This window comes from Sphingobacterium sp. 18053 (genome assembly GCF_902706145.1).
Taxonomy (GTDB): Bacteria; Bacteroidota; Bacteroidia; order Sphingobacteriales; family Sphingobacteriaceae; genus Sphingobacterium; species Sphingobacterium paramultivorum.
In genome coordinates this window covers 1-48,645 of record NZ_CACSJW010000016.1, presented here as the reverse complement: position 1 = coordinate 48,645, position 48,645 = coordinate 1, and the positions used below count along the sequence as shown (strand labels likewise).

Below are 48,645 nucleotides of genomic sequence, written 5' to 3'. Positions count from 1 at the left end.
CAGTTAATAATGCTGTCATAACATCCATAAGCAATGGTCAAGTTGAAGGCCAGGTAAACCGAATAAAAAACATCAAAAGGAAAATGTATGGGAAGGCAGGCTTTGAGTTATTAAGAAAAATGGTTCTCGCTAAATCAGCCTAATTCACCAAAATTGATGAAGAACCCATTACTCCGAAATACCCAACCTATATGGAAAAACCGTCAAAAAAGATTATAAAGTAGCCGTAGAGCTGTTGTTAGACTCCTCCGTTCAGAACAATGAACTGGCCTGTTTCGATTTAGCCGTTTGTTATGAGAACGGTTTTGGCATAAAAAAGAATACAAAAAAAGCTTTCTTATTTTATTCGAAAGCTATTTTACTTGGTGAGAAACAATCTATTTACGAGGTTGGTCGGTGCTATTATTATGGCATTGGGGTTAATAAAAATCTGGAGCTTGCTAGCGTATATTTTGATATAGCTAGGTTGTATGGAATAGAAACGTAACTAGGTTTAAATTAATAGCCGAAGGAAATTGTAGACTGGTATTGTCTAGTATTTTTTAATTGTAAAAACCACTACTTGATCTGACTTTGGCTACGCCTAAAAATTGTCAGATATCATTATCGTCCAAATAATTTTGATAAAAATCCTTTTTTAATTGGCTTCTCAATTCCCCAAATTAATTCCGTTTCGTGTCGTTTTGTTTTGTCAATGTTCGGCCCGAATTTGCCCCACGCAAATCCGCTCTGAATTTGTTTGTTTCTCAAGTCTGCAATTACAAAATTATCAGGAAGCGATTGTGCAAAGTTTTTCAAAGTTGTGTCGTTAGATTGTCTTGCATTTTCAAGTTCAATAAATCCATTTCCTTTGCTCCAAATATCCATAACCACTTTTTCGTGAATAATATCAAGGTTTGACTTATTCCCATTTTTTCCAAAATCGTCAATGTGTTCTATAAACTGAGTTAAGTTGTCCGAGTGTTTTACGATTACAGCTGGGGCGTGGCACACATAAAACACGCTTCCCCAACTTCCACTGTTGTCAACATCTAAAATCCAAAAATTTCCGAATCCGTCTCCCGCAAGTTGAACTGAATTAGGAAAAAACTCTTCAAATCCAAATTGACCTACTCCGTCAAATGTGACTTCTTCAAATCCGAAAAATTCAAAACCGTTTGCAAATTTTAGTAATTCTCTTATCTCTGGCGGAATTTGCCCTGTCGGCAGTCGTTTGGCTAATTCGTCAATCTGTTGGTTGGTCAAACCTTCTTTTAGTTCTACTTTATATTCGTCGCCATCTTCTGAAATATATTGTTCTGTCAAAATGGATGTTAGTCTTTCTGTCGGTGTCATAAATTCAATTTTGTTGTCTTGGTGTATTTTGTTATGCTTGCAGCTAACTTTTTGCTAATACCTTGTTGGTGGTAGTTTTTTATTTAATCCACTTTTCTATTATTTCAATGAATGGGTTTTGCTGGTCAACAAATGGATAATGCGAGCAATTGTCAATTGTCTTGAAATTCTGTTTTCCAACTATTTTCTTCATATCACTTAATTGCTTTTCTGAAAAGATTTTGTCTTGCAAACCATAAATTGCAAATAATTTTACATTCTCTTTTTCTAGTTTTTTTAAAATAGGTTTGGTGTCAATATTATTTTTGCTTTCATTTTTATAGAACAAAATAGGAGCGTCGTCATTTCGGATATTGCTTTTTCCATATTCACTATTTTCATAATTTTCCCGCAATTGGTTTGCTTCATTTGTCGGAAATGGCATTTTGAAATAGTTGTTCATACTTGCAATTTCATAACATTGCTTTCTGTATTCAGCCGAATTTTTAGCTAATCTTTCAATTTCAGAAATTTTGGAAAGCATTAAATTGTCATTCTTTTTTTTGTAGATTTTTCGTGTCGTTTCCAAAATATGGTTATACGTTTCTTGTTGGGAAAAAAGTGCACCTGCAAGAATTAATGAACTTACTTTTTCAGGATTTTGTTCTGTAAAAAGTGTTCCAACCAAACCACCAAAACTATGAGCAATGATATTTGCTCTTTTGATGTTATATTTTTCGTAAATGCTATTTAAATCACTAATTGCTTCTTGAAAAGTAAATGTTGCAGTTGTGTCGATTGAACGACCTTCACCACGTCTGTCATAAACGATAACATAAAAACCTTTTCCGGCTAAATTTTCTGCAATTGTTCCCTCGAAGAGTGTCGAGTTTCCTCTTGGTCCGCCGTGAATGAAAATTATTGTCGGATTTTCACTCTTTCCGTATGCTTTTGAGTAAATCTTTTCCGTTTGAGCTTTTCCAATTATTGATGTTAGCGTACAAAAAAGTAGTAAAAATATTTTTGTCATTTTAAGGTGCTATGTTCAGTTATGAATTCAGATAAAATTATCGGCAATGGCGCAACGACTTGGCGAAGTAGTGTAGCCGTATCGAAGATACGAAAGAGGAGCTGTTTTGCCAAGACGCTTATTGTAAGTTTATTGGTTTGCTGTCAGTAAAGGCATGCAGGTCAAAATAAATGATGTCGATAATTTAAAATTCCTGAAGCTCATCTTAGTGGAAAAAGGCGGCGTTTTATTTTCATTCTCAGTTGTTTCAGATCAGCGGCAAAATCTGGATAACGAAGTGATTAAAAATTTGATCAGCAATTGTTCATTGGAGTAATCGCTATGAATTGAAATATTACGGTGACTTTAGTGGCTTAGCTGGATATTTCGATGCCATTGACCCTCCAGATTCGAAAACTGATGACCAATCAATTCGCCTCGGAATCGCATGGTCTCAATGCCTGAAATCTCCAGCTAAACTACGGACTATAATAAATATCAATATTCTGCAACATTCCGCCACAGTACAATATTAAAGTCAGTCAACAGCTGACAAATTTTACCCCCGCTGTCCTTTCCGATGTAAGTCGCATAAAAACCATCTCCATATCCCGTGGAGAAAAAGATGGCATTGTGATTTTGAAAGCTGTAATTTAAATAATCCTCGAATTTTTCGGAGAATATAATGTCCCAATTTTTACCGAGCAGCGTATTCAGACTATTCTTAGCTGCCTGATCAACGAAAAGACCTAGTCCTGCATCTACTCCATATCCATATATTTCTTTGGATTTGAGGGGGATAGAAGTCTCTCCAGGTAATAACGCAAACTCCCATTTTTGAATGGGCTTATCTGAGAATTTTACGCGTGCAAATGCGACCCTTCGATCCTTATTGGCATTAATATTGGCCATTGCCAATTCGACCGGAAACTCACCAACAGGAAAATTTTCACTAAAAGCTGCCGCATCCCTTAAGGTAACGGGATCAGTTGCGATAATCTGGCCTGATGATACCTTTAGATTTCCTAAAGCTATCTTATCAAAAGTTATTTCCGTACCGAATTGCGCTACTTTTGTGGCCTTCGCGAAACTTCCCTCAAATATCTGTGGGAATGTGAGCGATGTATCCTTAATGGTTATTTTCGGTATGGTATCCGTCAGGTCAAATTTGGCTGTTTGTACAATGACATCGTTAGTATTACTTGGAACTTTGTTTCTTGAAATGTATAAAAATAGCACAACGGCCATCAGACATATTGTTATTGTTATTTTGTGCATGGGAAATAATTTTCTTTATTTAGTTCATATCTCTATAGGATGAGCCACCTCCTGAAAAAACTTTCTGAGCATTTCATATGTGCTGCAATCAGCGACAACCTGATTGGAGCTATCTATTGCCATTGCTTCACAACTTAAACAGATATTCAGTGCTGATACAATTTCGCCCGAACTATTATAGAATACGATAGCATCCCTGTAAATGGGGGCACACATCCAGTTGGACACGTCAGTTGTTTTCGTAAGTAAAATATTCTTTAGTAGACCGACTACCTCATTATCATACTGAAAAGTATTGATTCTTTGACTCGAAAAATGAAACTGCCCTGTATCATCAATTAAATATTGTGTTACACCTAATAGCTTGTCCAATACGCTCAGTCGAATTTCTTCGGTTTCGTTCAGATTGTTTCGTTTCTCCTTTCTCACTTTTAACCCATTACGTTCTGGTTTTAGCATTTGGATCACCGCATTGTGTTCCTCTCCGCGCTGGAGGGAATAGGTCTCAATCTGGTCAAATGCAAAACTCTGTATATAATGAGAAGATGTGATTGAATTCGTGATACTTTTCATCTTTGAAAGTGAACGGTTATTTCTCTAAATCCTAACGATAAAAGTATAAAAAATAGATTGTAGTAGCTAATAAGAATCTTAATACGCTTCTTCAAATAGAACTTTTAAAAAATCGCTAAGAAATTTTCTGTCTTACTTTTGGTGCTATCCAAGATCATAACTCTTAGCGTTTTTTTAACTTATTTTCTCATTTAAAAAGAGATCGAGCTTATCAGTCATTTGCAATCAAATTTGCAGCGTCACTTTTTAGATTGGTGGATAAATTTAGCTCGAACCATCTAAGAGCTCAAAAGTAATCCCTCCAGCATGATGCTTTCTTAATTGGTTGATTAATGGAATACAAGACGCATCATAAGCAATATGAGTTAGGTTTTTGTAAGTTAATAGCTCAATTAGAAGGTTTGGAATATCAATAATATGAGCATTTTTAAGAACCAGTGTTTTTAGGTTTTTTATCCTTAGGTTGGTCAAACCAATTAAATCAAAATGATCCAAATACAACAAACTTATATTTTCAAGGTCATTTATCCATAACGGGATATCATATGGACTGTTTTCTTTTACCCTTCTACTGCTATAATCACCTGTTAGAAATAGTTTTTCAAGCTGGTCAAGGTGTTTTACATGTTCATTTGGCAAGGTATTTCTGTCAAACCGAGTTGTTGTGTATAAAGCAAAGGGAACATTACAAATTCCTAATAAGATCGTTTCCCCCTGAAAAAATAGTACTGATCCATTTTTTTCATCACCCCAATTGACATGGAGCATACCACTTCCTTTAATGATACTTCTTCCTTCATTGTTGTCTTTTTCCATGATGACTAAATGTGGGACCCTACAACTATCAGGTCATAGTTTAACTTTTCCTGCAATTCAACTATAAATTCAGGTTTCAATTCAGGCCAGTTCCAAAATGTAAATCCAAGATTGCTGAATCCCCACTGTGGTTCGAAAACATATTGATGGATGTCACTTTCAGTGCCGCATATCGGACACAACAAGTTATCGGTAAAACCCTGGTACCAGGGATCCAGATCCCATTCATTGTCTACAATATTTTCAGTACAATTGGGGCATACTATACGATCGATACCATTTTGTCCGGTATTAAATATTGTACGCTCAGTTGTTATTTCCAGACCATTTATATCTAGTTGGTGTGGAAGGAAATGAGGCTCAAATACAATGTATTGAGCACCCTCAGAAAATGCATATCCAAGGTTGCCCAGTGTGCATTCCGATAATTCAGCTTTGACGATATCTTTCGAAACTAACCACTTTAAAATATCATCTACAGCAATTTCAGCAAAAGCGTACCTGGACACGCTAGGCACAAGCGAAATAGTATAATCACTCATAGTCTAAAAATAAAGAATAATGGGAATATTGTTCCAACGGTTTCATACAAAGTTTTACGAAATAACTGGATCTGTTCCAGTACTCGAAAAGCGTAATAGGGATTAAGCAATGGATTTTGATTAATTCAAATTGAATTGGCGTCAGGAAATACTTTTCAGCAGACTTGGTGCAAACCCAAACTGCTTCTTAAAGGCGAATGAAAAATGGGAAAGGTTTTCAAATCCTACCTCATAGCAAACTTCCAAAGGCTTTTTTTTCTTTTCTGTTAGTTGATAATAGGCAAGCTCCAAACGTTTATAAGTTAACCATCGTTGTGGGGTCATGGTAAATGCTTTTTTGAAATCCCGTTTAAATGTTGTGAGGCTTCTGCCAGTGAGGTAACCAAACTTTTCTAGCGGAAGATTGAACATAAAATTCTTCTCCATATAATCGACTAGGTTGATCTTTCCGGGTTCTTCAAAATTAGCAAGTAATTGATCGATCCTTTTATCCAAGGTTCTGAGAATGCTGATGGCTTCGGTAATTTTAATCGCAGCAATATCCTCAGGGATATCTTTCATGTCAAAATAAGGGATAAGCGAAGCTAGGCAGCTTTCCAGGAGAGGATGATTATTGAAACAAAAAATCTTCGGTGAATTTTGTGGTTGGGGATCTATGGTCTTACCAGCATAAAAATTTTTTAATGTTTCTAATGATAAATGCATGACTACCGTTTTGTGAGGTTCGCCATCTTTAGGGTAATTAATTAGAGTAGCCAATTGGTTTCTGGGAATTAAAAAGATATCCCCTTTTCCAAATAGATAGGTGGCATCAGCCTGTACAATCTTGGTTTCTCCGGAAAGAAACCAGACCAACATATGTTGGTCAAACATAATGTCCGATTTGAAAAATTGGTCTTCGTAGCTGGAAAGCTTTATATCTTCGGTGATGTATCGGGCTTGGTATTCCATGATTTTTGCTTTTTTATGAAAGAAATCAATAAGGTAAAGATAAGAAATAACATACTTTACTTTGTTTAAAAGTTCATTGTTGAAAATAGAGAGGCAGAAGGGCCATCTTGCCTCTCTTTTATGCTTGAAATTAATAAATGCATTTATGGATTGAAACGGATACCTGTCATCTCTTCGGTGAGTTTCCAAAGTCTTTTGGCATTGGTTTCATCCAGTGAATAGGGATGTACCCCTTTTTGGGCGGTAATATCCGATGAGACTACTGCGATGTCTCCATCTTCACAATAAACGCCGCCGATATGATCAAGCTTAGGGCTTGTTGCGCACCATACCGTTGTGGCAGCTCCTTGTGGGATCGTTTTTAGCAATGCGGCAACTTCGGGTAACATATTACCGTCTGCATCCACAAACCCCATTTTTTGGAATAGCTCCAATGGGGCTTCTCTGCCCAATTCTGTTCCGCCGATAGAACCGGGATGAACCGCATAACTTCTGATATGAGCAGATTGTCCTCGTGCGTCCAATTCCATTGAAAAAAGATTGACTGCGGTCTTGGATTGCCCATAGCCCTGTAATGTTTCATATTCTCTGTGCAGGAAATTGGGATCATCAAAATTAAAAGGTGCGAAATAGTGACCATGAGAGGAAACATTAACCACTCGCGCTCCGTTGGCTTTTTTAAGGGAAAGCCACAATCGGGAGGTGAGCTGAAACAAGGCTAAATAGTTGGTAGCGAGTTGTGATTCTATACCCCGTTCATCTCTACGCAAAGGGACCCACATAATACCTGCATTGTTAATGAGTAAATGTAAAGGTCTTCCTGAAGCGACAAAATTTTCTGCGAAAGCATCAATAGAGGCGGGAGACATTAGATCCATTGCTGCAATTTCAATATTGGATATTCCTTCCAGATTTTTCTTTGCTTTGTCGATATCACGTGCAGCGACAATTACGGTAGCTCCGGCTGCGGCGAGTATTCTTGTGGTTTCCAGTCCAATCCCTGTGTTGCCGCCTGTTACGATAGCTGTTTTCCCGGTAAGATCGATGTTTTGAATCACATCATTAGCTGTTGATTTTGCATTTAAGCCAGAACCTATAGGTTGTTGTTGAGCTCCCTGATAATTATTCTTTTCCATTTTGAATATGTTTAATTGTTATTACTGAGACAAAATTAGGGCGGATCAATATGTCCTGTTTTGTTCAAAAGGCCTAATTAACTTTGTTCAAAAGGGCAGGGGATCTTGATCAGGATATAAGCAGAAAAAAGGCAGGATCTTCAAAATCCTGCCTTCTATTTCGATGTTGTTGGGCAAGTGTTATATTACTCCCAAGCTATGAACCCCTCATAAACAAAATACATCAGTTTCAATGATTAGAAAGTTGAGGATCCATAATCGTGTATACATTCCTGATTGTAGCAAGCCACATTTCAACGACTTCAGGAGTGGCCCGGTCAGCTTTATCAAAAAAGAGATGCTCTTTGATCTGAAAACCGCAGTAGGTATAGATACCTTTATCAGATGTCAGTAATAATGCTTTATCCATACCGATAGCGGTATATTCTTCGTGGGATTTTCCGTGGGTATTGAGAATTATAGCCTGTTTTCCGGCTAATAATCCTTTTTGTATTCCCTGATCATAACGATAGGCAAACCCGTAGCTGAATACTCTGTCGATATACCCTTTCATAATGGCCGGCATGCCGGTCCACCAAATCGGATAGATAAAGGTGACCACATCTGCCCAGGAAATATACTCCTGTTCTTGTCTGATAAGTTCATTAACGTAACCTTTTCGTTGTCCGTCCATATCTTCCAATGATAATACAGGGTCAAATCCCAGTTGATACAGGTCTCTGGTAATTACTTTATGCTCCTGTTGTTGCAGAACGTTATCAATAGATTGTTTAAACTGAGCATTCAAACTTTCCTGATTGGGGTGGGCGTAAATAATAAGATGTTTCATACTGTTACTTTTAATTGATTGAACAATACAAAAGTAAAATAGGGAACACCTCAAAAATTGTAAGAAAACGAAACAGGTTATTCACCAGCCCGACAAATATCCTGCTGGAATTTTAGGTAATTCTTAGGCGAAAGATTAATGAAATGTTTAAAGTCGTGAATAAGCTGGCTTTGATCATAATAACCGCATTGATCGATGATTTCAAACCAGTTGACCTTTTCTTTAGAAAAATCTGTCTGCTGAATCAATTCAATGGCTTTAACAAAACGATGGTATCGATTCACTTCCTTTGCACTGAAGCCAAAGTGCCTTTTATGGATCAATTGGATGTTTCTGTCACTTTGTCTAGCTTCTTCAGCAATGGATTTGATGGAGTTCATCGTATCCGATCTGAAATTAGCCAATAGCGTAGAGGTGGCATTCTGCTGATTGAGATAGGGTTTGCCGAAATTAAGAATATGGTCTACCTTTTCTTCTGTGGCGGAAATATTATCTAATTGAAACCATAAACGGGTAAAACAATTTTCTTCCATAGCTTCATCTGGGTGAACAGGCAAATGATCAGATAGAAATGCTTTGCCAAAAAAACGATAAAATGCATCAGCCTTGAAATTAGCAACTAGGATAATGGAATCGGGGGGAAGGCTGTATTCAAGTGCTGATTTAATAGGGCCCAAAACGATACATTTGTCAACTTCAATTTTTGTTTTTTGCTTGGAAACCAAAAATGCCCGAGCTCCGAAATTAAAAACCATAATGGTTTGAAAAGAAGGGAGAAGGGTTTTGGTTATGGTATGTTCAGACTTGTTTTCAGCATAATAGAAATGAGAGAACACTGCTTCAAACTCTTTGGGCGCAGAAATTCTGTAACTACGATATGTTTCTTCCTTTGGTTTCATATATAACTACCAATGTAAGAAAAATCTATGTTTTTGATCCTCATAGTTTGGATTATTTAAAAGCTCTTTATTCCTTTATAACCCTCCCAACATTTTTCCTGCCACAGGGAGACAAAGCCCGAAGCTCCACTTTTGACTGTCTGAACAATGCAATTCTTATTTGCCCTTCACAGCGGTTTAATAATGATAAAAATCGACAAAAAATTGAGACAGAAAGGCTACTAAAATTTTTGCTTTTTATGTATTTTTCTATAATTGTAAACTTTAAACGATATCTCAAAATATTTGAGAAAACATCAGATAACCAATGAAGATTTTAAAGCAAGCTGTTCCATTTTGTTACTTTCGCACATCAAAGTTTTTATCTGCCACGTGGAGGCTCAATTAATCAAAAATAAGTTATGAAAAAGATGCTCTTTATTTTAGTCTTGTTAATATCCACAGCGGTTATTTTTCATGCGAAGGCACAAGTAAAAAACAACAACAATTACGATTTTTTTGATACTGTTGTAAACAACCACAATCAAATCTTTCCGGCTTCAGGTATCCCCTCAGCAATCGAAATGGTGCTAAAGTATTGCAAAGTGGTGGATTTTAATTTTTATGACTTGCAAATTAAATGGCAAAATAAAACGGATGGTTCTTTTCGCGACTTTGATAAAAAGGAATTATACGGAATTACTTTTTCCCAGAAATTTAACTTGCCACGGGATGAAAGTTTTCCGATGGACAGTCTTTTTCAAGCGATAGAAAATGAATTGAAATCTGGGAAAAAGGTAATTATCGCACTTCAGGTAGAAACAGGTTGGTCCATTTTTGTCGTCTATAAACAAACTCCGGATGGCGAATTTGTTTCTTACAGCAAGCACGGTAGCCATACAACGATATTTCGAAATACAAAAGAAATTGTGAAAAAGTCTAACGGTACAGAAATCATGACGTACAGCATTGTACCTCATTTGTAGTGAAGTATTATCTTATCTTACTATCAAAAGTAATTTAAATTATGAAAAAGGTTCTCTTAAGTTTAGTTGTGTTAATGTCCACATCTTTTGTTTATCATTCGAAGGCTCAAACACAAAAAGACGATAATCTTGAGTTTTTTGATACTGTCATAAATAACCACAATCAACTCTTTCAAATGTCCTGCATTCCATCTGCTGTCGAAATGATCCTAAAGTATTATAAAGTGGTGGATTTTGATTTTTACGGCTTACAAAAGGAATGGCAAAACAAAGCAGATGGTTCTTTCCGGGATTTTGACAATAAAGAATTATACGGTATTACTTTTACTCAAAAATTTGTTTTACCCCGAGATTCTAGCTTTCCGGTGGACAGCCTTTTTCAAACGATAGAAAATGAATTGAAGTCTGGGAAAAAGGTGATTATCTCACTTCCAGCAGATGGTGGCTGGCATATGTTTGTTATATGCAAACAAACTCCGGATGGAGACTTTGTATCATATAGCAAACTTGGAAGTCATACATTAATACTTAGAAATACAAAGGAGATTGTGAAAAAGTCCAATGGTACGGAAATCATGACCTATCGCACTCCTCCTGGTATGTAGCCTTTCCGAAACAGCCCTTAATTAATTCCCAATTAATGGCTGTTAGTTTTGGCATAGAATGCTTTCAATTTAATGGTTTACTGATGTAACCTTGAATGTTTGCTATTACTCGTAAACTTTAGCTCCCTTGAAAATATCAGCAAATGTTGACCACGCAGCTTTTTTCAGCATCTACATTCGCCTCTGTACTGTCATAACACCCTTGGATATCTTCTGTATATAAATGTAAATACCTGCCAAACCTTTCAGACTTTGGTTTTGTTCACCTGATGGATCAAATCAGAACAGCATTGGATATGAAAAAAGAAAAGAATTTAAAAACTGCTGAGATAGATCAGCATTTAGTGGACAATTCCCAGCAGATTATGACCACCAATGATGGTGTGCCTATTTCCGACAACAACAATACATTAAAGGCGGGTGAGCGGGGACCATCATTACAACAGGATCATATTTATTTTGATAAGCTGATGCATTTTGACCGTGAACGTATACCAGAACGTGTCGTTCATGCGCGTGGATCAGGGGCCCATGGTATTTTCGAAGCCACAGCTGACCTATCTCAATATACAAGCGCAGCATTTTTAAAAAAAGGAACAGTAACGCCTCTTTTTACTAGATTTTCAACTGTGGCGGGCTTCAAAGGTTCTACCGACCTTGCTAGAGATGTACGAGGTTTCTCTGTTAAATTCTATACCGAAGAAGGCAATTACGATCTTGTAGGGAATAATATTCCAGTTTTTTTTATTCAGGATGCGATGAATTTTCCAGATCTCATCCATGCCGTAAAACCAGAGCCGAACAACGAAATGCCTCAGGCGGCATCTGCACATGACACCTTTTGGGATTTTGTATCACTGATGCCCGAATCTGCACACATGATCATGTGGACGATGTCAGATCGTGCCATACCCCGAAGCTTAAGGATGATGGAAGGTTTTGGTGTCCATACATTTAAATTTGTGAATGCCCAAGGAAAAGGCACATTCGTTAAATTTCATTGGAAACCCAGATTAGGAGTACATTCAGTCGCATGGAACGAAGCCCAAAAGATCTCAGGATTTGATGCTGATTTTCATCGAAGAGATCTCTATGAAGCTATTGAAAGGGGCGATTTTCCGCAGTGGGATCTCGGCGTTCAATTGATTCCTGAGGCTGATGAATTTAAATACTCGTTTGACATTCTTGATGCGACAAAGATTATTCCAGAGGAACTGGTGCCTGTTCAGATTATTGGAACGATGACACTAAATCGCAATCCAGAGAATTTTTTTGCAGAGACCGAACAAGCCGCTTTCGACCCCGGAAGGTTAGTGCCAGGTATAGATGTTTCGGATGATCCGCTTTTGCAAGGGCGAATATTTTCGTACATGGATACCCAAAATTATCGATTAGGTGGTCCGAATTTCCATGAGCTTCCTATCAATCGTCCTGTGACCGGCAAACATAATAACCAAAAAGATGGTTTTGCGCGGTCTGAGATTCCTAAAGGTGCTGTGAGTTATTTCCCTAATAGCAAAGCTGTGGGTTGTCCTTATCATGCAATGCTCAATGATGGGGTAGGGTTTGAATCCCATAAGCAACCTATCGATGGCTCGAAAATTAGGGCCCGCTCAGATTCCTTCGCAGACCACTTTACACAAGCAAGACTATTTTTTAATTCACAGAGCCCTGAAGAACAGGATCACATGGTCAATGCCCTGAGTTTTGAGCTTTCGAAAGTAAATGATGTCAATATACGAAAGCGAGAACTGGCTATTTTGAATCAGATAGACCAGGGATTAGCAAAAAATGTTGGTACAAACCTCGGGCTTACCCCGCCAAAAGAACTTGATCCATTAACCCTCAAATTCGCACGGCAGAACCATCCTCAATATCCTCTCAAGTCAGTCAAACCCGAAGTTGATAAGTCTGCTGCTTTGAGCATGAAAGTAAAAGACGGCGCGGGTACAATCAAGAGCAGAAAGGTCGCTTTCCTTGTTGATAATGGGGCTAGCAAATCTTCGATAGATAAAATGAAAAAAGTACTTGAAAGCGAAGGAGCGCAAGCCGTGCTAATCGCATCTCATGTCGGAAAGATCCGGTTCATGGAAGGGACGGAAGAAGATATTCAACATTCCTATCTTACCGAGGCCTCAGTTTGTTACGATGCATTCTTCACACCAGCAGGCGAATCGGTAAAGACTCTTGCGCAAAATGCCGATTATCTCCATTTTATCAATGAAGGTTACCGACACTGTAAGGTCCTGGCATTTGCTAAAGATGCTGAAGGGTTAGCTGATCAGTCATTTATTAAAAAAGATAAAGGCGTTATTTTCGAAAGCACGGACAATTTAACAGCAGATTTTATAGCGGTAATGAAAGGCCACCGTGTTTGGGAGAGAGAAAAATCAAGAAAGGTACCTTCTTGATATACAGTGAATAGTCCTTCGGTAGAAGGACTATTTGTTTAACAGTCGAATAGAGAAGTAGCACTGGAAATCAGAAATTGTTTATAATTATTTACAAGAAGTAGCATGAAAAAAGGAGCGAGTAAAAAGATTCGACCGCTGCAAACGCAAAAGCGACCGGGATTGGAAATGAATATGGCACCAGTTCCTGACACTTCTCCATTAAAGTATCCTGCAGAAGGAAAATTAAAAGATAAGGTAGCGTTAATTACCGGCGGAGATAGCGGCATAGGCAAAGCTGTAGCGTTGTTATTTGCGAAGGAGGGAGCCGATATTGTTGTAGCCTATCTTAGTGAAACAAAAGATGCAAAACAAACCAAGAAAGAGGTTGAATCCTTCTCTCGAAAATGTACGCTGATTAAAGGTGATTTGGGAAAAGAAAATCACTGTAAAAAAGTCATTGAAATTGCAATAAAAGCGCATAAGAAAATTGATATTATTGTTAATAATGCGGGTCTTCACTGGGAAACAGAATCAATTGAAAAAATTTCCACTGAGCAGTTAATCAAGACTTTTCAGAATAATTTCTTTTCCTATTTTTGGGTTACGAAGTATGCCATACCTTATCTTAAGAAGGGAGCAAGCATAATTAATACATCCTCGGTGACAGCCTATCGAGGAAGTCCAAAGTTGATCGATTATTCTGCAACAAAAGGTGCAATAATTTCGTTTACACGGAGCTTGTCAGCAAATCTCATAGCTAAAGGAATTCGGGTCAATGCTGTCGCTCCAGGTCCGGTATGGACACCATTGATAGCATCATCTTTTGATCCTAAAAAGAACTCCGAATTTGGAAGCGACTCTCCAATGAAGAGGGCAGGAATGCCTAATGAAATTGCGCCAAGCTTTCTATTTCTAGCTAGCGAAGATTCACATTTTATGAGCGGTCAAGTTTTACATCCCAATGGAGGAGAGATCATAAATGGATAACTCAAAGCCCGAAATTTCCAACTTGCTGCCCTACTAATCTTATATAAATCTGACTAGCCCTGAAAAATAGATACGGGTTTTCAGGGCTAGTCAGATAACAAATTGGTTCTCTTCGAATAATTTTCCATTCTACTGACCGATATAATACTATAGTTCGGGTTGTCAAATTTCTTCTATAAGTTCGTTTTTTAATAAGCGTTTAATAACCTACACCCGAAGTTTTTTCCATGATTAATTTCTGTACCAGCTCAGTCTTGCTCAAACTTGGGTAAGTCATCAATACAATCAAAAATGAAAATTCATCCAATGTATTAATAGGACCCTCTTTTAATGCCTTTTTGAAATATACTACCGCATATCGATACATAAAGACAAGTAAGGTCGAAATATCCGTATTCACATCATCGTCTCTTTGATCCATTCTTCTTCTCCCGCTATATTTCTGATGGCTGCTGGTTGTACCGCATACCTTACATTCAGGTAACCTACAAAGTCCGCCATCGAATTAGGAACGGGGTTCCGTCGCGCCGAGCAGCCGCAGGTCGTCGGATGCAGGCAGTTCAAATACCTGCAGGTGAAAGTGCTTAATGGCGGCCAGTAGATGGTCAAAAATATCGGCCATCGTATCTTCGAAATAGGCCCATTGTGTCCCCTTGGTAAACATGTAGAGTTCCAGCGGAATACCGTATTCACTAGGGGCTAACTGACGGACCAATAAAGTAAGTTCCTGATGGATATTGGGGTTATGTTTGGCATAGGCGAGTACATAGGCCCTGAACAGGCCGATATTGGTCATCCTGCGACCATTGACGGGCGAGGAGCTGTCTGTATGCCAGGTTTTATTGTACTCGGCAATCTCGCGCTCTCTTTTTTCGATATAAGGAGCCAACAGCCGGATCGTTTTTAATGCCGTGATTTCCTCCGCACTGAGGTAGCGCACCGAAGACATTTTAATGTTCAATGCCCGTTTTATCCGACGGCCACCAGTCTCCTGCATCCCACGATAGTTTTTAAATGAGTCGCTCAGTAGGGTATAGGTCGGAATGGTGACAATGGTCTTGTCCCAGTTCTGTATCTTCACATTGTTGAGGTTGATCTGCAGCACGTCGCCGTCCACACCGTATTTGGGCATTTCTATCCAGTCTCCTACGCGGACCGAGTCATTCGCCGACACCTGAATACTGGCCACAAAGCCTAGGATAGTGTCCTTAAATACGAGCATGAGGATGGCGGACGCCGCCCCGAGCGAGACCAGAAAGGACCAGGGCGAATTGCCGGTCAGCAGGGAAACGACCAGTGTACCGATCACAAAAATTAAAAAGATCTGTACCACCTGCAGGTAGCTGTCGATGGGTTTGTCCTTAAACGCATTTGAACCACGAAAAATATCGCGGCAGGTTTTTAACAGGCTATTGGCCAGATGGTAGATGGTGAACAATAACACGATATCCAGAAACTTGACAATAGCCGCTGTAAGCACCGGAAAACCAACGAAGATCACCGGCAGCAGCTGCCGTGTGAGCAGCACGAGCAGGGTACGGCTCACGCGTACATGCACCTTGTTTTCCAACAGATAATCATCCCATTTGGTCGAGGTCCGCTGGGCAATCCGGTTCAATGCGGAATAAAATACTTTGCGCATGATAGAGTCGAGTGCATAGAGCAGCACCGCAAAAGCAAAAAGTAACCCGGCAGCCGTAACAATATGTGCCTGCTGCTCGGGTAAACCCAATTTGGCAAAGAAATTAAAAATGTACTGATAAATTGAACTTGATGATTGTTCACTGAAGTTAAGCATGTTTAAATTTTTCATATGAAAAAACAAATTTACGAAGAAATATAAACACGGATTTTGGCGTGGAAAATACCCCTTTAACCCTGTTTTTACGCCTAAAGTTTGCTTATTGATTAATTTTTACGTATATTGGTAAATTAATAGATAACCCGATGGCGAAAATTTTCTGTTTCGCGTCTTTAAAACCCCCAACGATTTGAATGAGATTAGTGTGATAGGTGGTGGGAGTTGGGCCACGGCCCTGGTTAAAATTTTGACAGAAAATAGCATTCATACCAACTGGTACTTGCGGCGTTCAGAGCAGGTGCGCTCGATAAACCGGGATGCTGTTAACCCTGACTACCTATCGTTTTTAAAACTTGACAATACAAAAATTTATGCGTCCGATCAGCTGGACGAGATCGTGGCCCGATCGAAAGTAATCCTTTTCGTCGTGCCCAGTGCGCATCTGGACAAAGTTTGCGCCGCAATCCCCAAAAAGGACCTTGCCGAAAAGTTTGTGATCACCGCTATTAAAGGAACCGTCGGCCCGGACAACTTGCTTCCCAGTGCTTATCTCGCTAGGTATTTTGAATTGGAAGATTTTCAGCAGGCAATCATTGCGGGACCATGCCATGCCGAAGAAATCGCACGGAACAAGAAAACCTATATGACCCTGTGCGGTCCCAACAAATCCTTTATCAGTAAGATTTCCAAGGGCTTCGCTTCAAGCTATATGCAGGTAAACTATAGCCCCGACATGCTAGGCGTGGAATACGCCGCTATTTACAAAAATGTCGTCGGCATCCTCTGTGGCATGGCCGAAGGACTCCATTACGGTGACAACTTTATGGCGGTGCTCGTGGCCAATGCGATTGACGAACTGGGGCTGTTGCTGCGTTCCCTTGGTGCGCCCGATGTCCGACTGGGCAGCTCGACCTATTTGGGCGACCTATTGGTGACGGGCTACTCCGCGCATAGCCGTAACCGGACTTTCGGTAAATATCTTGGCCAGGGATATTCGGTATTCGAAGCCCGTCAACTCATGGGCATGGTCGCTGAGGGATATTTTGCAACCCGGGGGCTGATGGCGACAGTCTCGAGCCTCGGGCTCAATTTGCCCCTCTTACAGACAACATATCGTGTGCTATACAACCATATGGCCGCAATTGATGAATTTAAACTTTTAGAAAGTAATATAAAATAATATGCTATTAGCAACAGATTTAGATGGAACTTTTTTGGGCGGAAAGATGGAAGACCGCCTCAGATTATATAGATTGATAAAAACTAGCCCGAATATGCAGCTGGTCTTTGTCACCGGAAGAGGGCTGGAGTCGGTATTGCCGCTGCTGAGCGACCCGCTTATTCCGGTGCCGGATTTCATTATTGCGGATGTGGGCGCCACGGTCGTTAACGGCCATAGCCTGGAAGCGATTGAGCCGCTGCAGAGTGAGATCGAGGAAAAATGGCCGCAGACTTATGCCATCCGGGCGGCGCTGGAGGAAATACCGCAGTTGAATTACCAGCATGTACCGCAGCAGCGCCGCAGCTCCTTTTATTTTGAAGCCGGCGTGGACCATAGCCTGGTGCAGCAGGTAGCGGACAGGTACGACTGCGACATCATTACTTCGGCCGATAAATACCTGGACTTGCTCCCCAGAGGGGTCAATAAGGGGACGACATTAAAGAAGCTGGTTGAATTTCTGGCCGTTGACCCAGATGATGTGATGGTAGCTGGCGATACACTGAATGATCTGGCCTTGTTTGAGATCGGCTTTCGTGGTGTTGCTGTCGGAAAATCTGAGCCGGGGCTGCTGCAGGCCATTGATCAGTTGGATACAGCGTACAGTGCAGAGGCCGCTGGAGCGGGCGGTATACTGGAGTACATGGGCAAATACCGCCCGTTTCAGCAGCTGATCCGCGGGGAACAAAAATCGGTGCCTCGAAAAAGAAAATCCAAAAAATCAGACCAGCTGGTGATGGTGTACCATCGGCTGCCTTTTGAAAAGGAGTCGGTAAACGGTAAGACGGTAAGGGTAACGCCCAAAAGCCCGAACGGCATCATTCCTTCGCTGCTGGGCTTATTTGAAAAGGGACGCTCCGGTCTTTGGATCGGGGAGGAAGTCATCCAGCAGGACGGAAAGCCGGTTCCAAATCAGCTGGTGGACGAAAGCCGATACCCTAATCTGGTCGCTTCCACCATATCGCTGTCTAAAGAGGATATCGATAAGTTCTATCGTGTATTCTCCAAAGAGGCGTTCTGGCCGACAATCTTTTCCTTTGTGGACCGGGCAAAATTCAACCACGAGGACTGGGAACATTACCTGATGATAAACAAGCGCTTTGCCGAGCGGATTGCCCGCGAGGCCGACGAGGAGGCGCTGGTCTGGATCCATGAGTATAATCTGTGGATGGTGCCTTCTTTTTTAAAGACCATGCGCCCGGATCTGAAAATTGGCTTTTTTCATCATACGGCTTTTCCGGCAGCAGATATTTTCAATATTATTCCCTGGCGCAAAGAGATTATCGGCAGCCTGCTGCTCTGTGATTTTATCAGTTTTCATATCCCGCGTTATGTCGAGAATTTTGTGGATGTGATCCGTAGCCATACACCATTTAAAGTGGTCAAAAAAGTTGATGTCGCCAATCAGTTCCTGACCTATAGCTGTGCGCTCGGCGTCGATCAGATGACCAAGATCATTGAGGTGGATGGCCGGCAGATTAGGCTTGGCGCACAGCCGGTGGGGGTCAACAGGGATCATATCGAACAGATTTTGACAGATGATAAGGTTAAGACCGAGATCAATGCCCTCAAAGAAAACAAAGCCGGATCGGGAATAACACGTATCATATCCATCGAGCGCCTGGATTACGTCAAAGGCCCCTTGGAAAAAATCCAGGCTTTTGGTGAATTTCTGGCCGAATACCCAGAATTTAGGGGCAAGATCGAACTGGTCAATGTCTGTACGCCGCCATCACAGGGGATGACGATCTATGACGAAATCCGGGATCAGGTGAATCAGGCCGTGGGTGAGATCAACGGTAAATATGCAACGATGAACTGGACCCCGATCCAATATTTTTACAGGGCCTTGCCTTTTGAGGAAGTGGTCAAACACTATGCGCTGAGCGATATTGCCTGGATCACGCCTCTGCGGGACGGACTGAATCTAGTCGCAAAGGAATACATTGCGACCCATGGGTTATTGGAGACTCCCGGGATTCTTGTGCTCTCAGAATTTGCAGGTGCCTCGGTCGAATTGCCTTATGCCATATTGACTAATCCCTATGACCGTAAGAGCATGAAAGATGCACTGTTGAAAGCCTTGGTCATGGAACCCGGAGAGGCTCAGGTCAGAGCGCGCAGGCTGTACGAGCATATTGAGCACTACGATATCCATTACTGGGGGCGGGATTTTGTGAAAGAGCTCGAAAAGTCGGGTTAAGCAATTGTTCATGAAAAGAAGTAACTGCTAGTCTTAGGTGTCAAACGTGCTTTTTTAGCCATCTTAGAAAAAAAGAATTAGAAATCCGTGTTAATCTGGTTTCTTGAATAGAAGACAAAATAACGTTGAAAATGAAGCTGCTGGATGTATCTTTTAGGAAATCCCTCTATTTACAAACAATATTGTTTTAACGAGGGTTTTTCTTGAGGGAATAATTCAATAAAAAATAACGCGCAAAGTCTCGAAGAAAAAATAAAATATGATAAATACTGGTAATAATAATGAATTTCAAAATGCTTTCAGTGCAAGCTTCAGTTATTATTTTGACAATTTTGGAAATGAGGAGCAATTTTTTGATTCTGCCAAAAGATGGATTGATGATAAATATTTCTTGATTGTGTTTGGATGTTCAAATAAGGATCATCGTGGACAACATATCTTATTATTTTTCAGCAACCAGTATTTTCCGGTTCAAGAAATAAGAGGATATTTTAAAGAAGGGGCTTATTTTGCATTCCGTTCAGATCTATTTACAGGATATAGTCTGCGAAATAAATTGAAAGAATTTGGGTTTCTAGAATACTCCATTCAGGAATCGATGATCTTATCGAATAACGATTATAGGCTTATAAAAAATATCTTTGAACTGATAGACCTCGAGACTAAGATGCCCATGAGTGAAACGCAGTCTAAAATACTTATTTCATATCTTGATTTGCTTTTACAACATATGCAAAGGTTTTATCAACAGTTAATGGAAGATAAGCTGAATGAGTTTAGAGCGTTACAAAAAGATTTCATGAGCGAGCTGCACACTCTTTTTGATAGCAAAAGAAAATGCTTGTTTTTACTTCCTAGTTTAACATTATTGTCCAGGAAACTAAATTGTACAACACGATTTCTCAATGATGTTTCTTTAAAAACTTCTAAAAATACAGCACAGTATCATATTGACAATTTTATTGTTAAAATAGCAAAGGAATTACTTGCTGAAACTGATTTATCAGTAGCTGAAATCGCTAAAAAAATGCAATTTGATCAACCTCAGTCATTAACCAGACTGTTTAAAAAGAAAACAAGAATTAGTCCACTCGACTATCGTATATCAATTATATGACAAATTTATTCCCAGAGGAATCAGCATTAACCTAGCTAAATCAGTTCATTGGTCAAGCCAATGAACTAAATTGAGCAAAAATTGCGCATTCTGTGTTGCGGACGGATGGTTCATTCCTCTTTTTTCACTTTTGATGCCATGGAGTTGTGCCGAAAAAGGTGGACTATTATTTTGACCAAAAGTTTTTATCGCTATATGCGTTGGTATAATAAGGAGTATGGTTTTCAATGGTAGTCGTCATTCGATTATAGCTTATTGTTTCCATTTCACTTTTCCCTTATCGTCCAACATTTCGATAGAAGGATTACCTAGACTGTCCACCTTTAAAATAATTCTCGGTATTTCATTGTTATCTTTCATCACCAAAGAAGCGTTCCCATTCTCCGTTAGCAGGTTTATCCGGTTAATATTATGCCCCGGCTTACCGGATAGATCTTTATCATTAATCAATAGACCAGCCCTGAAATAATTGTCGTGTTTATTATCCTGTGCCAAGATACCAATGGCATCTGCATTCTGATAATCAAATGCGAGGGCATTCAAGTTAGTCTCTTCATTGTCAGTAATTGCCAAACCACCTCTTTCGTCGCCATTTTTATCATAGAAAATTAGACCCGCGGGAGCGTAAGCCCTTTTATACGTCTTCCCATTGATAATAGGTTGCGGAATGTTATCTGTGTTTGCAATAACGACACGATTTTTTCCCGATCTGTCCTTGATATCTATTCTTTCCGCGGTTAAGCTTTGCTTGTTGTTCAGAAAAAAGTAGACCAGACAAGCCATCAGTACGATATTGGAAAGAATAAGTGCGGTTAGAAATATTTTTAGTGTTTTGGAAATTGTTTGCATAATTTAATTTCAATTGTTAATTATTACGTTCTCCTATTTCACTCTTCAATTAATAGTACGATGCGTTCTATTTCAAAGAGTTTAATAGTATGCTTTATTATTGTTTGATAATAAGCAAAAATAAAGTGTGATTTCGAGAACGCACTCTACATAGGTTGAGCGTAATGATTTTTTTATTTGGTTAGCCCTTTACGTATTCTGCTCAACTGTGTTGGGGTAATGCTCAGGTGCGAAGCAATATATTGTAGTGGAATTCTCCTATCAATTCCCGGATGTGCCGCCAGCAATTTGAGATATCTTGTGGTGGCACTTTCGGTCAGTAAAGAAATTTCTCTTTCTTCATTAATGACTATCCATTTTTTCTCCAAATAAGCAATGTAAAGGTTTTTTAGTTCATCATTTTGATTAATAGCTGCTCTTGTTTGATGATAAGGCATACATACCACGGTAGTGTTTTCAATAGCTTGCAATTTAAAATCGTTGGCCGTTTTTATGATTGCCGAAAATCTTGTGCTCGCAAAATCCCTCTCCAAATAAATCCATTTATTCCAGGTAGCTCCTTTCTCATCAATAAAATAAGAGTTTAAGGCCCCTTTACAAACAAAGAAAATGTCATTGGTGACACGCCCTTCCCTAAGTAAAACTTCATTTTTCTTAAACTGCTGAATGTAGACGGTTTGAGCCAACAAATCAAATGCCTTATCCGAAATAGGATATATGCTTGTAACAGCTGTTTTAAAGTCTGAAAGATATTTTTCTGTTTCTGTCATTTGTTTTAGCGGGGTTACATGATGCTATTACTTTCAAATAAATATAACGTATATTTTAAATAGCTAAAATTGATTTTTCTCTTCAGTTGGATATTTCGATATCAATGACCACTAGATAAATATGATAGATTTAACATAACAGCTTCATCCGTTTTGCAGGCCCCTTATCTGGATACTATAATTCGGCATTCTTCCAGAATAGCTGGACCTTCTCGGTGCACCGCCTACACCGCCGCCACCAAGTAAGGTATTGCGAAGACCAGAACAAATGATTGACCAAAATCCCTTTTTTATATTTTTTCAATAAGTGGTCCGCATCAGGTATGCTAGCATTCCTTCTGATAATTTTAATCTGATTTAGAAATCCATTACTGTGTCCAAGCCGCGTTTGAGTCCCTTAAATGTATCTATTTTATTTAAAGCTATAAAAATGCCTTTAAGATAAGGTGCTGTGCCGCTTCCTGCTTCGTGTTTAATATTCAGTCTTTCGTCTTCCATGCCAAAGATTGTTTCGACACCGAGTATATGACCCGGAAGGCGAACTGCGTGGACTTGAATGCCATTGATTGTAGCTCCCCTCGTTTCTTTATAACCAATGGTATTTTCTATAGGCACATCCAAAACCGGTTTTTGAATCTTAGAAAGGCGATAGGCAAGTTCAGCAACTGTTCCACTTGGGGCATCTACCTTCTTCTGGGATGCATAGTCTATTATTTCGAAGTGATCAATATATTTTGCTGCAGTTTCCGAAAATCTTTGTAATAAAACAGCCGTTATTGAAAAATTACCAGCAGCTAACACAGATACATTTTTTTCCTCTGCAAGCGAGCCGATCTCCTCATATTCCAGATCTGAAAGCCCCGATGTACCAACAATACTATTTTTTCCATTCTTAATTGAAGCTATAATATTTTCCTTTGCAATTTTTGGGGATGTAAAATCAATCAAAATATCAAAATCCACCTTGTCAATTGCTTTTTCAATTGAATCAAATAGCGGAATTACCGCTTGATCTAAACCTAAAATGTCCGATAAATTTTCTTCGGATCTTGAAAGCCCACCGACTAATGTATAATCTGAACTAGCCACAATCGCTTTGCTCAATTCTTTACCGACCCAACCTGTGGCTCCGGCTATAAAAACTTTTTTCATACTAATTTCTGTTTTATTTATTCTACTTCAAATACAGCCTGTATTTCTACAGATAAATTTTCCGGTATAGATGAGTGACCAAGTGTTACCATGTTCATTTTTTTCATGCCCACCGATATTGTAAATGATAGTACAAAGCTAGCTTATGTTTTTTTATTAAATTTGCCAATAACTATATGCAAAACGACAAGAATAAATGTGGCTTAATTGAACGTAAGAAGGGAGAGTTTTCAGATCCAATAAATTTAGATGCTTATGTATGGTATCAAAATAACTGGACACATGATGATTATGAACATGTACATGCTCGAGGCCAATTAAGCTTTGTTTCCCAAGGATATCAATATTTTTATATTGAAAACAGAATATACCTGGTTCCTCAGAATCATGTCATTTGGATTCCTTCCAAAGTAAAACACAAATCCCGTTCGGAAGCAGAACATGTCGATTTAATGGTTATACTATATGCAAATGTGCCCGAAATCGACTTTTTCCGATCCGTACACGTATTTGCAGCGCCTACCGTATTGCGTGAGATGTTAGGTTACGCTTCTAAATGGAGCCAAAATTTTGAAGAAAACAAAGAACAATATCATTTTTTGCAGGCAATATTGATTTGTTTACCTAACTTTTGTTCTGAAAATCACAACCTACAAATTCCTATACCATCAAATGAAAAACTGATTCCAATCTGTGAGGAGATCAATAATAATTTTAAATACGCAATTGATATAGAAATGCTAGCCAGAAAAGCCGCTATGTCATCACGTAGTCTTCAACGAATCTTTAAGGCGGAAACTGGTATTACAGTTCAAAAATACCACCAGCTCATTAGGATTTTAAAAAGTATCGAAATGATTGATCAAAAGAAATTTACACTTACAGAAATAGCATATATGGTCGGATATAAAAGTTTGTCTGCGTTTACTTCTTCATATCAAGCAATCATGAAAGATGGTCCTAGAGCTATGAAAAAAAAGATACTTACAGCTAGATATTGATATTTTGATTGCGTCTAATTTACCTGCATCAAATCCTGGGACAATGTCGATGATATGTATGGACCTACAGAGAGAGAATTAGGGTCAAAATTATTGAATTGACTGTCAGTTAAATTAATGAAACGATGTGTGTAAATCCCACAGATTACGTGTTTTTCTACCGCAAATGTCTTGGCTTTAGATGTAGTGCTGCGCTTTAACGAAACTGGAGCTAAAAACATTATCATAAATTCCTTTGATTTAATTGAAGAATAAAAACTGCGTACAACATCGTATTGACAATAGTGACGCTGACAGTTGTAAACTCAACATTTGTAATTCTATTGGGCATTTGTTCAAGGTTCAACTTTCGTTCTTCGAATGAACATTTTTGCTAAAAATCCCTGACTTAGGCAATACCCAAACCGTTGTAAGCCATTTTAAAACACGGCGCGTCAAAAAAGTATGGAAAATCTATTTAAAAACCAAGAGCAAATTAAAGAACTAATTCAGCGAGCTGACGACGAAAGCGAGACAAAAAGACTAACTGAAAAATTCAAACGACTTAAAAAAGAGCGAAACGAATTTTATCTAACTCTGTCTAAACTTGGCGAAATCTTCAAATGGAAATTTCGCTCACAATATGGTCGCCAGACAAAACAAAGAAATTTAAATACAAACGAAAATATTATTTCTATTTAATTGCGCAAACTGCGGCAGGCGGAAGATGAGAATGCTTACTTTTATTGAGGAAATGTATTCTCTTTTCAAGGGATTGTTATTATTAAGCCTGTTCTATAATGAGAAAAAAAGACAAAAATATTCCTGTTAACACATTGCCTGAAGGAACTTCGAAGGGTATTATGATGATGCGTGAATCATTTCATGGATCACCAGATTCCGAAGTTGAACGAGCCCATCGCGATGGAGGCTATACGTTTATCATTCAGGAAAAAGGAAATACAACTATTGAAATTGATTTTCAAACCTATTGCATTAAAGCCCCGGCTATTGTCTACATCAATCCCCATCAGGTGCATCGCGTGATCTCATTCGACAGAGCAATGCTCAGTACCTGGATCGTTACCGAAGAAAACATCCGCTCAACATATCTGAGCTTGTTGCAAGATTTTACACCGGCAGACATATTGTCTGTAAAGCCTGAGACCCTTGATATCCTGTCAGACGGCGTTGCCTTATGTATGAAATTGTCTGGAAATAAAACGGAGATTTTGTATCATTCCATTTTAAAAGAAAGCTGTAATACCTTGATTGCGCTGATTATTTCACAATATTTAGCTCTGGAAAAACCGACAGTATATCATACCCGATTTGAGGAAATCACAAGAGTGTTTAAAACAACATTGGAAAAGAATTATAAGAAGGTTAAAAATCCAAGGGATTACGCCGGACTTTTAAACCTATCGACTTCTTACCTCAACGAATGTGTCAAGGTGACGACTGGTAAACCCGTTTCTATCCATATTCAGCAGCGGATTATACTGGAGGCCAAACGGCTGCTTTATCATTCCGGGAAGTCAGTGAAAGAGATTGCAGATGAACTAGGCTACGATGACTTTTCCTACTTCACACGGCTGTTCAGCAAAGCGGTAGGAATGTCACCGAGTGCCTTTATCGCTAAAAACCGCGAATAGTCCTAAAGTTACAGCATCTCGTTATTGTATCGCCTTTCTTTCCGCCGTTCCTTTGTATCATTAAAAAAGATAGAAATGTTAAGCGAAAAAAAGATAGCCATCGTTGGAGGTGGTCCAGGTGGTCTGACATTGGCCAGGCTGCTGCAAATGAAAGGTGCACAGGTTAAAGTGTATGAAAGAGATTTTAGTCAAGCCGCACGCGTACAGGGAGCTATTGTAGATCTGCACTTTGATTCAGGTCTTAAAGCGATGGAGGCGACCGGACTTATGGAGGCTTTTAAAGCAAACTACATGAAGGGTGCCGACAAATATCGTCTGCTTGATCCGCAGGGAAATATGCTGATGGATGAGAGTCAGCGAGACGAAGAACCCGTATTCGGAGATGAACATTTCCGACCAGAAATCGATAGAGGAGCGCTGAGAGATCTCCTAATCGACGGACTGCTTCCTGGTACAGTAGTTTGGGATAGCCAGCTTATAGGTTTGCGGGAAATTGAAGATAAATGGGAATTAAAATTTGAGAACGGAATGACTGCGGCTGCTGATCTGGTCATCGGATCGGACGGTTACCGGTCCAAGGTTCGTCCCTATCTGACTGATTTGAAAGCTCTTTATTCCGGAGCAGCAATTATCCAGGGCGAAATAGATCATCCCGAGATTGGATGCCCGGAAATGTACGAACTCGTTAATCAAGGGAATCTGATGGCTATGGGAGATGGGGCCACCCTGGTTGTCCAGCCTAGAGGCGATAGCGGATTCACTTTTTATGCAGCCTCAATGTATCCGGAAAACTGGGGTATATCCAGTGGTATAGATTTTGGTAATCCTATAGAAGTTAGCGGGTATTTAAAAAAACATTTTGTAAATTGGAATCCTGTCTTCTTCATGCTTTTTGAAGCCAGTGAACATTTCACATGGCGCCCACTTAACTATTTTCCTTTATCGATAAGGTGGGCTTCTAAAAGTAATCTTACCCTCATTGGGGATGCCGCGCATTTAATGCCTCCGAATGGTGAAGGCGTAAATCTGGCCATGCTGGACGCTTTGGATCTGTGTGCATGCCTAACTAGTGGAAGGCAAGCCAACCTTAAAGAGGCAATTTCAGCTTATGAAGATATCATGTTTGAAAGGGCTGCGCCTCTTTGCATGGAAACAATTGACGGAATAAAAGATTTTGCCGCACCAACCAACGAATCTGTAAAGGAACTTGTTAGATTGCTAAGTAATACTAAATCATAGCTCCAGCGGATAGCGTTTCAAATGTTAATTCCAACATTAGATATGATATACCTAGTGGATAACACTAAGTATATCATAAACTACGCATATTTATCTGCGAATGGTAACACCGCCATCTACCGCCAGATATGAGCCTGAAATATAAGAGGCTTCGTTTGAAGACAAGAAAACAATTGCGTTAGCAATTTCTTCAGCTTGTCCGATTCGTTTCAATGGAACTGCTGCTGCTATTGCATTTTTTATATCTGCGGGCGTTTGCTGATTCATAGGTGTATCGGTCAATCCGGGAGCAACCACATTTACTCTGATTTTTCTGTCTGCCAGTTCAGTAGCTGCGGTACGTGCAATTGCATCGACTGCACTTTTTGTAGCTGCATAAGCACCCATTTGTGCATACCCGCTCACAGAGACTCCAGATGAGATAAGAACAATGGAAGCTCCTTCTGATAAATGAGGAATTAGTTTTTGCAAAGTAAAGAATAGTCCTTTGACATTGATGTTGTAAAGGTCGTCAAAAACCTCTTCGGTTGTATCTTCAATTGAATATTGCTTTGCTATTCCCGCATTCAGTACAAGCACATCCACTTTGTTTCCGCTAGCTGCAACTGTTTCTGCCAATAGCGCAATATCTGCCAGTTTGGACGTATCTGAAGACAAGGTCTTCAGTTTTGGGCTATTAATACTTCCTGATGCTGCTTGCAAGGTATCGGTATTTCGGCCTGTTATCAATACATTTGCTCCTTTTTCAATAAATGTTTTAGCGGTAGCTAATCCAATTCCTGCACTTCCGCCGGTAATTACTACATTTTTATCTGAGAAATTCATCTTTTTAAATTTTTAATGATCGAAAATTCTATTCTAGTCAAGACTTTTTAAACTGTTTGTTTTTGAAATCGATTTCTTTAACTATGCAAATCTAAATTGATTAAATTTATTTTGGTAACTTTGTAACCAAAAGTAACAGTAACTTTTGGGTAACAAGGTAACTTATTATGGAAATAGAATGCTCGAATAACGACACAAATAGAAAACAGATTATGGCTGTTCACGATGCCATGGATGTGTTGAATGGCAAATGGAAAATCTCAATAATATCGTCAGTTTGCTATTACAACAAACGGCGTTTTTCTGATATTTTAAACGATGTGAAAGGAATTTCCAATAAAATGCTCAGTAAAGAGTTAAAAGAATTGGAAATGAACCAGCTCATTAAACGGATAGTTCTCGACACGCAACCCGTAACGGTTCAATATCAACTAACAGAATACGGTTTGACGCTAAAAAAAATCATCAATACCCTGGCCGAATGGGGAACTGAACATCGAAAAGTGATTGTCGGGAAGTAATTGATGAGTTGCGTATAAGAGACCATAACGAGAAAGAAAATAAAGAAAAAGTCAGATGATTTAAAGGATCAGGCAAAGAATAAATATGGAGAACTTACTGACGCTATGAGGGAGCAGTTAACAATGCTTCTGCGAGGGTTAAAGAGAGGGCAAGTAATGTAGCTAATTCGGTAGCTAAGAGTTATTTGACTAAAAGTTTGATAGAAAAAAAATATTCCATGAAAATAGAATAAAACCAATTTGGAAAGAATAATCAGGAATGGGTATCAACGATACCCATTCCTGATTATTCAGAATTCTTTTTAACAATATCGACCATTTGATCCAAATCAAAAGGTTTCTGAATAAAATCATCAGCTTTGCATTCCGCAGCAATTTTTGCTATATCGTGTGCCGTTGAAGTTAGAACTGAGGAAAGTTCCTCTGTTTCAGGATCATTTTTCAGTTCTTTAATCACCTCTGATCCTTTTTTTGTGCCTCTAATATGGTCGTCCACAATGATAATATCAGGATCTATTTCCAAAATGTCTTCTATGGGTTCAGTTGTGAGGGAAGGAGTTACATCAAATCCTTCATCGGCCAAAACTTCGTCCATTATATTCAGGATATCCTCATTATCCTGAATGAGTACAGCTTTCTTTTTCATTTCTATTGAAGTTTATCAATTAAATATATGAAAAAAGCAAATACGGAAGCCGATGGAGCGTTTTTTTTGTTTGTGGCACTCTTTATGAGCCTGAAGCTCTACATGCACTTCTTCACAATGAAAAGTTTCGATTAGCACGATAGCATAGAATCGATACGAGCTAACCTTCTTACCTTTCCCAAAAAACTGGCCAACCGCAACGAATAATAAAGCGCATCCAGCGAATTGTAATTATAGGAAACACCCAAGCATTAAATCTTTAAATTTATTTAAAAATTTATCCATGAAAAACAAATAGTATAAGCAAAATGATGATGAGTATATCGCAAAGAAGTACAGTTCAATTACGATAATTGGCTGATTTTCGCGACCAAATAAAATAAATAATCAAGTATGATAAAATTTAAGAGAATAATTTTATTTATAAATCTTATACTTCTATCTATTAGCTGTAAGGGACAGAATAAAATTACAAAATCAGAAAAAGATATCTATGCTATCGGAACCGAAATAAAGCACTTCGATAAAGAACCGCATTATGGCGCAAGTATATCAACGAGTAATTGCTCGTTCGAAATTCTTATCAACGATGTTCCCGTTATCAAATACAAAGATAATTCAGGAGGAAGTTTATCGGGTTCGTATTTCCCTTTGAATTGGGACATTACACAAAAAGGCCCGCAAAAAATCACCATTCGTCTCTCTCCAGGATTTAATCAAAATGCAAAGTCAATGCATTCATCATTGATGAGAAACTCCGGAGTTCAGATCAAAATCGAAAAATCCTTCATAAGTACAGATGGCAGTTGGGGTGATGAGGAAGAAGTGACTACTTACACCCCTCCACAAAAAATAGTGGAAGGTAAAGAAGTTTCAACATTTGACGGAAAGAATTTTTTTGAAGACAGTTTTACTTTTGACGCCGAAGTTCCCTACAAAATAAACATTTTAGATAATGCCGAAGTTCTTTTTACAAAGAATAAAGACCAGTTACAAGCATTAGAAAAGGAAGTTGTTGCAAAATATAATGAGATAAGAGGTATATATCTGAAAGGTACGAAAGACGATTTGGCGAATGCTGTTTATGAAAAAGAAAAAAGACTTGCACAGCAAATGTATCTTTCTTCCGAAAAAATAAAAAACAACTGGGACAAAGAATATCAATTCCGAACAGATGAAGATTTAGAGTTTTTTGATCTGAACCCCGTTGAAAAATACAAAATGACTTTCTATGCTAAAGGAAAACTGGTGTGTTTAGAGAAAATTAACAATGAAAAATCAGCATTGTGGGGAGGCTTTAAGCGAAAAGATAAGGGAGTTGGTACTACAACTTACATTCAGCTATATCTGTATCGCCCAAAAAATAGCAGGGAGCTTCAAGTATATTAAGACTGCCATCCGGCAAGTATCAAACTTTAAAGAACAATAGATATGAATCATATTCAAACATTGGAATGGTTTTGGTCAATAATAAAAAAGGCAGACTGTAATAGAGAAAAGTTAAAAGAAATTCTTAGTGCTTTTAAAAAAGAAGAAATTATCAGATTTCAGGAAAACTTTGTGGACGCTTCAATTGAATTGCAGGATAAACCATATACTGATTATATGGAAGAATCCGAAGATGGAGTGGAAGATATTGCGAATTGGATAGTTAGTAATGGCCTAGATTTATATGTGTCGGTTATTGAAAATCCCGAAAGAATACCCTATAGTGTTAACGAATTTACAAATCAAATTCTTTATGGCATAGCCGACGAAGTTTGTACAGAAAAATATGGAGAATCGACAGGTATTTATTAAACCTCCGACGTATAGAACAACAAATTTGATAGGATCGGAGCGGAATATTATTCAGCATGTAAAACGTTAGCTAAAATAAAAATTAATGGCATACAGTATGAAAAATCTACTTGTAATCATAACTGCAATAATTGCAGCACAAATTTCTTATGCACAAAGTACAAATATTCCTTTGACAGTAAAAACAGCATTTGAAGGTATCTGGCAGTACAGCGTAAAGTATGAGACCAATATCGTCAAGATACATTTTGAACCGGGGACGGACTATGCACTTTTTACCGATAAAGGCTCGGGGATGGCTCCTGCAAAAACAGTTAAAGCAAATGTAAATGTAAAGCTCCTAGTAATCCCGGCCATCCAAAATGAGAATGATAAGGTTGAATTGAAATGACAGTCCCAAATCCTTCATCGTCTCAACGTCGTTTTTCGTTGTGGATGTATATATCCGATATGGAAATTGATTAGCTTTCCCTGCCATAGGACTTCGATTTGTTCCTTTCTCAATGTGTTTTTTTGTTCATATCTCTATGACAAGATTCTTATTAAACCCATTATACGGTTCACTGATATAGCCGTGTGGGTTGCATATAATTTCGGTGCTGCCGATTTTATAGTTTGCAGGAGTATATGACCATGGATCCAATAGGAGGGCTGATGCTTTATTATAAAGTCTTCCATATCTGAGACGTAGGCGGCGCTGATTGGATCGTCTAAATACTTCATTGGCAGGGATTGAATGCTCGGTGCATGGTGCGTCACTACGATGTTATGTTTCGCTTCACTGATGCTAAGACTTTCCGCCAGCCATTGCCTCGAAGTTTGGTGGATTCTAAACGTATCGATGCTTCTTAATTTGGCATAGTTGTCACCTATTCTGATCTTCTTATAATCATTCATACGGCTTTGGCATAGCGATCCATATGCAGCAGGATTGCCCTTTACCGAAAAATCAGTCCAGAGTGTGCAGCCATGGAAACAAACCTGGTTGATCTCCAAAGATTCATTTTCAAGCACATGGATATTTGAATTACTTGCAGCATCTTTGATTTTATATAACGTTTTCGGGTATGCTCCTTTATAATATTCATGATTGCCCAGCACATAAATGATCGGTATATCCAATGAAAGTGATTTGAGCCAGCTGATCCCTTTTACCCCTAGATCCGTATCTCCAACCAATACAAGTACGTCTGCTAATTTCAGATTGATATCGTTGTATCCAAATTCTCTATGCAGGTCGCTAACGATGTGGATTTTCATCTTGGTCTTTTTGCCTCAGATTTTAATTTTAAATCACCGTCACTGAATGATAGGGGGTATGTATAGCCGCATTTTACAGCAAGCCCGGTTTGATATCCTGGTTTCCATGGACTTGATTTTCGAATATCCACAAATGACTGACCAAAAGCCTGCGATAACAGGCCTATTAGTAGAATACATATAAATGATAGCTTACAAACCGAGAAAATCCCCATTGTATTAATATATAGCTCATTACCTAAATTACACATCTATTTTTTTATAAAAAATGATTATCTAGCTCTTTGTGAATTATGATCGAATTTAAAAAAAAGGGAATTCACTGTTTAACAATGTTAGACTGTAAAACTGAATTTTTTATTAGCATAAAAAGTTGATTAATGTCCAGGTTAGGGGATAAAACCGAGTGAACATAATTTGTACATCGCTTTGCTTCCCAAAGAAAAGTTTGATGTACAATAAGTAAAATGACCGTGTCGGGATAAAAATAATTTACAAACGAAAAGAAAAGTGCTGTGTCTTTAAATACGAGGCGATAATCTATCAGCAGCAATTCTGGCCTTTCATTGATGTAAGAATTGCTGCTGATAGAATCAATAGATGTTGCTTCAAGTACAATATTTGCCGGACTTTGTATATGCTCAGAAAAAAGTATACGGTAGGCGAACAGTAGCTTTCTCAAATTCGTAATAATACCAATATTGATTTTTTCCATACCTAACGATATTATTGTTATTTACAAGCTTTCTACTTATCGCTACCGATATATTGATACCTCTAAAATTGAGGTATACGTTGATTTAGGGATAGCATGTCAGATTTGTGCTGAAAAGCATTTTCTCCCTTTTCGGCTTCTTTGTCACTTACAGTTTTTCGAAGTGATTGGCTCGAGAACCTATTTTTGTTTTTGATATAGCATATTTCGATTCCTTCCGAGATACAATAATCCTTTCCTGAAAAATCGACCAATTTATATTCTTCACCTATAAAATACTTGTGAATGGGCAGCGACTGAAGCATATCCGTGATGTCTTTATCCGATTCAAAAGGAATAATTTCATCAACAAATTGACAACCCTCCAATTTGATAAACCGTTCGACCATTGTTTGTGCTGCATCATGGGATTCAGCATTCTGTATGTTTGAATCCGTTTTAAGTCCTACAACCAAATAATCACATTTGCTCTTAGCTTCCTGTAGTGCAACAATATGGCCTACATGTAACATGTCGAATACGCCGAAAATAATACCTACGTTCATATATTCATTATTAGTTTATGCATTTATACGCTTTAAGGCATAGTTAACTCCCTCATTTATGTTTACGACTGAACCCGCACTGACTCTTTCTTTCGATGCAATTATTCGGCGTAAAGAAGAACTCGAAAACCTGTTTTCCCGTCTATTGAAATACAATTCTATTCCTTTTTCTTCGCAATATTGCCTTCCTGTAAATGCTTTATCCATATATTCATCGCCTAAGATCCGCACATGTATTTTGAACGAACGTAATACATCTTCCAGATCCTGTTCTGTTGCATATGGAATAATCATATCTACATGTTTACATGCCTTTAATTGCATATAGCGTTCAAATACAGATTGTGTTGGCTTGTTTTTCTCCGGACGATCAAGTGTTGGATCGGTTTGTAGGCCGCAGATCAGAAAGTCGCAATGTTCTCTGGCATCTTCGAGCATTTTAACGTGACCTGCATGGAGCAGATCAAAAGCAGAAAACGTAATTCCTATTTTTTTCATTTTATATTAGTTTAAAACTGCAATTATTGAAGAAGTATAGGTAGAACGTAGCTCAAAAAGATTCGTTTTAATTTTAAATTATTTTTTTACTGTAGTATTTTCAGAATTCTTGGACCTTTTTCCATCTTTCTTTTTTGAAATTCGTATGAACTAAAATTGCTGGCTGACGTTCTGATCTAAAATGAAATTCAGCGAGCCATGCAGATGAATAGAAATGTATCCATAAATACGCCAAACACTACTTACAGAATTCAGTTTCATAAAGAATTTAACTTTTCGGATTTCAAGAGAATTATTCCTTACTTAAGAGATCTGGGCATCGATACAATCTACGCTGCACCTATTTTTCAGTCAACACCAGGGAGTATGCATGGTTATGACGGCACAAATTTCAATAAAATAAATAGTGAACTTGGTACGCTGGACGAGCTGAGATCCATTAAAAAAGAGTTAAGTGAATATCATATCAAATGGTTACAGGATATTGTTCCTAACCATATGGCGTTTCATCCCTCGAATGAATGGCTAATGAATCTGCTCGAATTTGGACAGACATCAAAATTTAGCCATTTTTTTGATACCTGCTATAGTTCCAATTTATTCGAGAAAGGAAAGTTAATGGTGCCTATCTTGTCTAAGATTTTAGACGAAACGATTTCAAACCACGAAATTGCTGTCGTTTTCTCAGATGATAGTCTTCGGCTTTCTTATCAGGAAAACCTTTATCCACTTTCGCCTGAATCCTATTTTTTCGTCCTTAATGATTATTTAAAAGAGAGCCAGTCGGATTTTAGTGGACTTCTGGTTCAAATATATACGGCTCAAGCTAATGGAGATGTCGAGGAGTGGAGACAGCTGCGTGCGCACATTTTTAAGCACCTTCCCAATGAGAAATTAAAGCATATTCTTGACCAATTTAATAATAATCTAGAAAGTATTCACGAACTGGTGGCTAGTCAGCTTTATGAGCTTTGTCCTTGGTGGTTTACAAATCAACGTATAAATTTTAGACGTTTTTTTACGGTCAATGAATTGATTTGTTTAAATGTACAAGACAAAAATGTATTTGAGCAGTCGCATAAGCTGATAAAAAAACTTGTCGATGAAGAACTGATTGATGGATTAAGGATTGATCATATTGATGGACTTTATAAGCCTACTGACTATTTATTTAATTTGAGGAAATTAATCGGTCCACAACCTTATATAGTTGCTGAAAAAATACTTGAACAGGGGGAGAAACTTCCACTCGAATGGCCTATACAGGGAACAACAGGCTACGATTTTTTATCGGCTTCCAATAATGTTTGCTCCTGTAAATCGGGAAAGAAAATATTGGATAAGTATTATAGAAAAGTTATTGGAGAAAATCTATCCATTAAAAAACAACAGTATATAAAAAAGAGCATAATTCTCAATGAACACATGCAGGGCGAGCTTAATAACCTGGCCCGGTCATTGGCATCACTTTTAGCAGTTAAAAGTCCGAATAAGCTAGGGCCTTTAAAAGATATTCTAACCTCTTTTTTAGGATTTTTCCCTGTTTATAGATTATATGACGAAAGCTTTCCACTGTTGGCAAACAATTTTAATCTGCTGTCTTCTCTTTTTAAAAAGTTGACCCGAAAGCCCGAGCTCGATCAAAAGCTGGTTAATCAATTTCGAGAACTATTTGAGCAAGCACAGGTAGATTCAAAATCGCTGAGCCATACTGCTGTGGTTGATTTTTTTCTCCGATGTATGCAGTTGGCCGGCCCTGTAATGGCTAAGGGTGTGGAAGATACGTTAATGTATACATACAACCGTTTAATAGGACACAATGAAGTCGGCGATCATCCGGATAATTGGGGGCTAAGTAAAAAGAAATTCCACAAATTAATGCAGGAAAGGCAAAAATTTTGGCCACTGTCCATCAATGCAAGTTCTACCCACGATACCAAACGTGGTGAGGATTCGCGAAGTCGCTTATTAGTCCTAACCGCTATGGCTCAGAAATGGGTTAAACAGGTTCAGATTTGGCAAGATGTGGTTTGGAATGAATATCGAAAAGACCTCCCACATCCGAATGATGAATATTTTATTTATCAGTCGCTGGTAGCCTCTTATCCAATGGAAAAACAGGATGGAGAAGCATACGACGCATTTGAAAAACGTTTTTTGGACTACTTGGTTAAATATCTACGCGAAGGGAAAGTGCGCTCGAGCTGGGAAAATCCAAATTTAACCTATGAAGACGCTGTTCGGGAATTTGCCTCTTTTTTGCTTGATAAAGATCGTCCATTTTTTACGAGCTTTTATCAATTTATTGAGGCGGTAGCTGATTTCGGGATTTTAAACTCGCTTACACAGCAAATCTTGAAATTTACTTGTCCCGGTGTACCTGATATTTACCAGGGGTCGGAACTCTGGAACCATAGTTTTGTTGATCCCGACAATCGACGACCGATAGATTATCAATTAAGTGAAAATCTGCTGAAGGCTATTGAAAATATGCCCAACGACAGTCGAATTAGACAATTATGGCAAAATAGATACGATGGGACAATTAAACTATGGTTAGTTAAGGAATTGGTAAAATTCAGAAAGCATGATGCTGCACTTGCATCAGATAGCAGTTATATTCCGTTAAAAGTAAGCGGTCGTTACCGTAAACATATTTTGGCATTCGCGCGTAGATCTGGAGATGATTGGATGATCGTAGTACTTCCGCTACACCTCGCTGCTATCGGTAAAATCTCCAAATTCGTACCTGGCTCATTTGACTGGGCAGATACGAGCGTTCATCTTTCCGTAAATCATTCCGTGACCTGGCATCACATGCTATTTGACATAGGGGGCGAAGGCACAGAAATTTCAGTGAATACCATTTTTAGGGATCTTCCAATGGCTATTTTAAAATACAAAAGTAGCCCAACTAAGCGTAGTGCGGGTGTTTTAATGCATATCAGCTCATTGCCATCATCCTATGGAATTGGTGATTTGGGATCCGGAGCTCGTCGTTTTGTTAAACAACTGCATTATAGCGGCCAAAGCTGGTGGCAGGTACTTCCTTTAGGGCCTACAGATGTTGAGCAAAACCATTCTCCTTACAGCACCCTAAGTAGTAGAGCAGGTAATCCATTATTCATCGATTTAAACGAATTGCTGGAATTTGGCTTATTGGAAAGAGGGGAACTAAAGGCTTTAAAAAGAAATAGTTCTAAAACAATAGATTTTGCTGCTATAGTCTTCACAAAGTACAAACTTTTGGAGAAGGCATTTAATCGTCTTTCTGTTCAACATGCGCTTGATTTCTCCGAATTTGTAGACCGTGAATCTTCGTGGCTTAAGGATTATGCGCTTTTCAAAGTTCTAAAAAACAGACATGGGAATCGTCCTTGGTATGAGTGGCCAACACAATACAAACATCGCGACAGCGCTGCACTTAACGATTTCGCAATTGAATTCGCAGATGAATTGCGAAAGGAAAAATGGTTTCAATACTTATTTTTCAGACAATGGGATGCCATAAGAAACTACGCATACGATTATGGCGTAAGATTTATCGGTGATATTCCATTTTATGTTGCCTATGATTCTGCCGATGTTTGGGCCAATCCGCACTATTTTTCCATAGGAGCAAATGGTACTATTAAAAATGTTGCTGGGGTTCCGCCTGATTACTTTAATGCAGCGGGACAATTATGGGGGATGCCGACTTATCATTGGGGATCGCTCAAAAAAGATGGCTACAGATGGTGGATTGAGCGCCTGTCACACAATTGCGCGCTGTTTGATAGGTTACGGCTTGATCATTTTAGGGCATTTTCTTCCTATTGGGACGTTCCCTTTGAAGAAAGTTCCGCCAAGAATGGACGTTGGTCAACAGGCCCTGGTTCGGATTTTTTTGATCAAGTAAAAATTCATTTAGATGACATGCCTTTTATCGCTGAAGATCTTGGAGATATCGATGCGAAGGTATATGATCTGCGCGATCAATACAACTTTCCGGGCATGGCGGTTTTACAGTTCGCTTTTGATAACGATATGGCACATTCACCCCATATTCCACATCATTATTGCAGAAATTCTGTTGCCTATCCTGGAACACACGATAATAATACAACACTTTCTTGGTATCGTGAAGATCTTAAATCATCGAGTAAACTAAATATCAATAGGTATTTTGGACAAATTGTTGAAAGTGGAAATGTAAATGAGGTCCTCATACGATCACTTTACGCCTCTGTCGCAGATACAGTCATTGTTGCGATGCAAGATATCCTCAATCTTGATGGATCCTGTCGTATGAACCGACCTGCCAGTACGACCGGAAATTGGTTGTGGCGCATGCAGAAAAGAGCTTTTTCTCCAAAACTTCAGGCGAGATTAAATGACTATACAAAATTATACAACCGTTAAACATAAAAATGGAAACAAAAATCAATACTGGAAGCCCTTATCCTTTAGGCGCAAATTACGATGGAGAAGGGGTTAACTTTGCCCTTTTCTCCGAAAATGCCGAAGCTGTCGAACTTTATCTCTATGATAGTTCGAACCAACAAGAAATCGAGAAATTTAAGATAACGGAGAAGACGCATCAAGTTTGGCATATTTATGTTTCGGGAATTAAACCAGGACAACTGTACGGTTATCGCGTGCACGGTCCTTACGATCCGGCCCAGGGACATCGTTTCAACCCCCATAAATTACTGATTGATCCCTATGCAAAAGCAATTTCGGGTGTCGTACAATGGAATGATGCTTTATTTGCGTACAATATAGGAGAGGACGATTTAAGTTTGGATACAACTGATAGCGCTCCTTTCGTCCCGAAATCCGTGGTTATAGACGGTCATTTTGATTGGGGGGACGACCTTCCTCCGCGTATACCGATGCACCAAAGTGTGATTTATGAAACACATGTAAAAGGTTTTACAGCAACTCATCCAGAGATTCCCGAAGAAATAAGAGGAACATACGCTGCCTTGGCGCATCCTGTCACCATAAATTACTTAAAGGAATTGGGGATCACTGCAATTGAATTATTGCCTATACACCATTTTATTACAGACCGTCACCTACAGGATAAAGGACTAACTAACTATTGGGGATATAACAGTGTTGGTTTTTTTGCCCCTGATGTACGCTATTCAGCTTCGGGTACCCATGGAGAGCAGGTCGTGGAATTCAAGGAAATGGTAAAAGCACTTCATAGTGCAGGGATAGAAGTTATCCTTGATGTCGTTTACAATCATACAGGCGAAGGGAATGAAATGGGACCAACACTCTCTTTTAGAGGAATTGACAATGCTTCATATTATCGTTTGGCTGAAGATCCACGTTATTATATGGATTTTACTGGAACAGGCAATACATTGAATACCCGCCAGCCTAATGTACTACGGTTAATCATGGATAGTTTACGCTATTGGGTGCAGGAAATGCACGTTGATGGATTCCGTTTTGATCTGGCATCAGCATTAGCGCGGGAGCTCCATGACGTAGATAAATTGAGCTCTTTCTTTGACGTTATCCATCAGGATCCCGTGATCTCACAGGTTAAACTAATTGCCGAACCATGGGATATTGGAGAAGGAGGGTATCAGGTAGGCGAGTTCCCCGCCGGTTGGGCCGAATGGAATGGAAAGTATCGTGACTGTATCCGCGATTATTGGATCGGAGCGGACAGTATGATCGCTGAATTTGCTAATCGCCTGACTGGATCGTCCGATTTATACCGGGGTGACAATCGTACACCTTCCGCCAGTATAAATTTCATTACTGCACATGACGGATTTACGCTCCACGATCTGGTATCGTACAATGAAAAGCACAATGAAGCTAATGGTGAGGATAATAAAGATGGAGAAAGCCACAACCGCTCCTGGAACTGTGGGGCAGAAGGACCTACAGATGATTCTACGGTAAATAACCTGAGAGAAAAACAAAAAAGAAACATGCTCGTCACATTATTTCTTTCCCAGGGAGTACCTATGCTTGTCGCTGGCGATGAACAGGGGCGAACACAGCAGGGCAATAATAACGCCTATTGTCAGGACAATGAGATTTCATGGCTCAACTGGGCCAATGTAGACGTATCTTTATTGGACTTCACTAAAAAATTGATCCATTTTAGGCGAGAACATCCGGTATTCTGTCGTCGCAAATGGTTTCAAGGATTGCCTATCCGCGGTACAGGTGTTGAAGATATTGTATGGTTTCTTCCAGATGCATCTGAGATGGATGATCATCACTGGCAGGAAGACTATGCGCGCTCACTCGCTGTGTTTTTAAACGGTGCGGGAATTAGATCAGTAGATACCGATGGAAAGAAAATCGTGGATGCTAATTTTTACCTGATATTTAATGCGTATTGGGAAGATGTAACCTACACGCTCCCCGGTGAAAATTATGGGGCTGGATGGTTTAAGATCTTAGATACGAATAATGATACGATAGAAAGCCTTGGAAACTATTCAGCAGGAGATTCTATTTTAGTGCCCTCACGTTCCATACTTTTATTTCAATCACAATAAAGTGGGGGATATATATGAGCAAGACAGGAATTCAACAATTGGGTATTCGTCGCAATGGTGACCTTTGGCAGATTCGCGTATGGGCACCAATGGCAAAGAATGTGCTTTGCCGATTTTATCAAAAAGATATGGAGATCGCGCTTAAGCCCCAACAATATGGTTATTGGTACGCAGAGACTGATTTATTAGCAGCTGGAGATTTATACTGGATCAGTGTCGATGGCAACGAATTGCCGGATCCGATTTCGCTCTCCCAGCCAGAAGGTGTACATGGTCCCTCAAAAATCGTTGATCTCACTTTTTCTTGGACCGATAAAGACTATCGGCCGCCAGCATTGTCTGATTTTATTATTTACGAGCTTCATGTAGGAACATTTACTTCATCCCATGATTTTGATGGTGTTATCAAAAAGATTCCCTATTTGAAAGATTTGGGTATCACTGCTATTGAAATTATGCCTGTTGCACAGTTTCCTGGTGAAAGAAATTGGGGCTACGATGGTGTTTTTCCTTTTGCAGTGCAGCATTCCTATGGTGGCGCTTCGGAATTCCAAAGGCTTGTGAATTCCTGTCATGAGGCCAATATTGCGGTAATTTTGGATGTCGTCTATAATCATCTCGGTCCAGAGGGAAACTATTTCTCGAATTATGGCCCATATTTTACCGACAAATACCATACGCCCTGGGGTAATGCGCTGAATTACGACGATAGCTATTGTCATGGACAGCGGGATTTGGTACTGAACAATGTACGCATGTGGTTTGAAGACTTTCATATCGATGCGCTGCGTTTGGATGCGGTACATGCAATTAAGGATTTTAACGCTGTTCATATCCTTCAGCAAATTCGGAAGGAAACGGATGAAATTATTGCTAAATCCGGAAAAAACCATTTTCTATTTATTGAATGCGATCTCAACGATAGACGATTTTTAGACCCATTGGCGAAAAATGGTTTTGGGATGGATGCACAATGGCTAGATGAATTCCACCATGCTTTAAGAGTAAGCGTGGGCGAACCAAAAAGGGGATACTATGAGGAATTTAATGGATTGGCCGATCTCGCAAAAGCTTATGAAAAAGCATATGTATTCGATGGCAACTATTCTCCCCATCGGGAAAAATTCTTTGGAACGGACACTCTCGGTATCAAAGGGGATCATTTTATAGTTTTCTGTCAGAATCATGATCAAATCGGCAATAGGATGATGGGCGATCGCGCGGCTTCACTCTATCCTGTAGAAATAACGAGACTAATGGCTTTTGCGGTGTTCATATCCCCGTATCTTCCTTTACTGTTCATGGGAGAAGAATGGGGTACAAAACGAGCTTTTCCCTATTTTACCAGTCATAGTGACCCCAAACTTGTAGAGCAGGTGAGACAGGGAAGAAAAAAAGAGTTTGAAGATTTTTTTGAAGATTCAGAATTTCTCGATCCGCAGGACGAGACGATACTTAGGAATACCGTTTTGAATTGGGACGAACAGGATAGCGAAGTCCATCAGCACTATTTATCTTATTATAGATCCCTGATAGCATTCCGTAAAACCAATCCTGTGCTGAAAAATATACAGCGCGATGAAGTGACAGCCAAATGTCTCCAAGATCAAAAAGTACTTATCTTAGCGATGAAAAAAAACGATAGTTCTCTTTTTGTAATGATGAATTTTTCTGCCATTGTACAACAGGTAACGCTGCCTGAGGATCTGCAATGGAAAATGATATTTAATACGAATGAAATGGATGCCGCGGTTTTGTTTGATACTGATTATGCTCAAAACACTGTGGCATCGCTAAAGCCTTGGTCAGGTCAGGTCTATATTTCTCTGTAGATGCATGGTATATAAAAATTTTTATATACCATGCATCAGATTTTTATATCGCGTTAAGCAGCCCCTCGGATTACACGTAACAGAACGACAATAATGGCGATAACTAATAAAACGTGAATTATATTCCCTGTAGCATAACCTCCAAAGAAACTAAACGCCCAAATAATGACTAAAATAACAGCAATGATATATAATAAATTTCCCATAATATATTTGTTTTTGCAGTAGAACAGCCTTCGATGGATTATGGTTTGAATGGATAAAATTTAAACGTTAGTTGTTAGTTATCAATAAAGTGTACAGTTTTTAGCGACTGACTAGCAAACTGGTTTGCAAATAACACTTTAGAATAAACGTATTTATAACATTTCCCTATATATAAATACCCTATTGTCTTTTTTTATTATTTGCTTATTTTTTTATCTGTATTTAAAATTAAGGGCGAAAATCCATTAAAATTTGCTTAATAGGCTTTGTAAATAAGGACAACGTATTTTTACCGCTAACAATGCTATTTATTTTACGTGCAAATTGGCCCTCAAAATTAGCACTCTTCTTGTTATCCTTTTCTTGTAAAATCATTTTAAACAATCAGTTGAATAAAGAAAGAGGATAAGTTATGAACAACCACAATTTAAATGTACTCATCAACGAAAAAAGAAGTTTACTTAATCATTTTGCTGCTAAATTTACAGCTGATCCAGATGAAAAGGAAGACCTGATCCAAGAAACGTGGATACGCGCATTGAAGTCCATAGACAATTTTGTTCAGCATCCGAAGCTAATGAGCTGGTTATATGTAATTATGAAACATACTTACATCAATAAGTATAGAAAAGCAAAGCGTACCACCGAAATTCAAGATCAATATGTGGTCTTGGAAAGTACAAATACAATAGAACTCAACAAAGGGATCAATAAGTTTATGGCCGAAGATATCGAACGTGCGATGAACAGCTTAACGGCAGAAAACTATGAAATTTTCCGTTTGTTTTTAGATGGTTATAAATACCATGAAATTGCATCATATTTTGATATGCCAGAAGGTACAATAAAAACGAGAATCCATATGGTAAGAAAAAAGCTGCAAAAACAGCTTAAGGTCTACCGGTTAAATTGACAATCCCAACAAATAAAACAAGAGCTAACGTTTCAGTTTAGTTTGATTTTTGCGAAAGGCTGACTTTTTAAAGTCAGCCTTTCTTTCGTATACTTTCAAAACAATAGTTCCTTTGCGGAAATCGTATGGTCATCAACTGAACATGATTGCACTCCGACGAAGGTTCATCCCGGCTGCAACTTTTCAACTATTTTCCAATTGTCCTCTTTTTTATCATATCGAAGTAGCCAAGTTTCCTGGGGGACTTTCTCTTCCTTATCGGTTGAATGTTCACCCACCGTAATCGTGATTTCTGAAGGAAGAGCGTGGATAATTTCGGCGTAGGCTTTTTCGCCGCCGAGGAATTCGATAATTGCTGGCATCGCATTATAACCAATTTCCGGGCTAAATAAGAACTCAGCTATGCCGCCATAATGAATCTCAGTACCATGAAAAATAATACCATTCATAATCTTACAAATTGAAAGTTAAAGTTATAGTGATCTTATCTCAGATCATAATTTTTGGAATTTTGATCTGCGATAATTCTAACAGTCGTATGCCATTTTTGTTTTTTTGGCGATCCAATAATTTATTTTGCAAAAGCAATCTATTTGTTTTTGAGACGTGTTATATCAGTAATTAAAAGCAGGAGCTTGAGGGTGAAATAGAAAAATTTTCAGGCAAAAAGGATTCAAAAAAATAATATATTCATCATGAACGTAAAAAGAATATTTGGAACTATTCTCACAGTATTGGGTATTGTAGGGCTAATCTATACCGGCTATGAACTGATCATGAAAAGTAATGCCTATACGAATTTGGCAGTAGTCGGCATTTTGGCGCTTATTTTCTTCTCATCAGGAATAAGTCTTGTGAAGAACACTAAAGACGAGTCTTAAAGGCGGTTCATTTTGGGAAGTCTAATTTTCGGCTTTTGCTAAAAATTAATGAAGGTCGGATTATCAAGTCCGACCTTCATACATGAATTTTACTTAATATAGTTGAGAATATAAATAACAACTATATACCTCGCATTGTTTTCGTAAAAAGCCTTTAGCTGTTGGCCAAGGTTTTTGCTGTATTTCAACTATTCTTGGGCAGCCTTGTCGTTTACGAAACCGCCTGCTATCCCTGTTAATGCTTCGTCGGTATCCTTCTCATTGTCTAAGGTTTTTTGGAGCAGTGAAGCTACATCGTCGTGTCCCATCGTTTCTGCAAATGTGCGAAGAGTACCGTAAGTAGCGATCTCGTAGTGTTCTACTTTCTGTGCGGCAAGGATGAGGCCTGCGTCTCTGGTAAAAGTATCCTTTTCTGTGTCAGAAATGATCGAATCGGCTTCATCAAGTAGACCCTGCATAGCGTCACATTTTTTAGCAACAGCTTTTTCTCCCAATTGCTCAAATACCTGTTCAAGAGTTTCTATATGTTTCTGAGTTTCCTTGGTATGCTTTTCAAAAGCAGCGGCGAGTTTTTCGCTAGTTGCCGCTTTCTGCATTTTAGGTAAAGCTTTCACTAAGTGTTTCTCGGCCCAATAAATGTCTTTTAGTTCATCGACGAAAAACTCGTGGAATTCACTGTCTTTCATTTTTCCGGTATTACCAGAAGGTTTTTTTGTGGCATTTTTTGCCGGTACAGATTTCGTAGTTGCCATAATAAAAATTTTAAGTGTTACTGCATAGATAACCCAGCCCAAACCACTTTAGTTCAATAAAATATATTTAACTGTTATCAAATAAAAACGAAAGCGATATTCTCTTCTAAGTTTGGGTACAATCCTGTTAGCAAAACCTTTCGCACGCCAGCATTGTTCAGAATAATATTTATAAGGCCATAAACAGCAATTTGCTAAATCAGAGAAAACCATTTCATATTGAGTTTTGTGCTATATCAAAATCGAATTAACTGGTAGTGTAATATGCATTTTATTATTTACCAATATATTAATTTTTAAAATACCGATCATGGCCGATAATAAATCCAAAAAGGGAAAAACAGCTAGAAACAGATCACCTAAAGATACAGCTATGGGATTAGCTAAATATCGGCAAAAGCGTACCGAAGAGAAAACCCCGGAACCCTTTGGCGGGAAACCAAGTGGAACAGAATTACGTTAGAAAGGATGAATAGTGAAGGTGATATTTTTAAACCGGTCCTTGGTAAAGGTATTGATCTCAAAAAAGTAATTGAAAAATATACGAAATAAACGCATCAAAACCTCCATGGATAATCCGGAATTAAAAACCAGTAATAAAAAATCAATATACAGTGCACTCGCGGCGAATGTATTAATTGCATTAACTAAATTCATTGCGGGAGCATTTACAAATAGTTCATCCATGATTTCAGAGGGTATTCACTCAACGGTAGATACTGCAAATCAATTGCTCATACTTTATGGCTTAAAAAGAAGTAAGAGGCCACCCGACCAGTCTCATCCTTTTGGTTATGGTAAAGAACTATACTTTTGGTCTTTTATTGTTTCCATTCTGATTTTTGGGCTTGGTGGTACATTATCTATTTACCAGGGTGTAGCTCATATCATGAAACCCGAATTAATGAGCGATCCTTTTTGGAATTATATTGTACTTATACTCTCCTTAATTTTTGAAGGAACTTCTTTTTTTATTGCTTTAAAAGAATTCAATAAAACCCGCAATGGCATGGGGTGGTGGGATGCAATTATTAAAAGTAAAGATCCTTCCAGTTTCCTTGTGGTCTTTGAAGATGGTGCAGCTGTGGCAGGGTTAATAATCGTTATGGTACTAATGGGACTAAGTCATTACTTGCAGATTCCTGAATTAGATGGCCTAGCTTCAGTAATCGTAGGCTTGTTGTTGGTTTTTGTATCCTTTATATTGGCTAGAGAAAGCAGAAGCTTATTAATGGGAGAGGGAATTGCTTCAGAAACAAGATTGAAAATCGCCCAGCTTGCCGAAAAGGATTCGGCTGTTATAAAAACTAAAAACATACTATCCACTTATCAATCGCCAGAGTATGTTGTATTGATGCTTATTATTGACTTTGAAGATCATCTTGACACAGAGGAGATCACCGAGGCGATACGCCGGATTCGTGAGGATATAAAAAATGAATTTGAGTTTGTACACTTTGTGATTATTCAACCAGAATAATCATATAAAAGCCCTTTTAACACGCTATCAAAACATCATTTTCAAGCCCATAGCGCAGAAATGGTGGTAATTTTTGCAAATATAAATACCTACCAAACCTTTCAGACTTTGGCTTTGTTCACCCCTGATGGATCAAATAAGAACAGCATTGGATATGAAAAAAGAAAAGAATTTAAAAACCGCTGGGGCTAGCAAATCTTCCATAGATAAAATTAAAACAGCATCCGGTTCATGGAAGGTAAGTACTTCAAGGTAAAGTGGGGGCATTACATTTTTCTTGAATGAAGGGAAGCTTCAATTGGTTAACGAAGAACCTACTTATTATCGAGACCATAATGCCATGAACAGAAAATCAATACCGACGGCCAATCCGCTGCTTTGAGCGATGAGATTATGCTAAGTAGAATGAACAGCGAATTATTTAAAATGATACATTTGTAAATATCAATTTCAGAGCTGCTTAACGATGAATTTTCAAAATAATCAATTAGAATATATGTCACTTAAGCCGTGGCAATCGCTTGAACACATCGTAGAGAGTATCTGGATGGTAATAAATCATTCTGATGAGAATAAAGAAGGAATTATCGTTCCAGACGGCAAAATAGACTTATTTCTTCTGACAGATGAAAAAGGAGCTTTTGAGATTTTTATTTGTGGAGTCTGTACAGAACCTGTTATAAAGCCACCATTCCCGAAATCTCGGATGTTCGCCATTAGCTTTTATCCAACTGCTGCGGAATATATTTTTAATCACTCTTTTTCGGATTTAAAAAATACAAAAAAAACGTTGCCAGATGATTATTGGGGATTTTCAAAAGATGACCTCATTGACTTCGAGTGTTTTTATAAAAAGGCCTGTTATACTATTTCTTCAAAGTATAAAAAACAAATGGATGGAATGAAACAGAAGTTGTTTGAGCTTATCAGTAAATCTAGGGGAGAAATTACAGTAAAAGAACTGGCGGGTAAAATATGTTGGAGTAGCAGGCAGATTAACCGCTATTTCCAGAATTGGCTTGGGCTTACGCTAAAATCATATGTTAACATTGTACGTTTTTCAAATTCATTGCAACAACTGAAAGAAGGAAATTTCTATCCAGAACTGAACTATGGCGACCAATCTCACTTTATCCGTGAAGTAAAAAAATATGCCGGAGTAACGCCAACTATTTTAAACAAAAATGAAAACGACCGATTTATCCAATTGAACCTGATTCCTGATGCATAATTTTGTATTAAATAAAAGAAGAAAAAATGCATCTAAATCACATCAACCTGGTCGTAAAAGAGGTAGATAAAGCCGTAGATCTATTTACGCAAAAGTTGGGTTTTAATTTAATTATAAACAGAAACAGCAAAATGGCAGTGCTTGAAAGTAGCAATAATTTTGCTTTAGTCCTTTGGGGGCAGCAATTGAACAACGAGGAAAATAGACCTAAGTATCCAGCGAATTTCCATATTGGATTTTATCAAAAAGATGAGAAAGCTGTTCACGAGGTATATCAGAAATTAATAAACGACAGCGGTTTGAAATTTGAAAGCGCACCAAAGAAAATCAGGGATTCATTTGGATTCTATTTTTATTTTGAAAATCTGATGATTGAAATCAGTGTAACTCCTTTTAAATGATCATAAAGTTGAGATTATCTCAGAGAGGTTAGATTTGCTATCAAAATTAAAAACAGAGTGGGGGAATACTAAACCAACCAAAAAATCTATAGTATGAGTTATAAAAGCTATTATTTGAACTGCTTCATATTGATGTTGCCGATCATTATTTGGAATATTTTATTAAGCAATAAGTTGCCTGCCAATTACCAGGCCGAAGGGAGTGTAACTCAAACTCATATCTTTGAAAATAATGTATAATCAATATTTTTATATTAAAAACTAACAGAGCTAAAGCAGCAACTTGAACATTAAACTAGGCACTTTTCTTTGAGGATGCTGGGACACAGAGAAACCTG

At 38.5% G+C, this 48,645-nt stretch carries 49 protein-coding genes; 26 read left to right on the top strand and 23 right to left on the bottom strand.

Annotated elements, in window-relative coordinates; genetic code table 11:
- Both GVK91_RS27845 and GVK91_RS27840 read left to right on the top strand, forming a co-directional pair.
- On the top strand, positions 1-143 hold a 143-nt coding region (locus GVK91_RS27845; RefSeq protein WP_159732609.1), incomplete at its 5' end, for a transposase.
- Between the two features lie 92 nt (positions 144-235).
- Positions 236-487 (top strand): SEL1-like repeat protein, encoded by a 252-nt coding sequence (locus GVK91_RS27840; protein ID WP_159732606.1) that lies wholly within the window; start codon positions 236-238, stop codon positions 485-487.
- 116 nt (positions 488-603) lie between these two features.
- Here GVK91_RS27840 and GVK91_RS26790 read toward each other — a convergent pair whose 3' ends face one another.
- From GVK91_RS26790 to GVK91_RS26745, 10 genes are all read right to left on the bottom strand, one after another.
- Entirely contained in the window at positions 604-1,335 is a 732-nt protein-coding gene (locus GVK91_RS26790; protein ID WP_159732603.1) for an SMI1/KNR4 family protein, read from the bottom strand.
- Between the two features lie 79 nt (positions 1,336-1,414).
- Positions 1,415-2,344, bottom strand: coding sequence for an alpha/beta hydrolase (locus tag GVK91_RS26785; RefSeq protein WP_159732600.1), 930 nt, complete (start codon positions 2,342-2,344; stop codon positions 1,415-1,417).
- A gap of 477 nt (positions 2,345-2,821) precedes the next feature.
- A complete protein-coding gene (locus GVK91_RS26780) occupies positions 2,822-3,601 on the bottom strand; it encodes a DUF4241 domain-containing protein (RefSeq protein WP_159732597.1) in 780 nt (259 codons plus the stop codon).
- A gap of 24 nt (positions 3,602-3,625) precedes the next feature.
- Positions 3,626-4,174, bottom strand: a complete 549-nt coding sequence (locus GVK91_RS26775; RefSeq protein ID WP_159732594.1) for a hypothetical protein — start codon at positions 4,172-4,174, stop codon at positions 3,626-3,628.
- 264 nt (positions 4,175-4,438) lie between these two features.
- Positions 4,439-4,990, bottom strand: coding sequence for a hypothetical protein (locus GVK91_RS26770; protein WP_159732591.1), 552 nt, complete (start codon positions 4,988-4,990; stop codon positions 4,439-4,441).
- Positions 4,991-4,995: 5 nt separating this feature from the next.
- Complete coding sequence (locus GVK91_RS26765; protein WP_159732588.1) at positions 4,996-5,532, bottom strand: hypothetical protein; 537 nt, start codon at positions 5,530-5,532, stop codon at positions 4,996-4,998.
- A gap of 141 nt (positions 5,533-5,673) precedes the next feature.
- Positions 5,674-6,483: an AraC family transcriptional regulator gene (locus tag GVK91_RS26760; protein WP_159732585.1), complete on the bottom strand. Its 810-nt coding sequence runs from the start codon at positions 6,481-6,483 to the stop codon at positions 5,674-5,676.
- Between the two features lie 143 nt (positions 6,484-6,626).
- Positions 6,627-7,619 (bottom strand): SDR family NAD(P)-dependent oxidoreductase, encoded by a 993-nt coding sequence (locus tag GVK91_RS26755; protein ID WP_159732581.1) that lies wholly within the window; start codon positions 7,617-7,619, stop codon positions 6,627-6,629.
- A 229-nt stretch (positions 7,620-7,848) separates the two neighbouring features.
- The gene (locus GVK91_RS26750) at positions 7,849-8,448 is read right to left on the bottom strand and encodes an NAD(P)H-dependent oxidoreductase (RefSeq protein ID WP_159732578.1); all 600 of its coding nucleotides are present in this window, start codon (positions 8,446-8,448) and stop codon (positions 7,849-7,851) included.
- Between the two features lie 77 nt (positions 8,449-8,525).
- A complete protein-coding gene (locus tag GVK91_RS26745) occupies positions 8,526-9,347 on the bottom strand; it encodes a helix-turn-helix domain-containing protein (RefSeq protein ID WP_159732575.1) in 822 nt (273 codons plus the stop codon).
- Positions 9,348-9,748: 401 nt separating this feature from the next.
- On the opposite strand from GVK91_RS26745, the gene GVK91_RS26740 reads away from it, so the two are divergent.
- The 4 genes from GVK91_RS26740 to GVK91_RS26725 all read left to right on the top strand — a co-directional run bounded on the left by GVK91_RS26740 (position 9,749) and on the right by GVK91_RS26725 (position 14,297).
- A complete protein-coding gene (locus tag GVK91_RS26740) occupies positions 9,749-10,312 on the top strand; it encodes a hypothetical protein (RefSeq protein WP_159732572.1) in 564 nt (187 codons plus the stop codon).
- A 41-nt stretch (positions 10,313-10,353) separates the two neighbouring features.
- Positions 10,354-10,917: a hypothetical protein gene (locus tag GVK91_RS26735; RefSeq protein ID WP_159732569.1), complete on the top strand. Its 564-nt coding sequence runs from the start codon at positions 10,354-10,356 to the stop codon at positions 10,915-10,917.
- 296 nt (positions 10,918-11,213) lie between these two features.
- A complete protein-coding gene (locus GVK91_RS26730; protein WP_153848651.1) occupies positions 11,214-13,328 on the top strand; it encodes a catalase in 2,115 nt (704 codons plus the stop codon).
- A gap of 105 nt (positions 13,329-13,433) precedes the next feature.
- Positions 13,434-14,297 (top strand): SDR family oxidoreductase, encoded by an 864-nt coding sequence (locus tag GVK91_RS26725; RefSeq protein WP_153848650.1) that lies wholly within the window; start codon positions 13,434-13,436, stop codon positions 14,295-14,297.
- Between the two features lie 199 nt (positions 14,298-14,496).
- Here the strand turns inward: GVK91_RS26725 and GVK91_RS26720 are convergent, their stop codons facing one another.
- Both GVK91_RS26720 and GVK91_RS26715 read right to left on the bottom strand, forming a co-directional pair.
- A complete protein-coding gene (locus tag GVK91_RS26720) occupies positions 14,497-14,718 on the bottom strand; it encodes a hypothetical protein (RefSeq protein WP_153848649.1) in 222 nt (73 codons plus the stop codon).
- An 84-nt stretch (positions 14,719-14,802) separates the two neighbouring features.
- Positions 14,803-16,110, bottom strand: a complete 1,308-nt coding sequence (locus GVK91_RS26715; protein ID WP_159732566.1) for a mechanosensitive ion channel family protein — start codon at positions 16,108-16,110, stop codon at positions 14,803-14,805.
- 178 nt (positions 16,111-16,288) lie between these two features.
- Here GVK91_RS26715 and GVK91_RS26710 point away from each other — a divergent pair, with 178 nt between their 5' ends.
- From GVK91_RS26710 to GVK91_RS26700, 3 genes are all read left to right on the top strand, one after another.
- The gene (locus tag GVK91_RS26710) at positions 16,289-17,278 is read left to right on the top strand and encodes an NAD(P)H-dependent glycerol-3-phosphate dehydrogenase (RefSeq protein ID WP_159732563.1); all 990 of its coding nucleotides are present in this window, start codon (positions 16,289-16,291) and stop codon (positions 17,276-17,278) included.
- A gap of 1 nt (position 17,279) precedes the next feature.
- Positions 17,280-19,520 (top strand): glucosylglycerol-phosphate synthase, encoded by a 2,241-nt coding sequence (ggpS, locus tag GVK91_RS26705; RefSeq protein WP_159732560.1) that lies wholly within the window; start codon positions 17,280-17,282, stop codon positions 19,518-19,520.
- Between the two features lie 259 nt (positions 19,521-19,779).
- A complete protein-coding gene (locus tag GVK91_RS26700; RefSeq protein ID WP_153848645.1) occupies positions 19,780-20,637 on the top strand; it encodes an AraC family transcriptional regulator in 858 nt (285 codons plus the stop codon).
- Between the two features lie 252 nt (positions 20,638-20,889).
- Here GVK91_RS26700 and GVK91_RS26695 read toward each other — a convergent pair whose 3' ends face one another.
- The 3 genes from GVK91_RS26695 to dapB form a co-directional block, all read right to left on the bottom strand.
- A complete protein-coding gene (locus tag GVK91_RS26695) occupies positions 20,890-21,486 on the bottom strand; it encodes a hypothetical protein (RefSeq protein ID WP_159732557.1) in 597 nt (198 codons plus the stop codon).
- 173 nt (positions 21,487-21,659) lie between these two features.
- On the bottom strand, positions 21,660-22,256 hold the full coding sequence (locus tag GVK91_RS26690; RefSeq protein WP_159732554.1) for a Crp/Fnr family transcriptional regulator: 597 nt from the start codon (positions 22,254-22,256) through the stop codon (positions 21,660-21,662).
- A 357-nt stretch (positions 22,257-22,613) separates the two neighbouring features.
- Positions 22,614-23,408, bottom strand: a complete 795-nt coding sequence (dapB, locus tag GVK91_RS26685; protein WP_159732551.1) for a 4-hydroxy-tetrahydrodipicolinate reductase — start codon at positions 23,406-23,408, stop codon at positions 22,614-22,616.
- A 176-nt stretch (positions 23,409-23,584) separates the two neighbouring features.
- On the opposite strand from dapB, the gene GVK91_RS26680 reads away from it, so the two are divergent.
- From GVK91_RS26680 to GVK91_RS26665, 4 genes are all read left to right on the top strand, one after another.
- Positions 23,585-24,409 carry an AraC family transcriptional regulator gene (locus GVK91_RS26680; RefSeq protein ID WP_159732548.1) on the top strand — a complete coding sequence of 275 codons (825 nt, stop codon included), beginning with the start codon at positions 23,585-23,587 and terminating at the stop codon, positions 24,407-24,409.
- Between the two features lie 444 nt (positions 24,410-24,853).
- Positions 24,854-25,090 carry a hypothetical protein gene (locus tag GVK91_RS26675; protein ID WP_159732545.1) on the top strand — a complete coding sequence of 79 codons (237 nt, stop codon included), beginning with the start codon at positions 24,854-24,856 and terminating at the stop codon, positions 25,088-25,090.
- A gap of 98 nt (positions 25,091-25,188) precedes the next feature.
- Positions 25,189-26,043 carry an AraC family transcriptional regulator gene (locus GVK91_RS26670; RefSeq protein ID WP_159732542.1) on the top strand — a complete coding sequence of 285 codons (855 nt, stop codon included), beginning with the start codon at positions 25,189-25,191 and terminating at the stop codon, positions 26,041-26,043.
- Positions 26,044-26,118: 75 nt separating this feature from the next.
- Positions 26,119-27,282: an NAD(P)/FAD-dependent oxidoreductase gene (locus GVK91_RS26665; RefSeq protein ID WP_159732539.1), complete on the top strand. Its 1,164-nt coding sequence runs from the start codon at positions 26,119-26,121 to the stop codon at positions 27,280-27,282.
- 90 nt (positions 27,283-27,372) lie between these two features.
- Here the strand turns inward: GVK91_RS26665 and GVK91_RS26660 are convergent, their stop codons facing one another.
- Entirely contained in the window at positions 27,373-28,107 is a 735-nt protein-coding gene (locus tag GVK91_RS26660) for an SDR family NAD(P)-dependent oxidoreductase (RefSeq protein WP_153848086.1), read from the bottom strand.
- Between the two features lie 167 nt (positions 28,108-28,274).
- Here GVK91_RS26660 and GVK91_RS26655 point away from each other — a divergent pair, with 167 nt between their 5' ends.
- Complete coding sequence (locus tag GVK91_RS26655) at positions 28,275-28,628, top strand: helix-turn-helix domain-containing protein (RefSeq protein ID WP_153848085.1); 354 nt, start codon at positions 28,275-28,277, stop codon at positions 28,626-28,628.
- A 286-nt stretch (positions 28,629-28,914) separates the two neighbouring features.
- On the opposite strand, the gene GVK91_RS26650 is transcribed toward GVK91_RS26655, so the two are convergent.
- Positions 28,915-29,274, bottom strand: coding sequence for a response regulator (locus GVK91_RS26650; RefSeq protein ID WP_159732537.1), 360 nt, complete (start codon positions 29,272-29,274; stop codon positions 28,915-28,917).
- A 393-nt stretch (positions 29,275-29,667) separates the two neighbouring features.
- Here GVK91_RS26650 and GVK91_RS26645 point away from each other — a divergent pair, with 393 nt between their 5' ends.
- The 3 genes from GVK91_RS26645 to GVK91_RS26635 all read left to right on the top strand — a co-directional run bounded on the left by GVK91_RS26645 (position 29,668) and on the right by GVK91_RS26635 (position 31,465).
- A complete protein-coding gene (locus GVK91_RS26645; RefSeq protein ID WP_159732534.1) occupies positions 29,668-30,663 on the top strand; it encodes a hypothetical protein in 996 nt (331 codons plus the stop codon).
- A gap of 42 nt (positions 30,664-30,705) precedes the next feature.
- Positions 30,706-31,074 carry a DUF4240 domain-containing protein gene (locus GVK91_RS26640; RefSeq protein WP_159732531.1) on the top strand — a complete coding sequence of 123 codons (369 nt, stop codon included), beginning with the start codon at positions 30,706-30,708 and terminating at the stop codon, positions 31,072-31,074.
- 97 nt (positions 31,075-31,171) lie between these two features.
- Positions 31,172-31,465 (top strand): hypothetical protein, encoded by a 294-nt coding sequence (locus tag GVK91_RS26635; RefSeq protein ID WP_159732528.1) that lies wholly within the window; start codon positions 31,172-31,174, stop codon positions 31,463-31,465.
- A gap of 134 nt (positions 31,466-31,599) precedes the next feature.
- Here GVK91_RS26635 and GVK91_RS26630 read toward each other — a convergent pair whose 3' ends face one another.
- The 3 genes from GVK91_RS26630 to GVK91_RS26620 form a co-directional block, all read right to left on the bottom strand.
- A complete protein-coding gene (locus tag GVK91_RS26630; RefSeq protein ID WP_200845718.1) occupies positions 31,600-32,334 on the bottom strand; it encodes a metallophosphoesterase in 735 nt (244 codons plus the stop codon).
- Positions 32,335-33,111: 777 nt separating this feature from the next.
- Positions 33,112-33,594 carry an adenylyltransferase/cytidyltransferase family protein gene (locus tag GVK91_RS26625; protein ID WP_153848124.1) on the bottom strand — a complete coding sequence of 161 codons (483 nt, stop codon included), beginning with the start codon at positions 33,592-33,594 and terminating at the stop codon, positions 33,112-33,114.
- Between the two features lie 15 nt (positions 33,595-33,609).
- Entirely contained in the window at positions 33,610-34,092 is a 483-nt protein-coding gene (locus GVK91_RS26620; RefSeq protein WP_159732525.1) for an adenylyltransferase/cytidyltransferase family protein, read from the bottom strand.
- Between the two features lie 204 nt (positions 34,093-34,296).
- Between GVK91_RS26620 and treY the strand changes: the two genes are divergently transcribed.
- The 3 genes from treY to treZ are packed head-to-tail and all read left to right on the top strand — an operon-like array spanning position 34,297 to position 42,442.
- The gene (treY, locus tag GVK91_RS26615) at positions 34,297-38,493 is read left to right on the top strand and encodes a malto-oligosyltrehalose synthase (protein ID WP_235033002.1); all 4,197 of its coding nucleotides are present in this window, start codon (positions 34,297-34,299) and stop codon (positions 38,491-38,493) included.
- An 8-nt stretch (positions 38,494-38,501) separates the two neighbouring features.
- Positions 38,502-40,610 carry a glycogen debranching protein GlgX gene (gene glgX / locus GVK91_RS26610; protein ID WP_159732519.1) on the top strand — a complete coding sequence of 703 codons (2,109 nt, stop codon included), beginning with the start codon at positions 38,502-38,504 and terminating at the stop codon, positions 40,608-40,610.
- 14 nt (positions 40,611-40,624) lie between these two features.
- Positions 40,625-42,442 (top strand): malto-oligosyltrehalose trehalohydrolase, encoded by a 1,818-nt coding sequence (gene treZ, locus GVK91_RS26605; protein ID WP_159732515.1) that lies wholly within the window; start codon positions 40,625-40,627, stop codon positions 42,440-42,442.
- A 53-nt stretch (positions 42,443-42,495) separates the two neighbouring features.
- Here treZ and GVK91_RS26600 read toward each other — a convergent pair whose 3' ends face one another.
- On the bottom strand, positions 42,496-42,648 hold the full coding sequence (locus GVK91_RS26600; protein WP_120333750.1) for a lmo0937 family membrane protein: 153 nt from the start codon (positions 42,646-42,648) through the stop codon (positions 42,496-42,498).
- A 413-nt stretch (positions 42,649-43,061) separates the two neighbouring features.
- On the opposite strand from GVK91_RS26600, the gene GVK91_RS26595 reads away from it, so the two are divergent.
- Entirely contained in the window at positions 43,062-43,562 is a 501-nt protein-coding gene (locus tag GVK91_RS26595) for an RNA polymerase sigma factor (RefSeq protein ID WP_159732512.1), read from the top strand.
- Between the two features lie 164 nt (positions 43,563-43,726).
- Here GVK91_RS26595 and GVK91_RS26590 read toward each other — a convergent pair whose 3' ends face one another.
- Positions 43,727-44,011 (bottom strand): hypothetical protein, encoded by a 285-nt coding sequence (locus GVK91_RS26590; protein WP_120333748.1) that lies wholly within the window; start codon positions 44,009-44,011, stop codon positions 43,727-43,729.
- A 246-nt stretch (positions 44,012-44,257) separates the two neighbouring features.
- Here GVK91_RS26590 and GVK91_RS26585 point away from each other — a divergent pair, with 246 nt between their 5' ends.
- Positions 44,258-44,443, top strand: a complete 186-nt coding sequence (locus tag GVK91_RS26585) for a hypothetical protein (protein ID WP_075993108.1) — start codon at positions 44,258-44,260, stop codon at positions 44,441-44,443.
- A gap of 188 nt (positions 44,444-44,631) precedes the next feature.
- Here the strand turns inward: GVK91_RS26585 and GVK91_RS26580 are convergent, their stop codons facing one another.
- Positions 44,632-45,195, bottom strand: a complete 564-nt coding sequence (locus GVK91_RS26580; RefSeq protein WP_153848118.1) for a ferritin-like domain-containing protein — start codon at positions 45,193-45,195, stop codon at positions 44,632-44,634.
- Between the two features lie 310 nt (positions 45,196-45,505).
- On the opposite strand from GVK91_RS26580, the gene GVK91_RS26575 reads away from it, so the two are divergent.
- The 4 genes from GVK91_RS26575 (at position 45,506) to GVK91_RS26560 (ending at position 48,307) form a co-directional block, all read left to right on the top strand.
- Entirely contained in the window at positions 45,506-45,658 is a 153-nt protein-coding gene (locus GVK91_RS26575; RefSeq protein WP_153848117.1) for a hypothetical protein, read from the top strand.
- A gap of 105 nt (positions 45,659-45,763) precedes the next feature.
- On the top strand, positions 45,764-46,675 hold the full coding sequence (locus GVK91_RS26570) for a cation diffusion facilitator family transporter (protein WP_153848116.1): 912 nt from the start codon (positions 45,764-45,766) through the stop codon (positions 46,673-46,675).
- A 466-nt stretch (positions 46,676-47,141) separates the two neighbouring features.
- Entirely contained in the window at positions 47,142-47,906 is a 765-nt protein-coding gene (locus GVK91_RS26565; protein WP_159732509.1) for an AraC family transcriptional regulator, read from the top strand.
- A gap of 26 nt (positions 47,907-47,932) precedes the next feature.
- Entirely contained in the window at positions 47,933-48,307 is a 375-nt protein-coding gene (locus GVK91_RS26560) for a VOC family protein (protein WP_159732506.1), read from the top strand.
- Positions 48,308-48,645 lie beyond the last annotated feature (338 nt).

Bases quoted from the DNA above. Each gene is read 5' to 3' on its own strand.
- GVK91_RS26790 (WP_159732603.1), bottom strand. From the start codon at position 1,335: ATGACACCGACAGAAAGACTAACATCCATTTTGACAGAACAATATATT.
- GVK91_RS26785 (WP_159732600.1), bottom strand. From the start codon at position 2,344: ATGACAAAAATATTTTTACTACTTTTTTGTACGCTAACATCAATAATT.
- GVK91_RS26780 (WP_159732597.1), bottom strand. From the start codon at position 3,601: ATGCACAAAATAACAATAACAATATGTCTGATGGCCGTTGTGCTATTT.
- GVK91_RS26775 (WP_159732594.1), bottom strand. From the start codon at position 4,174: ATGAAAAGTATCACGAATTCAATCACATCTTCTCATTATATACAGAGT.
- GVK91_RS26770 (WP_159732591.1), bottom strand. From the start codon at position 4,990: ATGGAAAAAGACAACAATGAAGGAAGAAGTATCATTAAAGGAAGTGGT.
- GVK91_RS26765 (WP_159732588.1), bottom strand. From the start codon at position 5,532: ATGAGTGATTATACTATTTCGCTTGTGCCTAGCGTGTCCAGGTACGCT.
- GVK91_RS26760 (WP_159732585.1), bottom strand. From the start codon at position 6,483: ATGGAATACCAAGCCCGATACATCACCGAAGATATAAAGCTTTCCAGC.
- GVK91_RS26755 (WP_159732581.1), bottom strand. From the start codon at position 7,619: ATGGAAAAGAATAATTATCAGGGAGCTCAACAACAACCTATAGGTTCT.
- GVK91_RS26750 (WP_159732578.1), bottom strand. From the start codon at position 8,448: ATGAAACATCTTATTATTTACGCCCACCCCAATCAGGAAAGTTTGAAT.
- GVK91_RS26745 (WP_159732575.1), bottom strand. From the start codon at position 9,347: ATGAAACCAAAGGAAGAAACATATCGTAGTTACAGAATTTCTGCGCCC.
- GVK91_RS26740 (WP_159732572.1), top strand. From the start codon at position 9,749: ATGAAAAAGATGCTCTTTATTTTAGTCTTGTTAATATCCACAGCGGTT.
- GVK91_RS26735 (WP_159732569.1), top strand. From the start codon at position 10,354: ATGAAAAAGGTTCTCTTAAGTTTAGTTGTGTTAATGTCCACATCTTTT.
- GVK91_RS26730 (WP_153848651.1), top strand. From the start codon at position 11,214: ATGAAAAAAGAAAAGAATTTAAAAACTGCTGAGATAGATCAGCATTTA.
- GVK91_RS26725 (WP_153848650.1), top strand. From the start codon at position 13,434: ATGAAAAAAGGAGCGAGTAAAAAGATTCGACCGCTGCAAACGCAAAAG.
- GVK91_RS26720 (WP_153848649.1), bottom strand. From the start codon at position 14,718: ATGGATCAAAGAGACGATGATGTGAATACGGATATTTCGACCTTACTT.
- GVK91_RS26715 (WP_159732566.1), bottom strand. From the start codon at position 16,110: ATGAAAAATTTAAACATGCTTAACTTCAGTGAACAATCATCAAGTTCA.
- ggpS (WP_159732560.1), top strand. From the start codon at position 17,280: ATGCTATTAGCAACAGATTTAGATGGAACTTTTTTGGGCGGAAAGATG.
- GVK91_RS26700 (WP_153848645.1), top strand. From the start codon at position 19,780: ATGATAAATACTGGTAATAATAATGAATTTCAAAATGCTTTCAGTGCA.
- GVK91_RS26695 (WP_159732557.1), bottom strand. From the start codon at position 21,486: ATGCAAACAATTTCCAAAACACTAAAAATATTTCTAACCGCACTTATT.
- GVK91_RS26690 (WP_159732554.1), bottom strand. From the start codon at position 22,256: ATGACAGAAACAGAAAAATATCTTTCAGACTTTAAAACAGCTGTTACA.
- dapB (WP_159732551.1), bottom strand. From the start codon at position 23,408: ATGAAAAAAGTTTTTATAGCCGGAGCCACAGGTTGGGTCGGTAAAGAA.
- GVK91_RS26680 (WP_159732548.1), top strand. From the start codon at position 23,585: ATGCAAAACGACAAGAATAAATGTGGCTTAATTGAACGTAAGAAGGGA.
- GVK91_RS26675 (WP_159732545.1), top strand. From the start codon at position 24,854: ATGGAAAATCTATTTAAAAACCAAGAGCAAATTAAAGAACTAATTCAG.
- GVK91_RS26670 (WP_159732542.1), top strand. From the start codon at position 25,189: ATGAGAAAAAAAGACAAAAATATTCCTGTTAACACATTGCCTGAAGGA.
- GVK91_RS26665 (WP_159732539.1), top strand. From the start codon at position 26,119: ATGTTAAGCGAAAAAAAGATAGCCATCGTTGGAGGTGGTCCAGGTGGT.
- GVK91_RS26660 (WP_153848086.1), bottom strand. From the start codon at position 28,107: ATGAATTTCTCAGATAAAAATGTAGTAATTACCGGCGGAAGTGCAGGA.
- GVK91_RS26655 (WP_153848085.1), top strand. From the start codon at position 28,275: ATGGAAATAGAATGCTCGAATAACGACACAAATAGAAAACAGATTATG.
- GVK91_RS26650 (WP_159732537.1), bottom strand. From the start codon at position 29,274: ATGAAAAAGAAAGCTGTACTCATTCAGGATAATGAGGATATCCTGAAT.
- GVK91_RS26645 (WP_159732534.1), top strand. From the start codon at position 29,668: ATGATAAAATTTAAGAGAATAATTTTATTTATAAATCTTATACTTCTA.
- GVK91_RS26640 (WP_159732531.1), top strand. From the start codon at position 30,706: ATGAATCATATTCAAACATTGGAATGGTTTTGGTCAATAATAAAAAAG.
- GVK91_RS26635 (WP_159732528.1), top strand. From the start codon at position 31,172: ATGAAAAATCTACTTGTAATCATAACTGCAATAATTGCAGCACAAATT.
- GVK91_RS26630 (WP_200845718.1), bottom strand. From the start codon at position 32,334: ATGAAAATCCACATCGTTAGCGACCTGCATAGAGAATTTGGATACAAC.
- GVK91_RS26625 (WP_153848124.1), bottom strand. From the start codon at position 33,594: ATGAACGTAGGTATTATTTTCGGCGTATTCGACATGTTACATGTAGGC.
- GVK91_RS26620 (WP_159732525.1), bottom strand. From the start codon at position 34,092: ATGAAAAAAATAGGAATTACGTTTTCTGCTTTTGATCTGCTCCATGCA.
- treY (WP_235033002.1), top strand. From the start codon at position 34,297: ATGAATAGAAATGTATCCATAAATACGCCAAACACTACTTACAGAATT.
- glgX (WP_159732519.1), top strand. From the start codon at position 38,502: ATGGAAACAAAAATCAATACTGGAAGCCCTTATCCTTTAGGCGCAAAT.
- treZ (WP_159732515.1), top strand. From the start codon at position 40,625: ATGAGCAAGACAGGAATTCAACAATTGGGTATTCGTCGCAATGGTGAC.
- GVK91_RS26600 (WP_120333750.1), bottom strand. From the start codon at position 42,648: ATGGGAAATTTATTATATATCATTGCTGTTATTTTAGTCATTATTTGG.
- GVK91_RS26595 (WP_159732512.1), top strand. From the start codon at position 43,062: ATGAACAACCACAATTTAAATGTACTCATCAACGAAAAAAGAAGTTTA.
- GVK91_RS26590 (WP_120333748.1), bottom strand. From the start codon at position 44,011: ATGAATGGTATTATTTTTCATGGTACTGAGATTCATTATGGCGGCATA.
- GVK91_RS26585 (WP_075993108.1), top strand. From the start codon at position 44,258: ATGAACGTAAAAAGAATATTTGGAACTATTCTCACAGTATTGGGTATT.
- GVK91_RS26580 (WP_153848118.1), bottom strand. From the start codon at position 45,195: ATGGCAACTACGAAATCTGTACCGGCAAAAAATGCCACAAAAAAACCT.
- GVK91_RS26575 (WP_153848117.1), top strand. From the start codon at position 45,506: ATGGCCGATAATAAATCCAAAAAGGGAAAAACAGCTAGAAACAGATCA.
- GVK91_RS26570 (WP_153848116.1), top strand. From the start codon at position 45,764: ATGGATAATCCGGAATTAAAAACCAGTAATAAAAAATCAATATACAGT.
- GVK91_RS26565 (WP_159732509.1), top strand. From the start codon at position 47,142: ATGAATTTTCAAAATAATCAATTAGAATATATGTCACTTAAGCCGTGG.
- GVK91_RS26560 (WP_159732506.1), top strand. From the start codon at position 47,933: ATGCATCTAAATCACATCAACCTGGTCGTAAAAGAGGTAGATAAAGCC.